General features: G+C 63.4%; 54 protein-coding genes and 1 pseudogene (1 of these 55 only partly in view). 32 read left to right on the top strand and 23 right to left on the bottom strand.

Annotated features, from left to right (window positions below; all coding sequences use genetic code 11):
- The 8 genes and pseudogenes from paaC to APH25_RS22130 all read left to right on the top strand — a co-directional run.
- Positions 1-551 carry the 3' portion of a 1,2-phenylacetyl-CoA epoxidase subunit PaaC gene (gene paaC / locus APH25_RS22165; RefSeq protein ID WP_060483404.1) on the top strand. 208 nt of this gene lie to the left of the window's left edge, so the window shows 551 of its 759 coding nt (coding positions 209-759); its start codon lies beyond the left edge, outside the window; the stop codon is at positions 549-551.
- Positions 538-1,071, top strand: coding sequence for a 1,2-phenylacetyl-CoA epoxidase subunit PaaD (paaD, locus tag APH25_RS22160; RefSeq protein WP_028633996.1), 534 nt, complete (start codon positions 538-540; stop codon positions 1,069-1,071). The genes paaC and paaD overlap by 14 nt, the downstream gene beginning before the upstream one ends.
- A gap of 15 nt (positions 1,072-1,086) precedes the next feature.
- Positions 1,087-2,163 (top strand): 1,2-phenylacetyl-CoA epoxidase subunit PaaE, encoded by a 1,077-nt coding sequence (paaE, locus tag APH25_RS22155; protein ID WP_060483403.1) that lies wholly within the window; start codon positions 1,087-1,089, stop codon positions 2,161-2,163.
- Positions 2,164-2,270: 107 nt separating this feature from the next.
- Positions 2,271-2,579, top strand: coding sequence for a DUF485 domain-containing protein (locus tag APH25_RS22150; RefSeq protein ID WP_060483402.1), 309 nt, complete (start codon positions 2,271-2,273; stop codon positions 2,577-2,579).
- Positions 2,570-4,138 (top strand): annotated as a pseudogene (locus tag APH25_RS22145) (cation acetate symporter); the annotation flags it as partial. The gene APH25_RS22150 and the pseudogene APH25_RS22145, both read left to right, overlap by 10 nt.
- Before the next feature lie 39 nt (positions 4,139-4,177).
- Complete coding sequence (locus APH25_RS22140; protein ID WP_060483401.1) at positions 4,178-5,410, top strand: OprD family porin; 1,233 nt, start codon at positions 4,178-4,180, stop codon at positions 5,408-5,410.
- Between the two features lie 33 nt (positions 5,411-5,443).
- Entirely contained in the window at positions 5,444-7,498 is a 2,055-nt protein-coding gene (gene paaZ, locus APH25_RS22135) for a phenylacetic acid degradation bifunctional protein PaaZ (protein ID WP_060483400.1), read from the top strand.
- A gap of 159 nt (positions 7,499-7,657) precedes the next feature.
- Complete coding sequence (locus APH25_RS22130; RefSeq protein ID WP_060483399.1) at positions 7,658-7,957, top strand: hypothetical protein; 300 nt, start codon at positions 7,658-7,660, stop codon at positions 7,955-7,957.
- Positions 7,958-7,976: 19 nt separating this feature from the next.
- Here the strand turns inward: APH25_RS22130 and APH25_RS22125 are convergent, their stop codons facing one another.
- The gene (locus APH25_RS22125) at positions 7,977-9,599 is read right to left on the bottom strand and encodes a hybrid sensor histidine kinase/response regulator (protein WP_060483398.1); all 1,623 of its coding nucleotides are present in this window, start codon (positions 9,597-9,599) and stop codon (positions 7,977-7,979) included.
- Positions 9,600-9,712: 113 nt separating this feature from the next.
- Here APH25_RS22125 and APH25_RS22120 point away from each other — a divergent pair, with 113 nt between their 5' ends.
- Together APH25_RS22120 and APH25_RS25570 are read left to right on the top strand one after the other, a co-directional pair.
- Complete coding sequence (locus tag APH25_RS22120) at positions 9,713-10,327, top strand: response regulator transcription factor (protein ID WP_060483397.1); 615 nt, start codon at positions 9,713-9,715, stop codon at positions 10,325-10,327.
- Between the two features lie 148 nt (positions 10,328-10,475).
- Positions 10,476-10,646: a hypothetical protein gene (locus APH25_RS25570; protein ID WP_154660081.1), complete on the top strand. Its 171-nt coding sequence runs from the start codon at positions 10,476-10,478 to the stop codon at positions 10,644-10,646.
- A 22-nt stretch (positions 10,647-10,668) separates the two neighbouring features.
- On the opposite strand, the gene APH25_RS22115 is transcribed toward APH25_RS25570, so the two are convergent.
- Positions 10,669-10,938 carry a DUF6555 family protein gene (locus tag APH25_RS22115; protein ID WP_028634005.1) on the bottom strand — a complete coding sequence of 90 codons (270 nt, stop codon included), beginning with the start codon at positions 10,936-10,938 and terminating at the stop codon, positions 10,669-10,671.
- Between the two features lie 248 nt (positions 10,939-11,186).
- Here APH25_RS22115 and APH25_RS22110 point away from each other — a divergent pair, with 248 nt between their 5' ends.
- Positions 11,187-15,326 carry a CheR family methyltransferase gene (locus APH25_RS22110; protein ID WP_060483396.1) on the top strand — a complete coding sequence of 1,380 codons (4,140 nt, stop codon included), beginning with the start codon at positions 11,187-11,189 and terminating at the stop codon, positions 15,324-15,326.
- A 91-nt stretch (positions 15,327-15,417) separates the two neighbouring features.
- Positions 15,418-15,816 carry an NUDIX hydrolase gene (locus APH25_RS22105; protein WP_060483395.1) on the top strand — a complete coding sequence of 133 codons (399 nt, stop codon included), beginning with the start codon at positions 15,418-15,420 and terminating at the stop codon, positions 15,814-15,816.
- A gap of 21 nt (positions 15,817-15,837) precedes the next feature.
- Here APH25_RS22105 and APH25_RS22100 read toward each other — a convergent pair whose 3' ends face one another.
- Positions 15,838-16,389, bottom strand: a complete 552-nt coding sequence (locus tag APH25_RS22100) for an ATP-dependent Clp protease proteolytic subunit (RefSeq protein WP_060483394.1) — start codon at positions 16,387-16,389, stop codon at positions 15,838-15,840.
- Positions 16,390-16,570: 181 nt separating this feature from the next.
- Here APH25_RS22100 and APH25_RS22095 point away from each other — a divergent pair, with 181 nt between their 5' ends.
- Genes APH25_RS22095 through APH25_RS22080 form a run of 4 tightly spaced genes read left to right on the top strand, consistent with a single transcriptional unit; the run spans position 16,571 to position 20,422 of the window.
- Positions 16,571-17,488, top strand: coding sequence for a DUF72 domain-containing protein (locus tag APH25_RS22095; protein ID WP_060483393.1), 918 nt, complete (start codon positions 16,571-16,573; stop codon positions 17,486-17,488).
- On the top strand, positions 17,485-18,270 hold the full coding sequence (locus APH25_RS22090; protein ID WP_060483392.1) for an endonuclease/exonuclease/phosphatase family protein: 786 nt from the start codon (positions 17,485-17,487) through the stop codon (positions 18,268-18,270). The genes APH25_RS22095 and APH25_RS22090 overlap by 4 nt, the downstream gene beginning before the upstream one ends.
- Positions 18,267-19,469, top strand: coding sequence for a cardiolipin synthase ClsB (gene clsB / locus APH25_RS22085; protein ID WP_060483391.1), 1,203 nt, complete (start codon positions 18,267-18,269; stop codon positions 19,467-19,469). Before APH25_RS22090 ends, clsB begins: the two co-directional genes overlap by 4 nt.
- Entirely contained in the window at positions 19,469-20,422 is a 954-nt protein-coding gene (locus APH25_RS22080) for a lysylphosphatidylglycerol synthase domain-containing protein (protein WP_060483390.1), read from the top strand. The genes clsB and APH25_RS22080 overlap by 1 nt, the downstream gene beginning before the upstream one ends.
- 82 nt (positions 20,423-20,504) lie before the next feature.
- On the opposite strand, the gene APH25_RS22075 is transcribed toward APH25_RS22080, so the two are convergent.
- Positions 20,505-20,729 carry a metallothionein gene (locus tag APH25_RS22075; protein WP_028634013.1) on the bottom strand — a complete coding sequence of 75 codons (225 nt, stop codon included), beginning with the start codon at positions 20,727-20,729 and terminating at the stop codon, positions 20,505-20,507.
- Positions 20,726-21,190: a hypothetical protein gene (locus APH25_RS22070; protein WP_060483389.1), complete on the bottom strand. Its 465-nt coding sequence runs from the start codon at positions 21,188-21,190 to the stop codon at positions 20,726-20,728. The genes APH25_RS22075 and APH25_RS22070 overlap by 4 nt, the downstream gene beginning before the upstream one ends.
- 145 nt (positions 21,191-21,335) lie before the next feature.
- On the opposite strand from APH25_RS22070, the gene ligD reads away from it, so the two are divergent.
- Genes ligD through APH25_RS22045 form a run of 5 tightly spaced genes read left to right on the top strand, consistent with a single transcriptional unit; the run spans position 21,336 to position 26,919 of the window.
- Positions 21,336-23,825: a DNA ligase D gene (gene ligD / locus APH25_RS22065; protein ID WP_060483388.1), complete on the top strand. Its 2,490-nt coding sequence runs from the start codon at positions 21,336-21,338 to the stop codon at positions 23,823-23,825.
- Between the two features lie 31 nt (positions 23,826-23,856).
- Positions 23,857-24,900 (top strand): hypothetical protein, encoded by a 1,044-nt coding sequence (locus APH25_RS22060; RefSeq protein ID WP_060483387.1) that lies wholly within the window; start codon positions 23,857-23,859, stop codon positions 24,898-24,900.
- A complete protein-coding gene (locus tag APH25_RS22055; RefSeq protein ID WP_060483386.1) occupies positions 24,897-25,652 on the top strand; it encodes a PIG-L deacetylase family protein in 756 nt (251 codons plus the stop codon). Before APH25_RS22060 ends, APH25_RS22055 begins: the two co-directional genes overlap by 4 nt.
- Before the next feature lie 11 nt (positions 25,653-25,663).
- Complete coding sequence (locus APH25_RS22050; RefSeq protein WP_060483385.1) at positions 25,664-26,263, top strand: bifunctional 2-polyprenyl-6-hydroxyphenol methylase/3-demethylubiquinol 3-O-methyltransferase UbiG; 600 nt, start codon at positions 25,664-25,666, stop codon at positions 26,261-26,263.
- Entirely contained in the window at positions 26,260-26,919 is a 660-nt protein-coding gene (locus APH25_RS22045) for a glycosyltransferase family 2 protein (RefSeq protein ID WP_028634019.1), read from the top strand. The genes APH25_RS22050 and APH25_RS22045 overlap by 4 nt, the downstream gene beginning before the upstream one ends.
- A 5-nt stretch (positions 26,920-26,924) precedes the next feature.
- On the opposite strand, the gene APH25_RS22040 is transcribed toward APH25_RS22045, so the two are convergent.
- The 6 genes from APH25_RS22040 to APH25_RS22015 all read right to left on the bottom strand — a co-directional run bounded on the left by APH25_RS22040 (position 26,925) and on the right by APH25_RS22015 (position 32,071).
- Positions 26,925-27,785: a Ku protein gene (locus tag APH25_RS22040; protein ID WP_060483384.1), complete on the bottom strand. Its 861-nt coding sequence runs from the start codon at positions 27,783-27,785 to the stop codon at positions 26,925-26,927.
- An 81-nt stretch (positions 27,786-27,866) separates the two neighbouring features.
- Positions 27,867-28,454: a nucleosidase gene (locus tag APH25_RS22035; RefSeq protein ID WP_060483383.1), complete on the bottom strand. Its 588-nt coding sequence runs from the start codon at positions 28,452-28,454 to the stop codon at positions 27,867-27,869.
- Between the two features lie 126 nt (positions 28,455-28,580).
- Entirely contained in the window at positions 28,581-28,757 is a 177-nt protein-coding gene (locus APH25_RS22030; protein WP_028634022.1) for a general stress protein, read from the bottom strand.
- A 147-nt stretch (positions 28,758-28,904) separates the two neighbouring features.
- Positions 28,905-30,188 carry an NTP/NDP exchange transporter gene (locus tag APH25_RS22025; RefSeq protein WP_060483382.1) on the bottom strand — a complete coding sequence of 428 codons (1,284 nt, stop codon included), beginning with the start codon at positions 30,186-30,188 and terminating at the stop codon, positions 28,905-28,907.
- Between the two features lie 4 nt (positions 30,189-30,192).
- Positions 30,193-31,098, bottom strand: a complete 906-nt coding sequence (locus tag APH25_RS22020) for an aldo/keto reductase (protein ID WP_060483381.1) — start codon at positions 31,096-31,098, stop codon at positions 30,193-30,195.
- 91 nt (positions 31,099-31,189) lie between these two features.
- On the bottom strand, positions 31,190-32,071 hold the full coding sequence (locus APH25_RS22015) for a Dyp-type peroxidase (RefSeq protein WP_060483380.1): 882 nt from the start codon (positions 32,069-32,071) through the stop codon (positions 31,190-31,192).
- Positions 32,072-32,252: 181 nt separating this feature from the next.
- Between APH25_RS22015 and APH25_RS22010 the strand changes: the two genes are divergently transcribed.
- Positions 32,253-33,152, top strand: a complete 900-nt coding sequence (locus APH25_RS22010) for a bile acid:sodium symporter family protein (protein ID WP_060483379.1) — start codon at positions 32,253-32,255, stop codon at positions 33,150-33,152.
- Between the two features lie 3 nt (positions 33,153-33,155).
- On the opposite strand, the gene APH25_RS22005 is transcribed toward APH25_RS22010, so the two are convergent.
- Positions 33,156-33,626: a sterol desaturase family protein gene (locus APH25_RS22005; protein ID WP_028634027.1), complete on the bottom strand. Its 471-nt coding sequence runs from the start codon at positions 33,624-33,626 to the stop codon at positions 33,156-33,158.
- A 391-nt stretch (positions 33,627-34,017) separates the two neighbouring features.
- Here APH25_RS22005 and APH25_RS22000 point away from each other — a divergent pair, with 391 nt between their 5' ends.
- Positions 34,018-34,737 carry an MgtC/SapB family protein gene (locus APH25_RS22000; RefSeq protein WP_028634028.1) on the top strand — a complete coding sequence of 240 codons (720 nt, stop codon included), beginning with the start codon at positions 34,018-34,020 and terminating at the stop codon, positions 34,735-34,737.
- Here the strand turns inward: APH25_RS22000 and APH25_RS21995 are convergent.
- Complete coding sequence (locus APH25_RS21995; RefSeq protein WP_060483378.1) at positions 34,734-36,290, bottom strand: sensor domain-containing diguanylate cyclase; 1,557 nt, start codon at positions 36,288-36,290, stop codon at positions 34,734-34,736. The two genes, APH25_RS22000 and APH25_RS21995, sit on opposite strands and share 4 nt — an antisense overlap.
- A 155-nt stretch (positions 36,291-36,445) precedes the next feature.
- On the opposite strand from APH25_RS21995, the gene APH25_RS21990 reads away from it, so the two are divergent.
- Both APH25_RS21990 and APH25_RS21985 read left to right on the top strand, forming a co-directional pair.
- A complete protein-coding gene (locus APH25_RS21990) occupies positions 36,446-36,946 on the top strand; it encodes a DUF4142 domain-containing protein (protein WP_028634030.1) in 501 nt (166 codons plus the stop codon).
- A gap of 7 nt (positions 36,947-36,953) precedes the next feature.
- A complete protein-coding gene (locus tag APH25_RS21985) occupies positions 36,954-37,223 on the top strand; it encodes a hypothetical protein (protein WP_060483377.1) in 270 nt (89 codons plus the stop codon).
- 57 nt (positions 37,224-37,280) lie between these two features.
- Here the strand turns inward: APH25_RS21985 and APH25_RS25755 are convergent, their stop codons facing one another.
- Together APH25_RS25755 and APH25_RS21980 are read right to left on the bottom strand one after the other, a co-directional pair.
- Positions 37,281-37,454: a DUF6021 family protein gene (locus APH25_RS25755; protein ID WP_177331216.1), complete on the bottom strand. Its 174-nt coding sequence runs from the start codon at positions 37,452-37,454 to the stop codon at positions 37,281-37,283.
- 55 nt (positions 37,455-37,509) lie between these two features.
- Positions 37,510-38,496, bottom strand: coding sequence for a DNA-binding protein (locus APH25_RS21980; RefSeq protein WP_060483376.1), 987 nt, complete (start codon positions 38,494-38,496; stop codon positions 37,510-37,512).
- Positions 38,497-38,721: 225 nt separating this feature from the next.
- Here APH25_RS21980 and APH25_RS21975 point away from each other — a divergent pair, with 225 nt between their 5' ends.
- Together APH25_RS21975 and APH25_RS21970 are read left to right on the top strand one after the other, a co-directional pair.
- Positions 38,722-39,327 (top strand): transcriptional regulator, encoded by a 606-nt coding sequence (locus APH25_RS21975; protein ID WP_060483375.1) that lies wholly within the window; start codon positions 38,722-38,724, stop codon positions 39,325-39,327.
- A 78-nt stretch (positions 39,328-39,405) separates the two neighbouring features.
- The gene (locus APH25_RS21970; RefSeq protein WP_060483374.1) at positions 39,406-40,404 is read left to right on the top strand and encodes a threonine/serine dehydratase; all 999 of its coding nucleotides are present in this window, start codon (positions 39,406-39,408) and stop codon (positions 40,402-40,404) included.
- Between the two features lie 18 nt (positions 40,405-40,422).
- On the opposite strand, the gene codA is transcribed toward APH25_RS21970, so the two are convergent.
- From codA to APH25_RS21955, 3 genes are read right to left on the bottom strand one after another with little or no spacing between them, the layout of a single operon-like run.
- Entirely contained in the window at positions 40,423-41,664 is a 1,242-nt protein-coding gene (gene codA / locus APH25_RS21965; RefSeq protein ID WP_060483373.1) for a cytosine deaminase, read from the bottom strand.
- 56 nt (positions 41,665-41,720) lie between these two features.
- Positions 41,721-42,383, bottom strand: coding sequence for a thiaminase II (gene tenA / locus APH25_RS21960; RefSeq protein WP_060483372.1), 663 nt, complete (start codon positions 42,381-42,383; stop codon positions 41,721-41,723).
- Positions 42,380-43,027, bottom strand: coding sequence for a TenA family protein (locus APH25_RS21955; RefSeq protein WP_060483371.1), 648 nt, complete (start codon positions 43,025-43,027; stop codon positions 42,380-42,382). The genes tenA and APH25_RS21955 overlap by 4 nt, the downstream gene beginning before the upstream one ends.
- A 162-nt stretch (positions 43,028-43,189) precedes the next feature.
- Between APH25_RS21955 and APH25_RS21950 the strand changes: the two genes are divergently transcribed.
- Both APH25_RS21950 and APH25_RS21945 read left to right on the top strand, forming a co-directional pair.
- On the top strand, positions 43,190-45,415 hold the full coding sequence (locus tag APH25_RS21950; RefSeq protein WP_060483370.1) for a bifunctional diguanylate cyclase/phosphodiesterase: 2,226 nt from the start codon (positions 43,190-43,192) through the stop codon (positions 45,413-45,415).
- 78 nt (positions 45,416-45,493) lie between these two features.
- Positions 45,494-46,444 (top strand): site-specific integrase, encoded by a 951-nt coding sequence (locus APH25_RS21945; RefSeq protein ID WP_060483369.1) that lies wholly within the window; start codon positions 45,494-45,496, stop codon positions 46,442-46,444.
- Here APH25_RS21945 and APH25_RS21940 read toward each other — a convergent pair.
- Together APH25_RS21940 and APH25_RS21935 are read right to left on the bottom strand one after the other, a co-directional pair.
- Complete coding sequence (locus APH25_RS21940) at positions 46,434-47,585, bottom strand: glycerate kinase (protein ID WP_060483368.1); 1,152 nt, start codon at positions 47,583-47,585, stop codon at positions 46,434-46,436. The genes APH25_RS21945 and APH25_RS21940 overlap by 11 nt on opposite strands.
- Positions 47,586-47,693: 108 nt before the next feature.
- Positions 47,694-48,791 carry a sugar diacid recognition domain-containing protein gene (locus APH25_RS21935; RefSeq protein ID WP_028634041.1) on the bottom strand — a complete coding sequence of 366 codons (1,098 nt, stop codon included), beginning with the start codon at positions 48,789-48,791 and terminating at the stop codon, positions 47,694-47,696.
- A gap of 161 nt (positions 48,792-48,952) precedes the next feature.
- Between APH25_RS21935 and APH25_RS21930 the strand changes: the two genes are divergently transcribed.
- Both APH25_RS21930 and APH25_RS21925 read left to right on the top strand, forming a co-directional pair.
- Positions 48,953-50,278, top strand: coding sequence for an MFS transporter (locus APH25_RS21930; RefSeq protein ID WP_060483367.1), 1,326 nt, complete (start codon positions 48,953-48,955; stop codon positions 50,276-50,278).
- Positions 50,279-50,420: 142 nt separating this feature from the next.
- Complete coding sequence (locus APH25_RS21925; RefSeq protein ID WP_060483366.1) at positions 50,421-51,953, top strand: FAD-dependent oxidoreductase; 1,533 nt, start codon at positions 50,421-50,423, stop codon at positions 51,951-51,953.
- A 58-nt stretch (positions 51,954-52,011) separates the two neighbouring features.
- Here the strand turns inward: APH25_RS21925 and APH25_RS21920 are convergent, their stop codons facing one another.
- Both APH25_RS21920 and APH25_RS21915 read right to left on the bottom strand, forming a co-directional pair.
- The gene (locus APH25_RS21920; RefSeq protein WP_060483365.1) at positions 52,012-52,710 is read right to left on the bottom strand and encodes a TraX family protein; all 699 of its coding nucleotides are present in this window, start codon (positions 52,708-52,710) and stop codon (positions 52,012-52,014) included.
- 3 nt (positions 52,711-52,713) lie between these two features.
- The gene (locus APH25_RS21915) at positions 52,714-53,790 is read right to left on the bottom strand and encodes a metal-dependent hydrolase (RefSeq protein ID WP_060483364.1); all 1,077 of its coding nucleotides are present in this window, start codon (positions 53,788-53,790) and stop codon (positions 52,714-52,716) included.
- 166 nt (positions 53,791-53,956) lie between these two features.
- Between APH25_RS21915 and APH25_RS21910 the strand changes: the two genes are divergently transcribed.
- Entirely contained in the window at positions 53,957-54,841 is an 885-nt protein-coding gene (locus APH25_RS21910; RefSeq protein WP_060483363.1) for an alpha/beta hydrolase, read from the top strand.
- Positions 54,842-54,854: 13 nt separating this feature from the next.
- On the opposite strand, the gene APH25_RS21905 is transcribed toward APH25_RS21910, so the two are convergent.
- Positions 54,855-55,586: a hypothetical protein gene (locus APH25_RS21905; protein WP_060483417.1), complete on the bottom strand. Its 732-nt coding sequence runs from the start codon at positions 55,584-55,586 to the stop codon at positions 54,855-54,857.
- Between the last annotated feature and the right edge of the window lie 208 nt (positions 55,587-55,794).

The raw sequence follows: 55,794 nt of genomic DNA, 5'->3' as shown, positions 1-55,794 counted from the left end.
ACCTGGCCATGCGCCGCGACGAGCGCGCATACCGCAACCTGCTGCTGGTCGAGCAGCCCAATGGTGACTTCGCCGTCACCATGACCCGGCAGTTTTTTTACGACGCCTGGCACCATGCCGTGCTGCAGGGCCTGGCGGGCTCCAGCGATGCACGTGTCGCCGGCATCGCGGCGAAGGCACTGAAAGAGGCGACCTACCACCTGCGCCGTTCCAGTGAATGGGTGCAGCGCCTGGGCGGCGGCACCGATGAAAGCCGCCGGCGCATGCTGGCCGCCATCACGCTGCTGTGGCGCTTCACCGTCGAATTGACCGCAGGCAGTGATGACGAAGTGCAGCTTGCCGAAGCGGGCGTGGCCGCAGACCCGGTGGCCGTGGCAAATGCCTGGCGCGAGCAGGTGGCCGCCACCTTCGCCGCCGTGGAGCTGCCCGTGCCCCAGCCTGCCAGCCATTTTTACCTGGATGGGCGCAAAGGCCTGCACACCGAGCACCTGGGCCTGTTGCTGGCCGAGATGCAGTTCCTGCCGAGGGCCTACCCCGATGCAACCTGGTGAGCTGATAGCCGGTGACCGCGGCGCCCGGGCCCTGCGCGAGGGCGACCTGGCCCGTGCCTGGGGCGTACTGGCACAGGTCATGGACCCGGAGGTACCGGTTGTCAGCGTGGTGGACCTGGGCGTGGTGCGGGATGTGGCCTGGCGTGACGGGCACCTGCACCTGGTCGTGACCCCCACCTACTCCGGCTGCCCGGCCACCGAAGTGATCGAAGGCGATATCCGCCAGGCACTGGAGCAGGCCGGGTTTAGTGCACCTGCGCTGGAGCGGCGCCTGACCCCGGCCTGGAGCAGCGACTGGATCAGCGAGCTGGGCCGCCAGCGCCTGCACGCCTATGGCATTGCCCCGCCCGAAGGCAGCACCAGCAAGGCCAGTTTGTTGGGCAAGCCGCCCGAGGTGCGCTGCCCGCAATGCGGCAGCGCCCATACCGAGCTGCTCAGCCAGTTCGGTTCCACGGCCTGCAAGGCGCTGTATCGCTGCCGCGCGTGCCTGGAGCCATTCGACTATTTCAAATGCATTTGAGCCGTGGAGAGCACCATGAGCCAGTTTCACAGCCTGACCGTCAAGCAAGTGCGCAACGAGACCCGCGATGCGGTGTCCATCGTCTTCGACGTACCCGAGCATCTGCAGGCACAGTTTCGCTTCACCCAAGGTCAGTACCTGGTCATGCGTACGCAGCTGGATGACCAGGAGGTGCGCCGTTCCTATTCCATCTGCAGCGCTGTGCAGGACGGCGAGTTGCGGGTTGCGGTCAAGCGCGTGCCGGGCGGGCGCTTTTCGGCGTTTGCCAATGAAGTGCTGCAGCCCGGGCAGCAACTGGAGGTGATGCCGCCCGCCGGCAGCTTCTTCGTGTCGCTGGATCCAGCCCGCCACGGGCAGTACCTGGGTGTGGCGGCCGGCAGCGGTATCACACCGTTGCTGTCCATCATCGCCACCACCCTGGCTACCGAGCCCCACAGCCGCTTTACCTTGCTGTACGGCAACCGTGCCAGCGCCAGTGCACTGTTTCGCGACAAGCTCGAAGACCTGAAAAACCAGTACCTCGACCGCCTCAACCTGATCTTCGTGTTCAGCCGCGAGCAGCAGGACGTGGACCTGTACAACGGCCGGATCGACGCAGACAAGTGCGGCCAGTTGTTTACCCGCTGGCTGGATGTGACGGCCCTGGACGCCGCGTTCATCTGCGGGCCACAGGCCATGACCGAGACGGTGCGGGCCAGCCTGCAGGCCAATGGCATGGCCAAGGATCGCATCCACTTCGAACTGTTCGCGGCTGAAGGCAGCCACGCCCGCCGCGAGGCGCGGGCGGCGGCCCACCAGGTGGACGCTGCCGTCAGCCATATCACCGTGATCAGCGATGGCCGGGCGCTGGCCTTCGACTTGCCGCGCAACACCCAGAGCGTGCTGGATGCAGGCAATGCCATGGGTGCCGAGCTGCCGTATTCGTGCAAGGCCGGGGTGTGTTCCACCTGCAAGTGCCGCGTGGTCGAGGGCGAGGTGGAGATGGACAGTAACCATGCCCTGGAAGACTACGAAGTGGCGGCCGGGTATGTGCTGTCGTGCCAGACGTACCCGGTGAGCGACAAGGTAGTCCTCGATTTCGACCAGTTTTAAAACTGCGGCGCCTGCTTCGCGGGTAAAACCGCGAAGAGGCCCTGAGCAACACCGCAGCACCTGCGTGACCTCAACAAAACAATTACAAAACCAAGAGATCGCTTGCCATGACCCCCGAGCACATAGAAAGCATCACCAACCACCCCGATTTCCAGCACCTGGTGCGGCGTAAGCGCCGCCTCAATGGCAGCCTGACCCTGGCCATGCTGGTGATCTACTACGGCTTCGTGCTGCTGGTGGCCTTCTCCCCCAGCACCCTGGGCCAGTCCCTCAGTGGTGGCGTAACCACCGTCGGCATGCTGGTTGGGGTGCTCATGGTGCTGTTGTCCTTCGCCCTTACCGGCATTTATGTGCACCGCGCCAACCATGTGCTCGACCCGCTCAACGACAAGGTCCGCCAGGAGTGCGCACAATGAACTGGACAGCCATTTCGATGTTCATGGTGTTCGTCTGCTTCACCCTGCTGGTGACCCGCTGGGCTGCCCTGCGCACCCGCTCGGCCAGTGACTTCTACACTGCTGGCGGCGGCCTGACCGGCATGCAGAACGGCCTGGCCATCGCCGGCGACATGATCAGCGCAGCCTCGTTCCTGGGCATCTCGGCTATGATGTTCATGAACGGCTACGACGGGCTGCTGTACGCCCTCGGGGTGCTGGCAGGCTGGCCGATCATCCTGTTTCTGATCGCCGAACGGCTGCGCAACCTGGGCAAGTACACCTTTGCCGATGTGGTGAGCTACCGCCTGGCACAAACCCCCGTGCGCCTGACCTCCGCTTTCGGCACCCTGGTGGTGGCGCTGATGTACCTGGTGGCGCAGATGGTGGGGGCCGGCAAGCTGATCGAGTTGCTGTTCGGCATCAGCTACCTGTACGCGGTCATGCTGGTGGGTGTGCTGATGGTCGCCTATGTCACGTTTGGCGGCATGCTGGCCACCACCTGGGTGCAGATCATCAAGGCGGTGATGCTGCTGTCAGGCACCAGCTTCATGGCATTCATGGTGCTCAAACACTTCGGTTTCAGCACCGAGGCCATGTTCGCCAGTGCCGTGGCCGTGCACGCCAAGGGCCAGGCGATCATGGCCCCCGGGGGGTTGCTGTCCAACCCGATCGACGCCATTTCCCTGGGGCTGGGCATGATGTTCGGCACGGCCGGGCTGCCGCATATCCTCATGCGCTTCTTCACCGTCAGCGATGCCAAGGAAGCGCGCAAGAGCGTGTTCTACGCCACCGGCTTCATCGGCTACTTCTACCTGTTGCTGATCGTGATCGGCTTCGGCGCCATCGTCATGGTCGGTACCGAGCCTGCTTACCGTGATGCCGCTGGGGCCATCATCGGCGGCGGCAACATGGTGGCCGTGCACCTGGCCCAGGCTGTAGGCGGCAACCTGTTCCTGGGCTTCATCTCCGCCGTGGCCTTTGCCACCATCCTGGCGGTGGTGGCCGGCCTGGCCTTGTCGGGCGCTTCTGCCGTGTCCCACGACCTGTATGCGTGCGTGGTCCGCCAGGGCAAGGCCACCGAGCAGGAAGAAATGCGCGTGTCGCGCATCGCCACGCTGATGATCGGCCTGCTCGCCGTCATCCTGGGCCTGCTGTTCGAGTCGCAGAACATCGCCTTCCTTTCCGGGCTGGTGCTGGCCGTGGCCGCCTCGGTCAACTTCCCGGTGCTGCTGCTTTCGATGTTCTGGAAAGGCCTCACCACTCGCGGTGCGGTGTGCGGCAGCATGGCCGGGCTGGTGTCGGCGGTACTGCTGGTGGTGCTGGGCCCTGCGGTGTGGGTGAACGTACTGCACCACGAGCAGCCGTTGTTCCCCTACAGCAACCCGGCGTTGTTCTCCATGAGCCTGGCGTTTCTGGGTGCCTGGGCATTCTCGGTGACTGACACCTCCGAGCGTGCCCGCGAAGAACGCGGCCGCTACCTGGCCCAGTTCATCCGCTCCATGACCGGTATCGGCGCTGCCGGCGCCAGCAAGCATTGACAGCCAAGGCCTATCACCATGTCGGATAAAACAACAACAATGAACCGTACCCCTTTCATGTCAGCAGCGTGCCTGGCCGCCCTCGCCCTGCCCTTGCCCGCCTTTGCCGACTTCATCGGCGACAGCCATGCGCGGCTTGAACTGCGCAATCACTACATCAACCGCGACTTCAGACAGGCCAACGCGCCCCAGGCCAAGGCCGAAGAATGGGCACAGGGTTTTACCGCCCGTGTGGAGTCGGGCTTCACCGAAGGCCTGGTTGGGTTTGGCGTCGATGCCATGGGGCAGCTGGGCCTCAAGCTGGACAGCAGCCGCGATCGGCGTAACACCGGCTTGCTGCCCTTTGGCCCGCGCAGCCATGAACCGGTGGATGACTACAGCGAACTGGGTCTGACCGCAAAGGCCCGGGTGTCGAAAAGCACCCTGCGCCTGGGCACGCTGCAGCCGATATTGCCGGTGGTGGTGTTCAACGACACGCGCCTGCTGGCCTCCACCTTTCAGGGCGGCCTGCTCACCAGCCAGGAGGTGGACGGCCTGACCCTAAACGCAGGCAGGCTGACCAAGGCCAACCTGCGCGATTCTTCAGGCCGCGATGACATCGGCTACGGCGCCGCCAGTAGCGACCACCTTGACCTGGCGGGCGGCAGCTACGCCATCACCCCGCAGACCAGCGTCAGCTACTACTACGCCAAACTGCAGGACATCTACCGCCAGCAGTTCATCGGCCTGGTCGACACCCGCCCCTTGGGCGAAGGGCTGAGCCTGCGCAGCGACCTGCGTTATTTCGACAGCCGCAGCGATGGCGCACAGCGTGCGGGCGACATCGACAACCGCAACTTCAACGCCATGTTCACCCTAGGGGTACGTGCCCACAAGTTCACCGCCACCTGGCAACAGATGTCCGGAAGCAGCGCCTTCCCGTTCGTCAATGGCGGCGACCCGTTCACCGTGAACCTGGTCACCTACAACACCTTCACCCGCGCCGGGCTGGACTCCTGGCAACTGCGCTACGACTACGATTTCGTCGCGCTGGGCATCCCCGGGCTGAGTTTCATGACCCGCTACACCGATGGCCGTGGTGCACACACCGCCACCATCAGCAACGGCCGTGAGCGTGAGCGTGACACGGACCTCACCTATGTGATCCAGAGCGGCCCGTTCAAGGACGTGAGCCTGCGCTGGCGCAACGTCACCTTCCGCTCCGGCAACGGGCTGACCAATGCCGTTGACGAGAACCGCCTGATCATCGGCTACACCCTGGCGCTGTGGTAAGCGCCCCTTCACTTGACTCGCCTGGAGAAACGCATGTCTGCCGCCCTTACCCTGCAAAGCTTCATCGCCGGCCGCTGGCTGGGCCAACACGGTGCCCAGGCCCTGCGCAGCGCCCTTGACGGGCACACACTCGCCTACAGCCATGAGGAACGCCCCGACTTCGCCGAGGCTGTGGACTTCGCCCGCCAACGCGGCCTGCCCAGCCTGATGGGCATGGACTTCCAGCAGCGCGCTGCACGCCTCAAAGCCATCGCACTGTACCTGGCCGAACGCAAGGAACAGCTGTATGCCCTGTCTCACCACAGCGGCGCCACCCGCGCCGACAGCTGGATCGACATAGAAGGCGGTAATGCCACGCTGTTTTCCTATGCCGGTATCGGCAGCCGGGAGTTGCCGTCCGGCAATGTGCTGCACGAGGGCCCGGCCATGGCACTGGGCAAGCTCGGGCATTTTGCCGGCACCCATATCCTGGTGCCGCGTGCGGGTGTGGCGGTGCACATCAACGCCTTCAACTTCCCTATCTGGGGCATGCTGGAAAAGTTCGCGCCCACCTTCCTGGCTGGCATGCCGTGCATCGTCAAGCCGGCCACCTCGACCAGCTACCTGACCGAAGCGGTGGTACGCCTGATGCACGCCTCCGGGCTTCTGCCCGAAGGCAGCCTGCAACTGGTGATCGGCAGCACCGGCGACCTGCTCGATCGCCTGCAAGGGCAGGACGTAGTGACGTTCACCGGCTCCGCAGACACCGCCGCCAAGCTGCGCGTCACCCCTAACCTGATACGCCACTCGGTACCGTTCACCGCCGAGGCCGATTCGCTCAACTGCGCCATTCTTGGGCCCGACGTCAGCCCGGACAGCGAGGCATTCGAGCTGTACATCAAGGAGGTGGTGCGCGAAATGACCACCAAGGCCGGCCAGAAATGCACCGCTATCCGCCGCGCCATCGTGCCGGCCAGGCATATCGACGCCGTTGCCACGCGCCTGCGTGAGCGCCTGGCCAAGGTGGTGGTCGGTGACCCTTCGGTGGAGGGCGTGCGCATGGGCGCCCTGGCGTCTCATGACCAGCAGCGCGATGTGGCCGAACGTGTGCGCAGCCTGTTGCACAGTTGCGATCAGCTGTTCGGGGCCAGCGACGTGTTCGCCCCACGCGGCGAAGGCGTGGCCGAAGGCGCCTTCTTCGCGCCGACCTTGCTCCAGGCCCGCGACCCCCATGCCGAAGGCGGCGCCCACGACATCGAGGCCTTCGGCCCGGTGAGCACGCTGATGGCCTACCACGACCTGGACGAAGCCCTGGCCCTCGCGGCCCGTGGCAAAGGCAGCCTGGTGGCCACCTTGGTGACCAGCGACCGCGCAGTGGCAGCCAAGGCGGTTCCCGTCGCAGCCGCCTGGCATGGCCGGCTGCTGGTGCTGGACAGCGAAGCGGCCAAGGAATCCACTGGCCACGGCTCGCCACTGCCGCAGCTCAAGCATGGCGGCCCTGGGCGCGCCGGTGGCGGTGAAGAACTGGGCGGCCTGCGCGCGGTCAAGCATTACCTGCAACGCGCCGCCGTACAGGGCTCACCCAGCATGCTCAGCGCAGTCACCGGTGAGTATGTGCGTGGCGGCGAAGTGATCGAAACCGAGGTGCACCCCTTCCGCCGCTACTTCGAACAGCTGCGCATCGGTGAGTCGCTGCTCACCCACCGGCGCACGGTCACCGAAGCCGACCTGGTGAACTTCGGTTGCCTGTCGGGCGATCATTTCTACATGCATTTCGACGAGATTGCCGCCAAGGCCTCGCAGTTTGGCAAGCGCATTGCCCATGGCTACTTCGTGTTGTCGGCCGCCGCCGGGCTGTTCGTCTCCCCCGGAGAAGGGCCCGTGCTGGCCAACTATGGCCTGGACACCCTGCGCTTCATCAACCCGGTAGGCATCGGCGATACCATTCAGGCGCGCCTGACCTGCAAGCGCAAGATCGACCAGGGCAAGACCAGCCCGCTGGGCCAACCCCAGGGGGTGGTGGCCTGGGATGTGGAAGTGACCAATCAGCTGGGGGAAGTGGTTGCCAGTTATGACATCTTGACACTAGTGCTCAAGCAACCTGTATAAGCGGCAGCAGCCGTCGCGGCCCCGAGCCGTGCGCCGCGACGGCTGCACAAGCGATTCAGCAAGGTGGTGGCCTCTGGCTATTTAGTACATCCGTCCTAATCGCCCCGCCTGACTCGTGGGTTTATAGTTCGGGAATAACACCGCCAAGGAAGCTTCTTCATGACCCCCTTCAAACTGATCATCAGTGCTGCCATCCTGGTCGGCGTGGCCGGCTGCCAGACCGTCAAGCCTTCTGAGGAAACCCTCAAGCAACGTACCGAATTGGTGCTGAACACCAAGGTGTCCCGGATCGCGGACGTGCGCAACGACAGCACCATTACCTATTACACGGCAGCCACTGGCAAAGGACGATTCGAGTGTCAGATCCCGAGCGGCGGCCTGGTGGCGGTGGCGGGGATGGGTATCTACCAACCTTCACCCAGCTGCGTGAAGGAAGGCGAAACCCCGAGGCTGCAGTAGCCGCTGATACAGCGCTGGTTTAACCGACCGGCGCCGCCGCACCTTCGCGCAACGTGCGCAGGGCGGCCCGCAGCTCGGCTGGGCGCACGGGTTTGGACAATACCGCGATGTCGCGACCCTGCACCACTGCCTGGATTCTGTCCGGGTCATGGCCGGTCATGATCAGCGCTGGCACTGCCCACCCCCGCTGCGCCCGCAACCGTTCAATGCAATCCACACCGGTCGCCTCTTGCCCCAGGTCATAGTCCGCCACGATCACGTCGCAGTCACGGTTGGTGACCTGCGCCGAACTGTGCGCAGCCACCTCGCACCCCCAGCGCTGCAGCAGCCCGGTGGTCGCGCGCAACACGTTGTGGTCATCCTCGATCAGGCACACGCGCAAGCCGCTCAGCATGCCGGGCGCTGCCAGTGTCTGTTCCGTCACCACCCGTTGAGTTTGCGCAGTCAGGCGCGGCAAGCCTTGCAGGGCCAGTGTGGTGCCATGCCCCGGCCGCGAGCGCAGTTGCACGTGCAAACCCATCAACCGGCCCAGCCTGCGCACAATCGACAGGCCCAGCCCCACGCCTTCGATGTCCTTGTCACGCACCTGCCGTACCCGGTAGAACTCTTCGAAGACCAGCGCCTGGTGCGCCGGGTCGATACCCCTGCCCTGGTCGCAGATGACAATGGCCAGCCCGTCACCACAGCGCCTTACGGCAATCAGCAGTGGGCGTTGCGCGGCGTACTTGAAGCTGTTGGACAGCACGTTCTGCACCATGGTGGCCAGCATCCCGCGGTCAGCCCGTGTCCAGTGGGTGCAGGGGCGCAGGCGCATGTCCACGCCGGCCCACCGGGCTGCTTCGGCGTTCTGGCGCAACAGCTCGGCCAGAAATTCGCCCAGCGCAAAGGTTTCGTAGCGAGGCTGCACACGGCCGTTGTCCAGGGTGTACAGGTCCAGAATCGAACGGAACAGCTGCGACACGTTCAACAGCGAGCGGTCGATGCTGTCCACCAGGCTGCGCTCTTCTTCCCCCAGCCGTGCCTCGCGCAGGCACGCCGTGAACAGGCTGATGGAGTGAATCGGCTGGCGCAGGTCATGGCTGGCCTGGGCCAGAAAACGCGATTTTTCGCGGTTGGCCGCCGCCGCCTGCTCCGACGCCTTGCGGGTGCGCTCCAGCAGCAAGTGGGCGTAGCCGGGTATCACCGTGCTGGTGACCAGCAGCATCAGCACCATGAACGGGTTGGCCTGCCAGTACGGGGTAATCTGGTACACGACCAGCAGCGCCACCAGCGCAAGGCCAGTGGCAATCGCCAGGTAGCGCGAGCCAAAGCGCATGCCGTTGCCCAGGTTCACCCACACCATCACTGCATACAGCGGCAATGCGGGCTCGCCGCCTACCACAAGGCCAAAGCAGGTGCCGGTGTAGTCATGCACCATGCCCAGCACCCGCCGCCAGGGGTAGTGGCCGGGCCAGCGGTCGATGGCCTGGCGCAAAGCCACCGACACCAACAGAAAAATGAAAATGTAGCAGCTTACGGTGAGATGGACGCCAGGCGTGCTGCCGGGCAGAAACACCAGCAGGCTGACGTACACCAGTGCACAACTGCCCACCACCAGGCGCAGGTTCGCTTGGTCCAGTTCAGTGTTCTTGTCCAGTTCCATGGGCATTGTCCTTTCCGTGCGGCTGAATCAAGCGAGTGCGAGCAGGCCCTTCCTGGAGGGGATGCTAAGTTAACATGGTTGGATCCAACCGCGGCCATAGGGAGTTGCCAAGCGTGAAGTGTCGCATCATTGTGGCGGATGACCATCCGCTGTTCAGGGAAGCCATGGTGCGCACCGTGCAGCGCGTGCTGCCGGGTGCCTGCGTGGAAGAAGCAGGGAGGCTGGACGAGGTGATCGCCCTGGCCGTGGTCGGGGACGTGCCAGATACGCTGATACTGGACCTGCGTTTCCCTGGTCTGGCAGACATCGCCAGCCTGGCGCAGCTGCGCCGGCAGTGGCAGCGCACCACGCTGATCATCGTGTCCATGGTCGATGACCCGGTGATCATCGAGCAGGTAATGGCCACGGGCGTGGACGGGTTTATTGGCAAGAGCCTGAGCGCTGAGGAAATCGGGGCGGCCATCCTGGCCATTCGCCAGGGCGATGTGCTGGTTCGGTACCTGCCTTCAGGGTTGCTGCCCAGCCTCGACGCCGAGCAGGGCGTGGAGCAGCTCACCCAGCGTCAGCAGGAAGTGCTGCAACTCATTGCCCAAGGCAAGACCAACAAGGAAATCGCCAAGGAATTGGACATCTCGCCGTTCACCGTGCGCATCCATGTGTCATCACTGTTGAAAGCGTTGAACGTCAGCTCCCGCACCGCTGCCGCAGTCAAGTACACCGGCAGTTGAACCGTTGGTCCGAGTTGAGCCAACTGGCGGGGACCTCTCACACGTTAAGCGCTTCTCACACTATGAGAGGTCATCGGTGGCTTGGCCTCTCACTCCTGTGTTGGCCCGCCCATAGGCGGGCCCTTTTACCCGGACGGAGGGCGCAAACATGAGTACCAGGCACTGGATGGGGGGCGGTAACGTGCAGGATGATTGGCCGGAACTCGAACCAGACCGGCGTAACGACCGGGTGGATGACCCTGACACAGACCCTGGCATAGCAGATGACGAGCAAAACCGGCCAGCTGTGCCCGCCAGTGATCCCGAGTCAGGGGCCTGACAGGGCGTTATCAACCGTGGTTTCAGGCAGTGGTCGCCGGGTCTTCTACTGACTGGTTGGGCTTGCTGCCTGAAATTCGCCAGCTCACGTCGGTGACACCGTACCGTTCAGCCATTGGCCGGCTGACCTTGCGGATTTTCTCGCGCCCGAATTTCGGGATGATGCCAATGCCGGCATCACAGCTCGCCCAGTGCCACGCCTCTGCGTTGTCCATGCGCTCCAGGCGGATGATGAAACTGCGCAGCTCCCCGTGAAGCTTGTAGTCGATGATGTACAGCTGGGGACTAGGCATCGCTCGACCCTCCTCTTTTCCATGGATGACCCAAGGATGGAGTCTTGGGACTGGCCAAAAATTCCATCGGATGTGAAGCCTAGGCTGCACAGCGCCCCCGCCACGCCAGGATGTCAAAAACTTGCGGGCCAACCATTGGCGTAATATCAGAGCGCTCGCGAATCCCCAGGTGCGGTGCCTATAATGGCTGCCTTCCTGCCCGGCGATGCGTCGATGGGCTGTCTGTCAGGTCTGTACAAGGCACCGCCATGAAGTCGACCGCTAACCAGCCCGCTGCGCCCCACCCGTCGAATCTCAGCCCCAGCCACCTGGACTTCCCAGTGGTCGGCATCGGCGCCTCGGCGGGTGGCATGGAGGCCATCTGCACCCTGTTCCGGCAAATGCCGGCAGACTCCGGCATGGCCTTTGTCATCGTGCTGCACCTGTCGCCCGACCATCAAAGCGTCGCCGACCGCATCATCCAGGAAACCACCAGCATGCCAGTGCGCCAGGTCACCGAGCCGGTGCCTATCGAGCGCAACCACGTCTACGTCATTTCGCCTGCCAATCGGCTCTCGACCAACGACGGTTACCTGCGTGTGGCACCGGCCAACCGGCGCCGCGGCGACCACGTGGCGATCGACCTGTTTTTCCGTGACCTGGCCGATGTGCACAAGGACCATGCGTTCTGCGTCGTGTTGTCCGGTACCGGCGCGGACGGCGCGGTGGGGCTCTCGCGTATCAAGGAGCAAGGCGGCGTGACCCTGGTGCAGAGCCCGGACGATGCGCAATACGACAGCATGCCCCGGGCCGCCATCGAGACCGGCCTGGTGGATGTGGTGCTGCCGGCTGCGGAACTGGCGCAGAAACTCATGGAGCTGTGGCACAACGCCTGCCAGGTAAAGCTGCCTCGCATTGACGACGACACGCTGCCACCTGCCTTGGGTACTCGGGCAGGCGACCCGCAAGCCTCCGAGCCCCTGCTTGAGGAGATACTGCTGCAACTGCGCAGCGTCACCGGCCACGACTTCCAGCATTACAAACGCGCGACCGTGCTGCGCCGTATCGAACGGCGCCTGCACGTGACCGGTCAGCCCGACCTGGCCGCCTACCTGCATTACCTTGAAGAACACCAGGACGAGTCGGCAGCCCTGCTCGCCGACATGCTGATTGGCGTTACCAATTTCTTCCGCGACCGGGAAGCCTTCGAGGCCCTGGAGCGGCACGTGTTGCCACAGCTGGTCAGCGAACCGGACCCCAGCGAAGGTGCAGGCGAGATTCGCATCTGGTCCGCCGGCTGCTCCACCGGCGAAGAAGCGTACAGCCTGGCCATCCTTGCCTGCGAGCAACTTGCCGTGGAACAGCGCGCCAGCCAGGTGCAGGTGTTCGCCACCGACCTGGACGAACGGGCCATCGTCAATGCCCGCCAGGGGTCGTACCCGGAATCGATCGTGACCGACGTGCCGCCTTCCCGGCTACGCCAGTTCTTCGTCAGGGAAGACCAGCACTACCACGTGCGCAAGGAAATCCGCGAGAAGGTACTGTTTGCGCGGCACAACCTGCTGTCTGACCCACCGTTCTCGCAGTTGAACCTGATCGTCTGCCGCAACCTGCTCATCTACCTCGACCGGGAGATCCAGAAGGACATCCTGCGGATGTTCCATTTTGCCCTGCGCCCGGGCGGCTTCCTGTTTCTGGGCACTTCCGAGTCCGCCGAGCTCGCCAGTGAGCTGTTTGCCGTGGTCGACAAACGCAACCGTATTTACCGCGCGCGCGAAGTCAACCATAGCAACCCGCGTTCCGGGCGCCAGTTGACGGGGGCCGACCTGCCCAACCTGCAGGTGCGTATTCCAGGCAAGGCAAAAGCAGCACGCAAGCCTGATTTCGCCGAAGTCCACCATCGGGCGTTGGCGCGATGCACCCCACCCAGCCTCATCATCGACGGCGAAGGCACCATCCTGCACCTGAGTGAGGGGGTTGGGCGCTACATGCAACTAGGCGGCGGCGAGCTTAGCCGTAACCTGCTCAACCTGGTGTTGCCCAGCTTGCGCCTGGCCCTGCGCAGTTCGTTATTCCAGGCACGCCAGGGTAGCGAAGCCGTCACTTCCCGGCCGGTTGACCTGGGCGAAGGTGAACAGCGCTCCCAGGTGGAAATAACGGTTCAGCCCCACAAGGATGAGTTCACCACCGGCGAGTACCTGCTGGTGGTGTTCGACGAGCGCGCGCCAGACCTGTCGCTCCCGTTGCCGGGCGCCATCCGCCAAACCGACAGCATGGTGCTGAACAACCTTGAGCGCGAACTGCAGCGCACGCGCCTGCAATTGCAGGAAACCATTGAGCAGTCGGAAGTTTCCAGCGAAGAGCTGACCGCTTCCAACGAAGAGATGCAGGCGATCAACGAAGAGCTGCGCTCGGCCAGCGAAGAGCTGGAAACCAGCAAGGAAGAGCTGCAGTCCATCAACGAGGAGCTGCTGACGGTCAATTACGAGCTGAAGAACAAGGTCGAGGAAACCGACAAGGTCAACGACTACCTCAGCAACCTGATCGCCAGTACCGATATCGCCACGGTGTTTGTCGACCGCAACCTGCACATCCGCTGGTTCACCCCCCGTGCTACCGACCTGTTCAACATGCTGCCGGTGGACACCGGCCGCTCCCTGCTCGACATCACCCACCGGCTGGACTACCCCGCCCTGGGGGATGACGCCCGGGCCGTGGTCAAAGGCGAGCACATCATCGAGCGGGAAATTGGCGGCAAGGACCAGCACTGGTACCTGGCGAGGTTGCTGCCCTACCGCTCCAGCGAAAAGAAGATCGACGGCGCGGTACTCACCTTCATCGACATCAGCAAGAGCCGCGCCGCCGAAGAGCGCGTACGCCTGGGCGAAGAGCGCATGCGGGTGGTGGCCGAAAGCACCCATGAATTTGCCATCATTCTGTTGGACGAACAGGGCCTGATCACCGACTGGAACACCGGTGCCACGCTGATTTTCGGCCACAGCAAAGCCGAGGTGATGGGCCAGCACTACCAGCTCATCTTCACCGAAGAAGACTGCCAGCACGGTGTGCCCGAGCACGAACTGCACGCCGCCCGGGTGAATGGCCGGGGCCAGGACGAGCGTTGGCATGTGCGAAAGGACGGCAGCCGCTTCTTTTCCAGCGGTGAAATCTCACGCCTCAAGGGCAGCTCCCTGCGCGGCTTCGTCAAGATCGCCCGCGACCTCACCGGCCTCAAACGGCTGCATGACGAGCAGAGCAAGCAGTTGGCCGAATCGCAGAGCAACAGCCACCTGAAGGATGAGTTCTTCGCCATCATGTCGCACGAGCTCAAGCACCCGCTCAACCTCATCCAGCTCAACGCCGAGATCCTTCGGCGCTTGCCATCCGTGGTGCACATGGGCGCTGCGAGCAAGGCGGTGGCGACCATTCGTGATGCGGTCACCAGCCAGGCACGCATCATCGATGACCTGCTGGATGTGGCGCGCATTCGCACCGGCAAACTCAAGCTCAAGACCGAGCCCGTGGATGTGTCGGCCATCGTGCAAGGCATCCACGCCGTGGTAGTGAGTGAGCAGCCGGCCTCGGGCGTGCTGCTGGAGCTGCCAGCCGACGGCTTGCCGCTGTATATCGACGGCGACAACACCCGCCTGGAACAGGTGATCTGGAACCTGTTGAACAACGCCATCAAGTTCAGCCCGCCCGGCAGCCCGATCCGCCTGGCGCTGAGCCACGACGAGGCGAAGGTATCGCTGCGCGTCATCGACCAGGGCATCGGCCTCACGCCAGATAGCCTGGAGCACATCTTCGACCTGTTCAGCCAGGCTGCGCCCCAAGGGGGGCACCCGGCCCGCGAGGGCCTGGGCATCGGGCTGTCGCTGGTGCGGCAACTGGTCGAAGCCCACGGCGGCACCGTGCATGCGCGGTCGGCTGGCATCGGCCAGGGGTGCACCTTTACCGTTACCCTGCCCTTGGCGCACGCCGGCCAGGTCACACCGGTGGCACCCAGCGACCCCGACACCGATGGCCGGCTGAGCGGCATCCATGTATTGCTGGTGGACGATTCGCCGGAGGTGCTGGATGTGATGCAGCAGCTGCTGGAAATGGAGTGCGCCCGGGTAAGTGCCTTCAGTGACCCGCAACAGGCCCTGGCGGCCGCGCAAACGGGGCGTTACGACATCATCCTGTCCGATATCGGTATGCCGGTCATGGACGGCCATGCTCTGATTCGGGCACTCCGTGCGCTGGACCATCTGAAGCATGTCCCGGCAATTGCCCTGACGGGCTACGGGGCCAGCGCCGACCAGCACAAGTCTCGGCAATCCGGGTTCGACCGCCACCTGAACAAGCCGGTTGGCTACGACGAATTGGTAGAGGCTATCGAAAACCTGCACGGATCGGTGCCGTACTGACCGTTCGTCGGGATTGACGTGCCCTCAAGACACCAATGTGTGGCTCCTGGTGACTAATTCCTCATAGGAATATGCGTCACCAGGAGCCTGCATGAAATCGACCAAAGCCCGCGCCACCATCATCTGCCGCCATGGTAAGCACGGCCACAAGTGGCTGTGGGTGCGCAAGCACAAAGCGCCGTGGACGCTGCCCGGCGGCAAGGTCGAACCCGGTGAGACACCTGCCCAGGCGGCGGAGCGTGAGCTGCTCGAAGAAACTGGCCTGCAGGCCATGAACCTCACGCTGCTGATGCGCCACGAGTCCACCGAACGGATGCATTATGTGTTCGAAGCAGAGTTTGACGACGCCCCAAAGCCTTGCGCCATGCACGAGATCACTGACTTTCGCTTTGCCCATATCGACCATGTCGCGGCATTGAAAGGCGAAATAAAGGACCTTATACGCTCCTTGCTCGCCTGTGACGCCTCTACCGCTGCTTCTGTCCGTTAGCAGGCTGCCACAACGCGCTCGTCAGGCGTGAACACTCCATTGGCACACGCCAGCCTCGATGGGCATCTCATCTATCCCATGGATCAGACCACTGTCCAACGCTTCCTGCGGACCAAGTATGCGCGGGGCCGCCATTAGGTAACGGGGCACGTCCAGTACTTCACTGCCACCTTGGGTACGTTCCGAGACGATCTCTGCATACAGCCGCAGGTCGTAGTCCAGGCTCATCGCGTATTCGGCCATGCGCGCATGGTCGACGGAGCCGTGCAAGGTCCAGTGAAAGGGGTGGAACAGGAACTTGCTGTGGGTACAGGCGGTACGGTGATCGCCCGCCAGAAACAGGATATTGCCCATCGACTCCACGGTACCCAGGTTATGGGTATGCACACTGATGGGCAGGCCCCGCAGGTAGTTGTACAGGGTAAACCCGTAGCTGCATTCTCCGCCCATGGTCGCGATGTTCAGTTGCAGCTCCTCTGCGCCCTGGTTCAGAGCCTTGGTGCAGGTATTGATGAGGTTGCCGCACGTCGACGAGTTAATGGGGCCCGTGAAATGGATGATGTGTCTGGCCATGCCTGTCTCCAGAAGGCTCGTTTGAGTGCGTGGTGCATTGCCTTCTTGCTGAACGGTGGAAGCGCACTGGCCGGCAAAGTTCAATCCACCCGCCATGCGCCGCTGGGCATCAGTGGCTGAACCACCGGGTAGCTGCATCGGTCGCATGGATGAACGGGGCGACAAGCAGTAAGGAGGGACCGTGAGCGACGTGCGCATTGGCATTTCAGGGTGGCGCTATGGCCCATGGCGCAAGGATTTCTACCCCCAGGGCTTGCGGCAGGACGACGAACTCGCCTTCGCCTCACGGGCGGTGAACACCATCGAGATAAACGGCTCGTTTTACAGCCTGCAAACACCTGAGCGGTATCTTGGCTGGGCCCAGGCCACGCCTGATGATTTCGTGTTTTCAGTCAAGGCGCCGCGCTATATCACCCATGTGCGCCGGTTGAAGGACATCCAGGAGCCGCTGGCCAACTTCTTTGCGTCAGGGCCGCTCATGTTGGGCGACAAGTTAGGCCCGTTCTTGTGGCAGTTCCCGCCCAACATGCAGTTCGATCAAGCCCGCTTCGCCGAGTTCTTCCAACTGTTGCCCCACGACCGGGCCGCGGCCCGGCGTTGTGCCAAAAACTGCAGTGAACGGCTCAAGGGCAACGGCGGTGCTGAGATCACCGGCAATACACCCCTGCGCCACGCGGTTGAGGTGCGCCACGACAGTTTCATGTGCGACGCCTTCGTCGACCTGCTGCGCGCCCACAACCTTGCCCTGGTGGTGGCCGATAGCGCAGGCAAGTGGCCCTATGCCGAGGACCTTACGGCTGACTTCGTGTACATGCGGTTGCATGGCGATGTGGAGCTGTACAGCAGCGGCTATACGGTTGCCGCCCTGCGCCGCTGGAAGCACCGCATCGAGCGATGGACCAAGGGCGACCAGGCGGACGACGCACGGCTGATCGTACCGGGCCCGCCGCCCCGCAAGGCATCGCGTGACGTGTACTGCTACTTCGATAACGATCAAAAGGTCCACGCCCCCTATGACGCACGTCGCCTGCTGGAAAAACTGCACCTGGACCACGACCTGATGACCGAACCCGGTACTGAACCTGAGGTAGAGCTTTGAATTCGACGCTATCTGCGCCCCACCCCGCCGCCGGCAGCCGCACAGCCGTGCATCGGTTGAATGTGCTCACGCTTAACGTGCACAAGGGTTTTACCTTTTTCAACCGGCGTTTCATCCTGCCGGAGCTGCGCGAGGCGGTAAGGGCCACCGGTGCAGACCTTGTTTTTCTACAGGAGGTGCATGGCAGCCATGCGCAGCACGCGCTGCGCCACCCAGGCTGGCCGGCCTCCCCCCAGTACGAGTTTCTGGCCGACAGCATGTGGCCGCAGTTTGCCTACGGCCGCAATGCCGTGTACCCCCATGGCGATCACGGTAACGCGCTGCTGTCCAAGTTCCCGATCCTGCGCTCGCAGAACCTCGACGTGACCGTGCAAGGCACCGAGGAGCGCGGCCTGCTGCACTGCCAACTGCAGGTGCCCGGGCACGACGAGGTGCATGCCATTTGCGTGCACCTGGGCCTGCGGGAAGCCCACCGGCAGAGCCAGGTGAAACTGCTGCTGAACTTGCTGGAGCGCTTGCCGGCCAAAGCCCCTGTGATCATCGCCGGCGATTTCAACGACTGGCGGCTGAAGGCTGACGCGGTGCTGTCGCAGTCGCTGGTAGAGGCGTTCGGTGAGCGCTTCGGTGCGCCGGCACGCACCTTTCCCGCGCGCCTGCCGCTGCTGCGGCTGGACCGCATCTACGTGCGCAACGGTATGCCGGCCAAGGCCCAGGTGCTGTCCAATTACCCGTGGTCGCACTTGTCCGACCACGCCCCTCTGGCTGCGGAGATTAGCGTGTGAAAAGACCTTGGGTAGAGGGCAACAGCGTCGAACTGTTGATCAATGGCGAGGCGTACTACCCCCGGGTTTTCGAGGCCATGGCCCAGGCCCGGGAAGAGATCCTGCTGGAAACCTTCATCATCTACGACGACAAGGTGGGCCAGCAGCTGCAACGGGTGCTGGCGGATGCTGCCCGCCGTGGTGTGCGAGTCGAGGTGGTGGCTGACGGTTACGGCACGGCAGATTTGCCGGCCGATTTCATTGCGGCCATGACCGATGCCGGCGTGCGTTTCCACCTCTTCGACCCGCAACCGCGCCTGGCAGGCATGCGGACCAACCTGTTCAGGCGGCTGCACCGCAAGATCGTGGTGATCGATGGCCAGCGCGCCTTCATTGGCGGGATCAACTACAGCGCCGATCACCTCGGTGATTTCGGGCCCATGGCCAAACAGGATTACGCCGTTGAAGTCACCGGGCCTGTGGTCGCACAGGTGCACGCGGTGAGCCGTCGGCTGATGTCCCCGGTGCTGGAACCGCCGAGTGACGTGCGCCCTGTCACCGCCCCCACTGGCGATGTCACTGCCGTGCTGGTGGAGCGTGATAACGGGCAACGCAGCACCGCCATAGAAGCGTATTACCTCGAAGCACTGCGCAAAGCGAGTTCACGTATCGTGGTGGCCAACGCCTATTTTTTCCCGGGCTACCGGCTGCTGCGTGAACTGCGTAACGCCGCACGGCGGGGTGTAGAGGTCACGCTGATCATGCAGGGCGAGCCGGACATGCGTTGGGTACGTGCACTGTCGCGCTTGCTCTACAACTACCTGCTGCGCGATGGCGTGCGTATACACGAATATTGCCGCCGCCCCCTGCATGGCAAGGTGGCCTTGGTCGATGACCAGTGGGCTACGGTGGGCTCCAGCAACCTCGACCCCCTGAGCCTGTCGTTTAACCTGGAAGCCAATCTGTTTATCCGCGACCACGCCTTCAACCAGCAGCTGTACCAGCACTTGCAGTCGCTGGCCAGTGAGCAGTGCAAGCCTGTGACCCTGGAGCGCATGATCCGGGGCTACTGGTGGCGTGCACCGTTGATTTTCTTGTGCTTCCACGCAGTACGCCACTTCCCGCGCATTGCCGGCTGGTTTCCGGCCCACCGCAAGCGGCTGGAACCGCAGCAACCGGAAGTGGCGACCCAAGGCAACTTGAACGAGGGCAACACCTGATGGAGCGCAAGCGTTGGCGGACCTGGGCCAAGCGCCTATTCACCGTATTGTTCCTGATTCTGATCCCGGCACTGCTGTTCACGTTGGCGCGCAACTTGGACTGGAACGAGGTGCGCCAGTCGCTGATGGCCTACAAACCCGGCACCCTGGCGATCGGGCTGGTCATGGCGTTGTGCAGTTTCCTGATCTTCGCCAGCTACGACATGCTGGCGCGTGCCTACACCGGCCACCGGCTGCCGGCCAGGCAAGTGCTGCCCATCGCGTTCGTGTGTTATGCGTTCAACCTCAACTTCACCACCTGGGTAGGCGGTGTTGCCCTGCGCTATCGCTTGTACGGGCGCCTGGGGCTGGACACCCCCACCATCACCCGCATCCTGACCTTGGGGCTGTTGACCAACTGGATGGGCTACATGTTGATCGCGGGCAGCGTGTTTGCCCTACGTCTGGTAGAGCTGCCGTCCCACTGGGCAGTAGGCACGACCGGCCTGCAGATGATCGGCTTCCTGTTGCTGGCGGTGTCGTCAGGCTATGTACTGGCGTGCGGGTTTGCGACGAAGCGTACCTGGCGCTGGCGCGAGCATGAACTCACCTTGCCCTCGCTGCGCCTAGCGGTTTGCCAAGTGGTGCTGGGCGCCAGCAACTGGGCGATGATGGCGCTGCTTATCTTCTGGCTATTGCCAGACGAGGCCTTCTACCCGTCCATTCTGGGCATTCTGTTGATCAGCTGCGTGGCGGGGGTGGTGGCCCACATCCCTGCCGGGTTGGGTGTGCTGGAAACCGTCTTTCTTGGCCTGCTGCAAGGGCAGATGGCCCAGGGCAGCCTGGTGGCAGCCCTGTTGGCCTACCGCACGCTGTATTACCTCATCCCCCTGGTATTAGCAGTGATCACTTACCTGGTGCTGGAGAAGCGTGCAAAGGCCATGCGTCAGCACGAGAAGCCTGCGCAGACATAAGCCATGGGGGCAGATGGAACGAGGAAGTGACTAGCAGCTAACGACCCCGCTTTGATCAGCAGGGTCGTCTGGCAGCCTATGCTCAGGGCGAGATGGGATCGCTGGCGGGGAAGGTTTCATCGAGCGCGTTATCGACGCTGCTCTCTTTCTTCTGGGCTACCTGGCCGCAGGTGCAGCCCGGCATGCGGCATGGGTCGCCACTGCGGTGGCCGGTGGCGCAGGCTTCACAGCAGTAGGCCTTGCCATTCTGCGGCACGGCATTGACCGTGCAGGAACATTCAGTGCAGGCGCATCGTAATTCGCTCATTGTGGGCTCCGGTCATCTTCGTCAACTACATCATCGCTCCATGGCTCGCCGTCCAGCGGCGCGGAGCGGGCCAGTTCAGCTTCATCCAGGCCGATACCACCACCAATTTCGTCGGCATCCACCTCGGTAAGCTCCATATCTGCCGGGCCGCCATGGCCGGGTTCGTGCGGGTCGCGCGCGCCGGTTTCATCCAGCAACGTGTCAGGGCTCAGGTCATCGTAGGTCACGTTGTCTTCGTGCAGGCTGTCGGTCAGGGCCTCGCCCCCGGTCATGCCGCTTTCGGCCACGCGCTCAGCGGGGAACTCCTGCTCGATGTCACCTGCAGGCCGTTCATCACCCACCCGCCCTCGCCGCTCGTCCAGGCGTTCACTGAAATCCAGTTCGTGCACGCTGCCCATGCGGTCTTCAATGTTGTCAATCTCAGTGGGTGTGTAGGGCTTGGGGTCGTTTGGCTTGGCCATGTGGCGTCTCCTTCAAGTGGCTCACTTGTGGTCGACTCTGCCCGGCGCAGGAAGATTCAGAGTTTTTCCGGGCCATCCGATTTATTGAACTCCCTGTTCCACGGTTGCCTCCCAACACCAAGACACTCATGGTGTGGAGCCAGTGATGGCAAGGTCCCTAGCGGAATATGCACGCAAGCGTGATTTTGATGCCACGCCGGAGCCCAGTGGCCAAGGGGGCAAGCGCAAGCGCGCCCATGCCTTGCAGTTCTGCATCCAGAAACACGATGCCAGCCACCTCCACTACGATTTCCGCCTGGAACTTGAAGGCACGCTGAAGAGCTGGGCCATACCCAAAGGCCCTTCCCTGGACCCGAAAGTACGAAGGCTGGCGGTGCACGTAGAAGATCATCCGCTCGAGTACGCCAGCTTTGAAGGGCATATCCCTGAAGGCCACTATGGTGGCGGTGATGTCATCGTGTGGGACAGAGGCGTATGGGAGCCCGAAGGCAACCCGGCCGAGGCTTATGCCAAGGGCAAGCTGCGCTTCCGCTTGCAGGGCGAAAAGCTGGGCGGCGTGTGGAACCTGTTTCGCACACGGATGGCGGGCAAGAAAGAGCAGTGGATGCTGGTCAAATCCAATGACAGCCAGGCCCGCCCCGAAAGCGAGTACGTCGTGGTGGATGAGCAGCCCGACAGTGTGCTCAGCGACCGCACCTTGATACCGAAAGCCAAAGTGGCCAAACAGCCGAGGACCAAGACGGCTGCACGCAAGCCAACGGGCGCCGGGCTGCCGAAGGCGCTTGAACCACAACTGGCAACCCTGGTTGAGACGGCGCCCCGTGGTGAATGGCGCTATGAGGTGAAATTCGACGGCTATCGCATTCTCGCCCGTGTCGAGGGGGAGGATATCCGCCTGTTCACTCGTAACGGCCATGACTGGACTGCCAAGATGCCAGGCCAGGTCGCGGCGTTGCGTGCACTGGGGTTGAACTCAGCCTGGCTCGACGGCGAGATGGCGGTCAACGACGCCGAGGGGGTGGCCGATTTCCAGGCGCTGCAAAATGCGTTCGACACCGAGCGGGATGATGCCATTGTCTATTACGTCTTCGACCTGCTGTTCCTGGGCGGTGAAGACCTTCGTCCCCTGCCCTTGCAGCAACGTCGTGCAACCCTGCAACAGCTGCTACAACACAGTGCCGATGGGCGGCTGATGTATTCAGCAGATTTCGATCAGCCGGTCGATTCGTTGCTCCAAAGTGCCTGTCGCCTTGGGCTGGAAGGGCTTATCGGCAAACGCGCCGATAGCCCCTACCTGGGCAAGCGCAGCGCCGACTGGATCAAACTCAAGTGCGGTCGCCGCCAGGAGTTTGTAGTCGTTGGCTACACAGACCCCAAAGGCAGCCGGAAAGGCTTTGGCGCCTTGCTCCTGGCCTTGCATGACGGTGAAAAGCATCAGCTGCGCTATGCCGGCAAGGTGGGCACGGGGTTCAGCGCAGCAACGCTGGCCAGCCTGCGTGCCCGCCTCGAACCGTTGCAGGTGGCTGAGCCTGCGCTGGCCCACCCACCGAGTGGCGCAGAGGCGCGGGTCGTTCACTGGCTGCAGCCACTATTACTGGCAGAAGTTGCCTACGCGCAGATGACCCGTGACGGCATCGTTCGCCATGCGGTGTTCCATGGGCTACGGCACGATAAACCCGCCCGCCACATAGACCTGGAGCAACCCATGTCCGGCAAAAGCACCGCCAGGCGCAAAGCCACTGAGCAATCAGAAGATCTGGGCAAACTGCGCCTCACCCACCCGGACCGGGTGATCGACGCCACTACGCGCGTCACCAAGCGCGAAATTGCCCACTATTACGCTGCTGTCAGTGAGTGGATCATGCCGCACCTCAAGCACCGACCCGTGGCGTTGGTGCGTGCCCCCGATGGGCTTGAGGGTGAGCTGTTCTTTCAGAAGAACGCCGAGCAGTTGCACATCCCTCACCTGCGCGGCTACGACAAGGCCGAAGCAGGCCAGGCTGCCATGGTCATCAATCGGCCAGATTCCCTGTTGGGTGCCGTACAGATGAACATGCTTGAGCTGCACACCTGGAATGCAATCGATAGCAACTTCGACAAGCCGGACCGGTTCGTCCTGGACCTGGACCCTGACCCGGCGCTCCCCTGGAAAGCCATGCTGGAGGCTACCCAGCTGACCTTGACCCTGCTCGATGAACTAGGGCTCACCGTGTTCATCAAGACCAGCGGCGGTAAAGGCATTCATCTGGTGGTGCCGCTGACGCGCCGGGTGGGCTGGGAAGAGGTAAAAGCGTTCAGCCACGCCATTGTGACCTATCTAGCCCAGTTGTTCCCGGACCGGCTGACGTCAGTCTCAGGCCCAAAAAACCGGGTGGGCCGTATTTTCATTGACTACCTACGCAATGGCAAAGGTGCCACTACTGCCTGTGCCTATTCGCTGCGTGCCCGCGAAGGCCTGCCGGTTTCCGTGCCTATCTGGCGTGAAGAGCTGGCCCAGCTCAAGGCCGCCAATCAGTGGACCATCGCCAACCTGGCGCAGCGGCTCGCCGAGGTGGACGACCCCTGGGCAGAGCTGGGCAATACCCGGCAGTCCATTACCGCGCGCATGCGCCGACAACTGGGCGTGGAGCAATGATTACCCAGTACCAAGCCAAGGAGGGACGCCCATGACCACCGCGCAGGACCTCGACCTGACTCACCTGGACCGCGTGCTGCGCCCCTTCGGCGAGCGCCCGCAACCGCTAAGCCTGGATACGCAATTGCCGCCACTGCTCCAGGCTCTGCAAGCCGATCATCTGGACCAGTTGCCGCTGCCCGGCCATGGCGACACGTTGCGGCGCTGGCAAGCCCTTGCCCGGGTGGCCGGGTGCGATCTGGCCTTGGCGAAGCTTTACGAGGGCCATACCGATGCGTTGGCAATCATGGCCGAATGTGGCGCCGCTCATTACGCTGAGAGCGGAATCTGGGGCGTGTGGGCGGCCGAGCCTCCTGACGCTCGAGCCATTATCGTTGCGCGGGATGGCACCCAGGTTCGCCTGGGCGGCCGCAAGGCCTGGTGCTCGGGTGCCCTACAGGTCGACCGGGCGCTGATCACGGCGTGGGACGAAGAAATGCGTCCGCAACTGGTCGCCATCGAGCTGTCACAGCCCGGCCAGGGCTTGAATAGCGAACGCTGGCAGGCGGTCGGCATGGCCACTACCGCCAGCGTTGAAATCAAACTCGACGATACACCGGGCGTGCTGGTCGGCCAGCCCGGCCAATACCTGTCACGGCCTGGCTTCTGGCACGGCGGCGGTGGTATCGCCGCCTGTTGGTACGGCGCCGCCGAGGCGTTGGCTGGCTACCTGCGCGAGCACTGCACCAAGCCGCACCCTGACCCCCACGCCGATGCGCACCTGGGCGCAGTGGATGCCGCGTTGTACGGCGCCAAGGCAGCCCTGCGTGCATGCGCCGCCTGGATCGACCAGCAGCCGCAAGCCGATGCCAGCCTGCAGGTGCGCCGTACCCGCGCGCAGGTTGAACAGGCGGTCGAACAGATTATCAGCCACGTCGGCCGAGCCCTGGGGGCCACCCCGTTCTGCCGCAGCAGCCACTTCGCCCGGCTCAGCGCGGACCTGCCGGTGTTCATCCGCCAGAGCCACGCGGAGCGTGACCTGGCCGTACTGGGCCAACAACTCACACAGGTACCCGCTGGAGCATGGCAGTTATGAGCGAAAACCTGATCGAAGAAAGCCCTGGCACGCCGTGGTCTGCCTGGCAGCAATCCGCCCATCTGGCCCGCGCCACGTGGCTGGATGCCCACCAACTTTGCCCATCTGGGCGGCGCCTGGTGCTGATCGCGCCGCACCCGGACGACGAGATTCTCATGGCCGGCGGCCTGCTGGCCGGCTTCAGGGGGCGAGAAGAGGACCTGGTGCTTGTTTCGGCCACCGATGGCGAAGGCAGCCACCCTGGGTCCAGCCACTGGACCGAGCATCGCTTGCGCCGCCAGCGGCCTCAGGAAAGCCGCCTGGCACTGCAGCAACTTAACCTGGACCCCGGCCGCCTGGACTGGCGACGGCTCAATCTCAAAGATGGCCAGCTGCCCCGCGAAGAAGCGTTTCTGGTCAGCCACCTCACGCAGCTGCTGCGGCCTGACGATTTGCTGATGGCCACCTGGCGGGGCGATGGGCACTGCGATCACGAAGCGGTCGGCCGGGCGGCGGCCCAGGCAGCCCTTGCCCGCAAGGTGCAACTGGCCGAGGTGCCCGTCTGGGCCTGGCATTGGGCCCAGCCCGATGACCCCCGCCTGCCGTGGCCACGGGCGCATCGCTTGCAATTGGATGAAGGCCAGGTGGGGCGCAAGCGCAAGGCAATCGCCGCGCACGCCAGCCAGTTTGAACCGGATGGCTGCAACCCACCGGTGCTGCGCCCAGACTTGCTGGACTGCCTGTTGCAACCCTTCGAACTGGTCTTCCTGTGAATGGAGCTGCCATGAGCATTGACGCCGAGTATTTCGCCGACCTGTATGCCACGAACGAGGACCCCTGGGCTTTTCGAACACGCTGGTACGAGAAGCGCAAGCGGGACCTGCTGATGGCCAGCCTGCCGCGGCAGTGCTACCAGCGCGTGTTCGAGCCGGCGTGCGCCAATGGCGAGCTCAGCGTCATGCTGGCCGAGCGCTGTGGAGCGCTGGTGTGCCAGGACCTCGACCCTACCGCCGTCAGGCTCACCCTTGGCCGGCTCGCCGAGGCCCCCCACGTGCACGCAGAGGTGGCGCGTTTGCCAGCGGACTGGCCTGGGGGGCAGTTCGACCTGATCGTACTGAGCGAGGTGGGCTATTACCTGGACCCTGCAGACTGGTTGCAGGTTATCGAGCAGTCGGTCGCCAGCCTTACCTATGACGGCGGGCTGCTGACCTGCCACTGGAAGCACCCCATCGCAGGTTGCCCTCAAGATGGCCGCGAGGTACACCGCATGCTGGAAAAGCACCTTCCCCTCTATCCTCTGTTCTGCCACGAGGAAGCGGACTTCATCATGGCGTACTGGTCCGCCCAGCCAAGCGTGGTCGACCTCGACGAGACTTGCTTATGATCGGCATCGTCATCCCTGCCCACAATGAAGCCCGGCGCCTGGGCCGCTGCCTCAAGGCTGCGCTGCTGGCTGCCCGATATGCCGGGGATGCGGGGCACAGGGTTGAAATCGTTGTGGTGCTTGACCGCTGTACCGACAGCACCGCCGCGGTTGCGCTGCGCCATGGTATCGAAACTGTGGCGATTGAGGCCGGTAACGTGGGCGAAGCCCGGCGTACCGGCGCCGCCTGGATGCTGGACCGCGGCGCCACCTGGTTGGCCTGCACCGATGCCGACAGCCAGGTGCCGTTGCACTGGCTGGTATCGCAGCTGGGATGCGGCACGGAGGTGGTTTGTGGGACGGTGCATGTGCAGCGGTGGGAGCCATGGCAGAAGGCCGCGCTGCGCCGGCTGTATCACAGCCGGTACGACGACAAGGACGGGCACCGCCACATTCATGGTGCCAACCTGGGGGTGAGTGCGCATGCTTACGCACTGGTGGGTGGTTTCAAGGCGCTCGCGGCACATGAGGATGTGCAACTGGTCAGGGGGCTGGAGGCGTTAGGGGTTGCCATCAGCTGGAGCGGGCAGCACAGCGTGGCCACCAGCAGCCGACGCGAGAGCCGCGCCCGAGAAGGGTTTGGCGACTATCTGGCGGGGCTGCAGAAAACCCTCTGACGCGTTCACGACGCTTTGCGCGAACGCTTGGCCGGCTTTTTCTCGGCTGCGGTTTTCTTGTTTGTTGCCGCAGCTGCTTTCCCCCCGAGGCTACGTTTAAGCAGTTCGGTAAGGTCGATGATATCGGCGCTTTTTTCGGTGCCGCCTGCATCGCCCTTCTCGACCGTTTCAATCTTGCCCTTGCTGGCTTTCTCCTCTACCAGCTCCATGATCGTTTCCCTGAACGCATCATGATACTCATCGGGTGCCCAGCTACCCGACATGTCCTTGACCAGACGCTTGGCCATGTCCAGCTCACGCTTGTCTGGCTTTGCTTGCGTAACGGTGGTGTCCAGCTCCAGCGTATCCAGGCCGCGCACTTCTTCAGGCCAGCGCAAGGTAATCATCACCAGGGCGTCTTCTAGCGGCCTGAGCAAGGCCAAATGCTGACGGGTGTGCAAGACCACGGTGGCCAGCGCCACCTTGCCGGTGCTTGCCAGTGTTTCGCGCAGTAGCGCATACACTTTGCCGCCCCGGCGGTCCGGGCTCAGGTAGTAAGGCGTGTCGAAGTGCTGCAGGGGTATTTCCCCGGCATCGACGAACGAGAAGATATCGATGGTCTGGGTGGCTTCCGGGCGCGCTTTGCGAATTTCGTCTTCGCTGATAACCACATAGCGGCCCTTTTCATATTCCACACCTTTGACGACGTGCTCTTTGTCGATGTCCTTGCCAGTCACCTTGTTGATGCGCTTGTAGCCCACCGGGTCCATGCTGCGCTTGTCGAGCCAGTCGAAATCGACTCGCTCGGTGCTTACCGCCGTGTTCAGCGCGACCGGTATATGCACCAGCCCGAAACTGATTGCGCCTTTCCAGATTGCCCTGGCCATTGAGCATGCCCCCTGAATGATGGACCGATAACTCAAGTGACTGCATTGGCCAGGGAAGGTTTAGCCTGTTCGCCCGGTGGCTCACCGGGGCTGGAAGAGCACCCGCTTGAAGGCCTCGGCGGCCAGGTGCACCTGCACGGCCCAGTCACTCGCCGCTTCGCTACCCGCATCGTCGGAAATATATTTGAGGCAGACAAAAGGAATGTTTTCACTGCGGGCGATCAATGCCAGCACATAGGCTTCCATATCTACCACGTCATAGGGTGCGTCGCCGTGGCTCACTTCGAAGTTGTCACCGGTGCCGCAGGCTTCGAGGGGTAAACCCGAGATGGCCGTGCCATGCTCAAGCACTACTGGCATATCCGAAAAGGGTGTCTCGTAGCGGGCAAAGCCCAAGGGGGTGACATCCATATCCCGTTGCACGAAGCGGTTGCAGCACACCACAGTGCCTTTGCCATGGCGTTTACTCCCGGCAGATCCCAGGTTGACGATCAGCCGAGGCCTATGGCGGGTGATGGCACGGGTGAGCGTGATAGCTGCATTGACCTTGCCAATGCCGGTAAATACGGTATTGAGGTGGCCGAATACTTGGCCGGCTTCGGCTTCGAGTGCAAATACAAACAGGATGTCTTCAGGCGAGACTTGGGGGAACAGCGGGGTCAGCATCATCGGGCATTGATTCCAGTCGACAGGAACGGGCCCGGGTATTGTCAGTCAACTCGGCGGCATTGCAAGCGGGTCGTTGCCTACCTGTAATGCGCGGTGCCGGGTTACCTCGGCACCGCGTAGCCTCACTTACGAACGGCCGCCTTTTGGCCCGGCTTTACCGCCTTGGTCGCTGGAGGAATGCTGGCCGCCTTTGCGCCCGGCTTCGGATGCTTTTTCACGGTCATTGGCAAAGTTGCCTGGGTTCTTGGTACCGCCCTGGCTGCCTTGTTGATTTCCGCTGCGGCTGTTCTCTTTGTTGGCCATGGTCTGAAACCTCGTATGACTTCGGGATGCACGGCAATTGTGCCGTACATGGGTTCAGAGTGCGGCCATCAGCGGTGATTCGCTTTAAACAGCCGCCATCTGACCGGCGGCGTTAAATATGCGAGCGTTGGGTATTTGGCGTGGCGGTCAGTGGGGTGCCGGGGTGTCCAGGCGGGCCTGGCGCCGGCCCAACCATGCCCCGGTCACAGCCCAGCCTGTGGCGATAGCCGCCCCGATCAGCATGGCAGCTTGAGGGTGCTCGCCCATTACATCCAGAGCGCGTTTGAGCCAGCCGCTTATGGCGTCGCCGCCTCGGTACACCACGGTGTCGATGAAGTTCTTGGCCTTGTACTTGTCTTCGGCCGGTAGCACTGTGAACAGCATCTCCCGCCCAGGGCGCACTAGTGCGTATTCCCCGGCCCGCCGTATAACCATGACCACTACGAATACTGCGAACACGGGGGCCATCGCCAGCCAAATGAAGCCCACAGCCATTACCATGGGCACTGCCACCAGAAGCACGCCCACGCCAAGCCGCCGAGCCAAGCGCCCCGTGAGGAACAGTTGAGTGAGAATCGCCAGTGCTTGCACCAAGCCGTCTATCAGGCCGAATACCTGTGTCTGCCGGGTACTGTCGGTGAAGGTCTGGCTGACGATGCGAGCTTGCTCGAAATACAGGAACGTGCTGACACTGGCGAGCAAAACGACGAACAGAGCAGTGCCCAGCAGGTAAGGTGAACGCAGTACCGCTGTCGCACCTGCGAAGGGGTTGCCGCCCAGTGGCTGCCGGGACGGCACAGGCGCTCGCTTTGTGATCGGCTGTGCAGCACGCCAGCGCTGCAGAAAACGTGTGGCCTGGATGCTTGCAACCAAAAAGCCTGCCGCCAGCACCAGCAACCCGGCATGACCAAGTGGCGCCACCAGCAATGCGCCCAGCAAGGGCCCGGTGAGCCCACCCAAACTGGCGCCAGCCGCAAGCAGGCCGAACAGGCGCTTGCTTTGCTCAGTGGAAAAGAGGTCTGCCAGCACGCTCCACGCCAGCGAGATACACAGCAGGTTGAACACCGACAGCCAGATGTAAAATGCGCGGGCCGTCCACACCGCATCAGGCGACCGGGCCATGAGCAGGGCGAACAACACAAGGTTGCTGGCAAAAAAACCATAGGTCCACGGCAGGATCAGCCTGCGCGGTACTTTAGAGGCCAGCCAGCCGAACAACGGCAGGCATACCAGTGTGACGATGAAAGTCCCGGTGAACAGCCATTGCAAGTTGTCTACACCACCCGCAATGCCCATGGTTTCACGCACGGGCCTAAGCATGAAGTAGCCGGTGAACAGTAGATAGAACAACAGCAGGCCGGCGAGCACTGCGGGTGCTTCACCGGGCTGGATATCGAGCAGCTGTTGCAGACGGCGCCGCAGGTTCGTCATCGCGTCACGCAAATTGCTGAATCAGCGCCTGTTGCTGCGCCAGGGTCAGCAATGGGCCATGACCCGCTTTCAATTGGTCGAGCTGGCGATCTGGCCGGCCGGTTGCAGGGATTACGGCGGTAACCGCTGGGTGGCTGATCGCAAACTTGAGGAACAGCTGCGCCCAACTGCCAATGCCCGCCTGCTCGGCCCACCCTGGCAGCGGCTGGTCCTTGACCTGGGCGAACAGCCGGCCATCGTCGAAGGCCCGGTTGATCAGCACCGCTACGCCTTTTTCGCGGCACAGTGGCAAGAGGGTCTTCGCTGCCTGAGGGGCATTGACTGCATAGTTGACCTGGATGAAATCCAGTGGCTCGCTGCGGACGATGGCCGCAACCTCCTCATGCCCGCTGTTCAGGTAATGGGTGATGCCCACATAGCGGGTTTTGCCCTGTTGCTTGAGTTCGCGGGCATAGGGCAACTGGGTTTTCCAGTCGCGCAAATTGTGTACCTGCAATAGGTCGACCTTTTCCGTGCGCAGGCTACGCAGGGTTTGTGCCCACTGGGTCTGGGCTGCGGCGAGGCTGTCGGCTGCAATCTTGGTGGCGATGAAGCACTGGCGATGCCAACCGCCCTCTTCCAGAAGTTGCCCCAGGATAGCGTCGGCGCCGCCGTAGTTCGGCGATGTGTCGATGACCCGGCCGCCGCCTTGGAAGAACGCCGAGAGCACCTGTTCAAGCTGGCGATAGGCCGTAGAACCCGGCTCTACTTCAAAGCTACCAGACGTGCCTGCCCCGATAGCGGGCAGTGCTTCACCGGTGGCGGGTATCTTGCGTGTGAGCAGGCCTTGGGGCGCGGCGGCCAGCCACGGTGCGGCCGCCATAAGGCTAATAGCCGCCCCGGCGCGCAGAACATCGCGGCGTGCGTACATGGTCAGGCCCTCATGAGGAAGCGGTGTCCCCCACAGGCTAGCCCCTGAAACCGTCGGATGCGCCTAGATGTGTGTCTGAATGTTTGACGTATCAGCCTTGCAACAGCAGGCGCAGGTCCACACCCGCCTCGCCCATGGGTGGGCACCAGTAGTAGCCGCCGGTCAGCGGCCGGGTGAAGCGGTACAGGCCGTCGATAATGCCGTCCTCCAACCCGCTCATGCGCCGCAGTTGCACCTCAAAAGCCGCAAAGGACTTGCCCAGGGCCACGAACGCCAGGCCCGCACCCCGGGTATCGGCCCAGGATATAGAACGGCGCACCATGAACGCCTCGGGTGCAAAGCTTTCCTGCGCCGTGCGTTTCACGTGGGCTGACGCTGGGGCATCATCCAGCTCTTCGTTGTCGCTGAGCCGGCGGCCAATGATGTTGTCCTGCACCTCTTGGGGCAGCGCCTTGAAATACTGCAGGTCGTGCTTCCACAGCTGGAAGGCGGCGAAGCTGGAGCCTTTCAGGCCCGGCACACCCTCGGCAAGGATCGCGGCGTGCACGGCATCGTCATCGCTGGGGTTTTCGGTGCCATCTTCGTACCCTGTCAGGTCACGCCCACCCTGGTGCAGGAAGCCCTCCACATGGTCAACCAGGCTGAACGCCGGGCTCAGCAATTGCTCCAGCGCCTGGGCCCGCAGGTACAGGTCGCCCCGCTCTTCGCCGCGCAGCCACAGCCACAGGGCATGCTGGGTGCTCGGGTTCTCCACGGCAGCGTCCAGCACGGGGAATGGCTCAAGCCCTTCGATGTTGGCGTTCAGCACCTTGGCCAACGGTGCGCCGACCCCCAGCGTCAAACGCAAGCCATCCACTTCGTTGAGCAGTGCATCGAGCGCCGCAGGTATGGCGCCTGGGGAGTTGATCGAAAAAAACAGGTGACGAGCATGCACGGGGACGGGGGTGGCGAGCAGACCTTGCTGGAACGGCATGAAGGGCGAGTCCTGGCTAAAAGCGCGCATGCTACTGCGCACCCTGGGTTACTGCAATGCGCGTTAAGCGCGCGGGTGAAGGCACCGCGGTAACAAATGGTTACCAAAGCTGGCCATATGCAATTAGCTATCAGGTCGGCGCCACCTAAACTGCTCGGCAACCCCGGCCCGAGACTGCGCCATGACCGCCTCCCCTCTGCTGACCACCTTTCTGCCCCTGGCCCTGGGCATCATCATGCTTGGCCTCGGCCTGTCATTGACCTTGGCCGATTTTGCCCGTGTGGTGAAATACCCCAAGCCTGTGCTGATCGGCCTGGCCTGCCAGATCGTGCTGTTGCCAATAGCGTGCTTCCTGATCGCCAACGGCCTGGGACTGGAGGCCGCCCTGGCGGTCGGTTTGATGCTGCTGGCGGCGTCACCGGGTGGCACCACCGCCAACCTCTTCAGCCACCTGGCGCACGGCGACGTGGCGTTGAACATTACCCTGACAGCGGTCAATTCACTGATCGCGATCCTGACCATGCCGCTGCTGGTCAACCTGTCGCTGAGCTGGTTCATGGCCTCTGACCAGGCGATCCCGCTGCAATTTGCCAAGGTGTTGCAGGTGTTTGCGATCGTGTTGCTGCCCGTGGCCTTGGGCATGCTGATCCGCCATGTTGCGCCGGCATTCGCTGTGCGCATGGAAAAACCGATGAAGATCGTGGCGGCGTTGTTCCTGGCGTTCACCATCGTGCTTGCCTTGGCCAAGGACTGGCAGACCGTGGTGGAGTACGCACCCGTGGTGGGCCTGGCGGCGCTGCTGTTCAATGTGCTCAGCCTGGCGGTGGGCTACTGGGTGCCTCGCTGGCTGCATGTTCCCAAGCGCCAGGCTATCGCCATTGGCATGGAAATCGGCATTCACAACGGCACCCTGGCCATTGCCCTGGCCCTCAGCCCTTCGTTGTTGAACAACGCGACAATGGCCGTGCCGGCGGCGTTGTACAGCCTGATCATGTTCTTTACCGCAGCCGCATTCGGCTGGTGGGTGAGCCGTGGGCATGTCAGCCCAGAAGCGGCTGCGGGCACGGGTGAGCGCGTCTAGCGTTCAGTTGCGCGGGCGCCTGTTACGTCGCAGCTGGCGCACCAGCACCTGCAAGGGCGGTGCATAGAAGAACCCGAACGAGACACTGCCCTCGCGCCCCTTTACCGCATGGTGCAGGCGGTGCGCGCGGTGCAGGCGCCTAAGGTAACGGCCCACCGGGCGCAGTTTGCGCGGCCAGTGCCGGTGGAACAGCCCATCGTGGGCGGCAACATAAAGCACCCCATAGGCCGCCACGCCGCCGCCCACCCAGTGCAACGGCCAGTACCCGGCCTTGCCGATCGCCACCAGCGCGGCGGCCACCAGCCCCAGGGCCAGCAGGTACAGGTCGTTGGTTTCCAGCATGCCCAGGTGGGGCTCATGGTGGGAGCGGTGCAGCCACCAGCCCCAGCCATGCATGATGTACTTGTGGGCCAGCGTACCGACGCCTTCCATGGCCACCAGGGTGCCGAGCAGGATGGCGATGTTGAGCAACATGAAGCATTCCGCGATGTGTGCAAGAGAGACGGGAAGGTTACCGATTGGTGCGCTGTTTTTCCACGTAGTCGCTGCATGCTGTAGGGGTTTTCCCGATGAAGCCATTGTCATGTTTTTACCCTTGACCTGCCTTGCCCTGCGGCGTAACGTCCCCGCCGCAATTTTGCATCCCTGAACAGGAGTCCTGCATTGGACAGTAGCCCCAGTCGCTTGCGACAGGCCCACGCGGCACGCTAGTCCGGCAGCGCTTCAACTGCCTGGCGGCTTTGCCAAGGCGGTGACGGTTTCAACACTCCTCCTCTCCCTTCGTGGTCCTGCGCATTTCTGGTTTTCTAACCGCGTCGAACGTATCGACGCCAACACGGGCACCTGCCCGTGGATGAGGTTTGCTATGGATTGGAAAGTCTTTCTGCTGCGCGTCAGCATTGCCCTGCTGCTGGGCGCCCTGATCGGGGCCGAGCGGCAACTGCGTCAGCGCCTCACTGGCCTGCGTACCAATGCACTGGTCAGCACCGGTGCCTGTCTGTTCGTGTTGATGACCCAGGCGGTGCCTGGGATGCAGCCTACCGATGCCTCACGCATCGCTGCCTACGTGGTGTCGGGCATCGGGTTTCTCGGTGGCGGGGTGATCATGCGCGACGGCTTCAACGTGCGTGGGCTGAACACTGCGGCGACCCTATGGTGCACCGCCGCCATCGGCGTGCTGTGCAGCCTCGGCCTTTTGCTGGAAGCTGCCTTGGGCAGCCTGGTGGTGCTGTGCGCCAATATTCTGCTGCGTGACATTGCCCAGCGGTTGGACCGGCAGGAGGTGGTACCTGCCAGTGAGGTGGAGCAACATTTCGAGGTGCGTATCGTCTGCCGGGCCCAGGATGAGATCCAGGTGCGCAGCCTGATGCTGCACAGCCTCAGCGACCCTGGGCTGCGCTTGCAGTCCTTGCACAGCGAAGACTTGGCAGACCCTTCCCGGCTGGAAGTGCGCGCCGAACTGCTGGGTACTTCCGAGGCGCCCTCGCAATTGGAGCGGCTGGTAAGCCGCGTCAGCCTGGAAAAAGGCGTCAGCTCGGTGCGCTGGCAGTTGCAGGCGCAGCAGCATGCGCTGGCAGCAGATTAACCCGCCACCCGCTCCATCACTTCGTAACGGTCGCGGCCCTGGTGCTTGGCCTCGTATAACGCCAGGTCCGCAGCCCCCAGCAGTTGCTGCGGGGTGAGTGCTTGCTGGGAGAGGTCCGCCACGGCAATACCGGCACTGAATGAAACCCTGCCCAGCGGGCTGCCGGCATGTTCCAGCATCTGCCCACGCAAGGCTTGCTGCAGCTCACGCACCAGCGCCTGGGCGCCCTGGCTGTCGGTATCGGGCAGCAACAAGGTGAATTCCTCGCCGCCGTAGCGCACAGCCAGGTCGGCCGGACGGCGCATGGCTTGGCGCAACAGCGCGGCGAACCGCTGCAGGCACGCATCACCTGCCGGGTGCCCGTAGCGGTCGTTGTAGGCCTTGAAGTAGTCCAGGTCGAGCATCACCACCACCAGTGGGTAGCCCTGGCGCCGGGCCCTGCGCAGTTCTGCATCGAACACTGCATCGAGCCGGCGACGGTTGCCCAGGCCCGTGAGGCTGTCGGTCAGTGCCAGCGCCTTCAATGTCTGATGGGCCTGGTGCAAGGCACGCTCCATGACAATGCGCTCACGCAACTGGCGCAACACTACCCAGCCAAAGACTGCGAAGCCCAGCACCAACAGCAACAGCACAGCCAGAGACTTCAGGGCATCCTGCCGCCAGGGCGCCACGATGGACTCCCGGGATAGCCCTGCTTCCACCACCAGCGGGTAACTGGTCAACGCGCGGTAGGCATACAGGCGCGGCGTGCCATCGACCACCGCAACGGCTTCCACCAGGCCCTGTGGCGCGTACGGCAGGTGATTGCGGAAAATCTCGCTGTTGGCCAGGCTGCGCCCCACCACCCGCTCGACGAAGGGGCGCCGCACCAGAATGGTACCGTCGCGCTTGGCCAATACCAGAGCGCCACGTTCATCGATCTTGAATTCACCGTAGTAGCGCACGAACCAGTCCACCTTGATGGTGCCCAGCAGCACCCCGGCAAAGCTGCCATCGGCATGCTGCAGGCGCCGGGATATGGGAATGATCAGGCTGCCGGTAGACCGGCTGCGCACCACTGAGCCGATGCGCACCGCCCGGCTCGGGTGGTCGCGGTGGTAGATGAAGTAATCGCGGTCGCCGTTGTTCGCGGCAGCTGGGCTGGCAGTTTTGTCCGTGACGATCCAGCGCCCATCGGGCCCGTACACGAACAGCCCGTGCAACTGCGGGATGATGCTTTTCTGCTGGGCAAGCAGCGCATGCAACCGGGGGCGGTCGATATGATCGAAGCCATCGCCTTCCAGGCGTTCGGCCAGTGCGGCGGTAATCGCATCCACTTGGCGGATGGCGTCTTCGGCGTGCTGTGCGGTGGCCTGTACCAGGTTGGTGACCATATTTTCAGCGTTGATGAAGGCATCGCGATAATCGCGCCAGATGCGCCAGCCTTCGACCGTTGCAAATGTCACCAGCACCAGCAACATGAACGCCAACACCAGGCGAAACACCGACACCCGCCTGCCCTCGCCCGTCAGAGCGAGGGGGCCTTGGTCATCCTGATCCGCGGCTGCACGCATTCGAATCCCTAGGTCGTGGTCCACTGGTCGCACTTGACTATAGCCAGCTAGCCGCGCAGGTGCGTAGCGCAGGGCAAAAAGATTAAACCTTTGCGTCTTGCCGGGCCTCAACAGTACGCGACACTGACGTCGCGCCATCGTTTAAGGAGCGGAACATGAGCAATCTCTTCATCAAGCGCGTCGGCCTGTCCATGGTGCTCGGCATGGCATCGGTCCACGCATTTGCAGCCAGCTCGGACGACTTCGTAGACGCAGCGACCGAAGCCGGCATCGCAGAAATCGTCACCGGCAACCTGGCTCAGGAAAAGACCAAGAGCGCTGACATCAAGACCTACGCTCAGCAAATGGTCAAAGACCACACAGAAGCCAACCAGAAGCTTGCCGCCATTGCCGCCAAGCTGGACATCTCGGTGCCAGATGAAGCTGCACTGACTGACAAGATCAAAAAGGTCATTCTGGAATGGCGTGACGAGTCCTTCGACAAGTCTTACGTCAACAACCAGGTCGATGCCCACGAAAAAACCGTCAACCTGTTCAAGAAAGAGGCTGAGTCTTCCGACAAGCCTGAGCTGAAGGCATTCGCTGCAGAAACACTGCCCAAGCTAGAACAGCACCTGCAGCATGCCAAGGCACTGCAAACCCAACACGGCAAGTGAGGTAACCATGAGCAACGACGCACTCAAATCCGAAGTCCTTACCCGTCTGCACCATTCTCACCCGCATGGGCTCGGCAAGGAGTTGCTGGATAACTACCGGGGCGAGAAGGAAGTGGCTGACATGCTCATGTCGCTGCAGCAGGAAGGGCTGATCCACGACGGCAGCGTGCTGAAGGACAGCGATGAAAATGTGAGCCTCAGCTACCCCATCAAACTGTCGGCGGCTGGGGTAGATGCAGCGAAAAAAGCCGAGGCAGCCAAGAAAGCCGAGTCCTGAAGGACGTGCGAGGCCGTTTGGCGGTGTTTTAAAGGGGCGGCCTGTTGGCCGCCCTTTTTATTGCGTATCTTTCTCCACGTCACGCGGCGGTTTGGCGGGGCCCTGAGGGTCCACTTGAGGGTCGTCGACGCTGGGTGAGTCCGGATCAAACCCGAGGTCGTCCGGTTTGTCAGCGTGATCAGTGGAATGAGGCCCCTGCTGGGTGCTCGGTGCTTTGTCGTTACCGGTCATGGTTTTTCTCCAATGGCTGCCCTATTGAAGAAACCACCCGCCCCCGAAAGTTTGATTAATCTTGCGCAGCATTGCGCGCAGCCTCGCACCGCGCCAACGCCTCATCCCTACCCTGCAATTGCACGCGTAACTGCTCAAGCTGATTGGCCTGCTCGGTACAGATGCCGCGCTTGTCCTCCAGGCTTTGCAACTGTACGGCAAGCTGACGGCGCAGTTCATCACTGCTGCCCTGTGCTTGGGCCAGCAGGGTGCGCAGGCCCTGGATTTGCGCATCGCGCTGCTCCAGTAGTTCTTTTTGCGTGCGGTTCTCGCCCGACGCCTGGCGGTGCTCGCCCAGCAACCGTTCGTTATCCCGGTGCAGGCGGGTGAGCTCGTCCTGTTTCACCACCATGCCCTGCTGCAACTGGCGCACTTCCACCTGCATCTGCTGCAACTGCGCCTCATGCCGGCGTTGCTCCTGCTCACGCTGGTCCCGGCTGGCATTGCGGTAATGCTCAAGCGCATCGCGGGCATGGCGGTGTTTGTCTTCCAGCGAGCTGACCTGTGCCTCCTTGTCTGCCAGGCGGACCTGCAATTCGCCCAGCGACTGGCTCAGGCTGGCGTTGCGCAACTGCTCCGTTTGTAGCGTGCTGTGTAGGGTGTGCACCTTCTCGGACTCCGCTGCCAATGCAGCGACATCAATCTGATGCTGTTGCTGGGCCTCGGCCAGGGTCTGGCGAACGGTGGCGAGTTCCTGTTCCAACTGTTCGCGCTGTTCGGTGAACACCCGCTCAGCCTGCTCGATAGAGAGGTTGGCTTCGTCCTGCAGTTGGGTCGCCAGTTGCCCGACCATGCGGCTGAGCACCTCGCTGATCGGTGCGCCGCCTTCCGAGGGCACGGGCTGCTGGCCAGTGAGCTCTTTGAGATAGCGGTGGATGGTGGTTTTTGAGCCGGTATTGCCCAGTTCGATACGGATGGCATCGATGCTGGGGTTCTCGCCCCTGGCAATCAGCGCCTGCCTTGCCTGCTGCACCACAACCTTGTTTATGCCACCGCGGGCCATGGGATCTCCTACTATTTTGTACTGTTGTACGTAGCATGTAATTACATACCAATTCTGAGCTAGTGGAGTGCGTATTTCAAGCCTAGGATAAGGTGGAATAATCACGGCTTATCGAATGTGAGTGCTTTTTTTTAGTGCCTAGCCTGTCGCTCTGGCAGCGCGCAGTACCTTGAATCGCTCACCCGCAGGCGCCACCATGCACGCAACGCTCAAGGCCTCATCGACATGACCCTGCAGAACTACAAGGCAATCGCCGACAGCATCTCGCTGCTGCTTTATCCCCACGCCGAAGTCATCGTGCATGACCTGGCCAGCCAGACCGTGGTGTACATCGCCAACAACTTCTCCCAACGCCAGTTGGGGGATGACTCCGCCATTGATGGCGAACTGGACGCCCTGCTGGAGGGTGTCAACCTGGGGCCCTACGAGAAGCTCAACTGGAATGGCCAGAAGGTACGCGCCATCAGTACGGTGCTGCGCAACGAGGCGGGCGTTGCCGAACACCTGATGTGCATCAACCTGAATGTGTCGGTACTCGAACAGGCGCACGCGGCGCTGGAAGCGTTCTTCCAGGTAAGCCGCGTTGTTGCCAAACCCGATGCGTTGTTTCGCAATGACTGGCAGGAACGCATCAATACCTTCCTCCATGGCTGGCTGCAGGCCAATGGCCTCTCGCTGCAGACATTGAAGATGAAAGACAAGCGCACACTGGTGCAGGCGCTACACGCCGAGGGTGCATTCGAGGGGCGCAGCGGTGCGGATTACGTGGCCAATGTGCTGAGCATGGGGCGGGCGACGGTGTACAAGTACCTGAAAGACCTCAAACGCTGACGAGACATCCCCGCTGTTGATGGAAGTAGACATAGATTCTATTATGGACATCTATTCCATTTCAGATTGGGACCCGTCATGCCCCTTACTGCTTCTCTCAAACAGATTGATGGTTCAGTGCTCGATGCACTCTACGAATCAATCACTCAAGCGCACAGCACACTGCGCCCCGCCGTCAGCATTACCCCGCTTGAATACAGCCCTGGCCTGTCCACCATTACGGGCTGCCAGGTGCTGCTCAAGTGCGAGCACTTGCAGCACACTGGTTCATTCAAGTTTCGCGGAGCCAGCAACAAGATCCGCCTGCTGGATGAAGGTGGGCGGCAGAGCGGTGTGATTGCTGCATCTTCTGGCAACCATGGGCAGGCGCTGGCGTTGGCCGGCCAGCGGGCCGGAGTGCCCGTGACCGTTTACACCAGCACGTCTGCCTCCGCCTATAAAGTGCAGGCCATGCGCGCGCTGGGTGCACAGGTCATCAGTTTGCCGACAGACCCGCTCAGCGTTGAACTGGAAGCGGCCAGGCAGGCGCAAGCCCAGGGCAAGGTGTTCGTATCCCCCTACAACGACCTGCAGGTCATCGCCGGCCAAGGCACCATCGGCATCGAGCTGTTCGAACAGGCACCCGACCTGGATGCCGTATTCGTTGCCGTGGGCGGTGGCGGCATGATTGCCGGTATTGCCACTGCCTTACGGTCCCTGAAACCCGGTACGCACATCGTTGGCTGCTGGCCAGAAAACGACCCGGCCCTGCAACGCTCCCTGGAGGCCGGCGAAATCATCGACATCGACGCGCAGCCTACGCTGTCCGACGGCACTGCCGGGGGTGTGGAGCCCGGCAGCATCACCCTGCCGCTGTGCCAGGCGCTACTGAGCGATACCGTGCTGGTCAACGAGGGCGAAATAAAATCGGCCATGCGCGACATTGCCCGCCATGAGCGCTGGATCATCGAAGGCGCTGCGGCGGTCGCTGTGGCCGGCATGCACAAGCTGGCCGAACGCTACCAAGGCAAGCGTGTAGCGGTGGTGCTGTGCGGCCGGAATATCGTGCTGGAGCAGTTCTGCCAAGCCATCAGCTGAATGCTCCCCTATGTGGCTTCAGCCCCGCCTGTGCACCTGGGCCGGCGTGCGGCGCATCAGCACCTCCCCGTGGCGTATCGACACCAGCGCATGGCCCTGACTACGGACCATTTCGTAGTCATCCGGCGCCGACAGCAGCAACAGGTTGGCCGGCCTGCCCACTTCGATGCCGTAGCGCTCGCCCAGGTTGAGGGTGCGGGCGCTGTTGTCGGTGATCAGGTCCAGGCAGCGCTGCAGGTCCTCGTACCCCAGCATGTGGCAGATGTGCAGCCCGGCTTCCAGAATGCGCAGGATGTTGCCGTTGCCCAGCGGGTACCAAGGGTCGACGATCGAATCCTGGCCGAAGCACACGTTCATGCCGGCGCGGTCGATTTCCGCGACACGGGTCACGCCCCGCCGCTTGGGGTGGTTGTCGAAGCGGCCTTGCAGGTGGATGCTCTCGGTGGGGCATGAGACGAAGTTGATGCCCGAGCGTTTCAGCAGGCGGAACAGCTTGGAGCAGTAGGCGTTGTCGTAGGACCCCATCGCCACGGTATGGCTGGCCGTAACCCGGGGGCCTATCTGCCGTACCCGTGCTTCCTCGGCCAACACCTCGAGAAAGCGCGACTGCGGGTCGTCGGTTTCGTCGCAATGCACATCCACCAGGCAGCCGCTGCGCTCAGCCAGGTCCATCAGGAACTTCAACGAGGCCACGCCTTGCTCGCGGGTGTTCTCGAAATGCGGGATGCCGCCCACCACGTCGGCACCGATGGCAATCGCCTCGGTCATCAGCGCCCGGCCATTGGGGTAGGACTCGATGCCCTCCTGGGGGAAGGCAACGATCTGCAGGTCTACCAGGTGGCGCACGTCCTCGCGGACCTCGACCATGGCCTTGAGTGCGACCAGGCCGGGTTCGGTGACATCCACGTGGGTACGCACGTGCTGGATGCCGTGGTCCACCAGCATGTCGATGGTTTTCTTGGCCCGGGCCTTGATGTCGTCGTGGGTAGTGGTTTCTTTGCGCTGTGCCCAGCGCTCGATCCCCTCGAACAAAGTGCCGCTCATGTTCCACTCCGGCTCCCCCGCCGTCAGCGTCGCGTCCAGATGGATGTGCGGCTCGACGAAGGGCGGCACTACCAGGTTCTGCGCCGCGTCCAGGTCATCGGCAGCCCCAGGCGCGACAACGTCGGGCTGGGGCACGATGGCGGCGATGGCGGCACCGTTCAATTCGATGCGAAACAGGCCAGGCCTGCCACGCAGGCGGGCGTTGATGACGTTCATGCCGTTGCTCCTCGTTCACTACCTGGGGTTGCGTGCTGGGCAGGTTGCCCCTGGCCTCAGGCTGCGTCCAGCCCCATTTGCCAGAAATCCGCCTCCAGGTTCGACGCCTGGGCAAAAGTGCCCACCAGCTCGGCGAAGCGTTGTTCGGTCATGCTGCGGGTGGCCAGTTCGTCCAGATGCGTACGCGCCGCTGCGGCCACCGCCTGATACGCCGGCCCGGCGTACTCGCCGATCCACTCGCGATACGGGTGTTGGCTGAGGTCACCGATCTGCTCGGCCAGCGCCTGGCCGATTTCGGCGTAGCCGATCACGCACGGCGCCAGTGCCACGTGCAGCTCCAGCAGGTCGCCAGCCGCCCCGCAGTCCAGCACGTAGCGGGTGTAAGCGACGGTGGCCGGGTGTTCTGCTGCCGCTTCGATATCCGCCTGGCCCAGGCCCCACCGGGCGCACAAGCGCAGGTGCAGGTCGGTTTCGTCCAGAATCGCCGCCAACCCGGCCTGGGCTGCGCGGATATCCGCCGGGCGCCGGCTCTTGTAGGCGGCCAGCGCCCAGGCCCGGGCGAACTGGATCAGGAACAGGTAGTCCTGAACCAGGTAATGACGAAACGCCGCCTCGCTCAAAGTGCCCTCGCCCATCTGGCGCACGAAGGCGTGGTCCACGTAACGCTGCCACTGTGGTGTGGCGGCCGCTTTCAAGCGCGCGAAGATATCCATGCTCATTGGCCCTCCGGGTAAACGGCGTCGAAGAATGCCAGCTCCAGCGCCACGGTGCGCTGGTAGAAGTCCGTGGCCAGGGCAGCTTCGGCAGGGCCAACGCGGTCAAGTTCCGCCTGGAGAAAGGCAACGAAGGCCTGAAAAGCGGGATTGTCGTGCAACGTGATCCACTCGGCGTGCACAAAGTGCTGCGGCAGCGGCTTCGGTGCCTTCAGCGCCCAATCCAGGTACAGGCCTTCGGCCACGTTGAGCACTGCCAGCGCTGCAGCATACGACCGGGTGGCAGCCGCCTCGCGCATGATCGCCTTGAACCCTGCAGTGGGCGCCGTATCCGCCGGCTCGCTGCGTTGGGCCGGGCTTACAGCCAGTGCGTCGAAGGCCCGCAGGAAGTAGGTGTTCTCATCGCTGGAAATCATGCCGGCGAAACGCCCAAGGCGCAGGCGCGCCTCGAAGGTGTCTGCGGTGGCGATGGCCGCGCCCAGCAGGGTCAGGAAGCTGTCGAGAAAACGGTGGTCCTGTACCAGGTAGTCGATCATCACGCGGTCTGGCAGGGTGCCGTCGCACAGTTGGGTCACGAAACGGTGGCCGGTGGCCGCGCACCAGGTTGGCTCGCATTGGCGACGCAGGGCCTGGTTGAAACGTTCGGTCATGAGAGTGCCTTCGATCAAGGGATGGCAGACCTATACCGTAATGCTTGTGCTCCTGTCACGCCGCGCCGGGCAAAAGACTAAAGGCTAATTGCCACCAGTCACCGTGCTGTCATCTTCCTGTCGTATTGTTGTGGCCTCACCCAGGGTCGGGAACTATCAGAAGTGATTCGTCGTTCGCTTTCTTCCGCCAGCCTGCTACGGCTGCTGATCCTGTTGCTGTGTGCTGCCACGCTGGCGTTCCTCTGGGGGCTGCATATCTCGCAGAAAGCATCGGCCGGGCAAGACGCGCTGGCGGCCAAAGCTGCCGAACACCTGAACCTGGCCAGCATCATCGGCCAGAACCTGCGCCAGGCACTCGACCGCGGCCAGGCCGACGACCCTGCACTCAAGCGCCTGGGCCTTTATGACCGGCACGGCCGCCTGCTATCGGCTACCCTGCCCGACGCCCCCGCCCAGCTGCCCAAGCCCTGGCTCACACAGTTGGGAAGGCAACTGGCGGTATACGGTGCCAAGCCGTTTCTGGCTCAAGGACTGACTGATGAACGCGCAGCCCTGAGGGCCCTGGTGCCCCTTGGTTGGGGCGACAATGGCAAGGTCCTGCTGCTTCAGTTGCAGCCCCTCTACCTGGCAGAACTGCTGCACCCTGTCGACCTGGGAAGCGGCGGCCGGGTCAGCCTCGTGCAGGATGACGGGTTGGAGCGCCTGCGCATCGATGGCCGCGGTGTGACGGCTATCGACAGCCCGCTGCAGCCAGCCTTGAGTGGCCGCGGTGCGGACGCCGGGTTGCTCACCCAGTACGGCGCAGGCGAGGCCTACCAAAGCCTGTACAGGCGGGTACCCGAACGCGGGTTCAGCGTGGTGGTGAGCCAACCCCAGGCGGAAATCGTCACCCCTTCGCAGCTGGCCTACGCCAGGCAGTTCTGGCTGAACCTGGGCATGACCCTGATGATTCTTGCCAGCCTGGCCTGGACCCTGCGCCTGCTACGTAAACGCCAGGAAGCGTTCAGCGCGCTGGAGCACGCCCAGCAGGTCAACCAGCAGTTGATCGGCCGCCTGGAGGACGAACACCGGCGTAGCAGCCATGCCGCTGCCACCGACCACCTCAGCGGCCTGCACAACCGCCGCCAGTTCGTCGAGGTGGCCGCGCTGGCCCTGACTCGCCAGCGTGGGCGGCGGCAGTTGATGGCGATCCTGTTCATCGACATGGACCGCTTCAAGTCGATCAACGACTCATTGGGGCACAAGATTGGCGACCTGCTGCTGCAGGCCGTTGCCGGACGTATTCAACGCTTGCTGGAGCCCGGGGACGAGGCGTCGCGCTTCGGCGGCGATGAATTTGTGGTGCTGCTGGCCGGCGAGCGCAGCGAGGACCAGATCAACGCTTGGGTCGGTGAGCTGGTGCGCAGGCTCTCGGCCACCTATGCCCTGGACGGCCAGGAGGTCAACACCAGCCCCAGCGTTGGCGTCAGCATCTGCCCGCGCGATGGCCAGGACATCGACAGCCTGATCCGCAGCGCCGACGCCGCCATGTATTCGGCCAAGCAGGCCGGGCGTGCGCAGTACCGGTTCTTCGACCCGTCGCTGAACCTGGCGGATATTCAGGCGTTTACCCTGGAACAGGCGTTCGGCAGCGGGTTGGCGGCGCGCCAGTTCGTGCTGCACTACCAGCCACAGATCCATCTGGATACGCACCAGGTGGTGAGTTACGAAGCGCTGGTACGCTGGGACCACCCCGAATTCGGCCTGCTCTACCCAGACCGGTTCATCGGCCTGGCCGAGCGCAGCGGTTTTATTGTCGAGCTGGGCTGGGAAGTGCTGCGCCTGGCCTGCGAGGCGCTGGCGGGCTGGGCCGCCGAAGGGCGGGAGGCACGCCTGGCGGTGAATGTGTCCGCCCTGCAGTTGCGCCAGGCGGACTTCGCCAGCCGCCTGCTCGATGGGTTGCACAGCCATGGCATTGCACCGGGGCAACTGGAGCTGGAAATCACCGAAACCACCATCCTGGACCCCGAAGGCCCGGGCGTTGAGCACCTGCATCGGCTGCGTCTGGCGGGGCTAGGCATCAGCCTGGACGATTTTGGCCGCGGCTACGCAGGCTTTGCCCACCTGCACTCGCTGCCGTTGAGCAAGTTGAAGATCGATCGGTCGTTGATCGCCTCACTGTCCAACAGCCCTGACGACAGCCCGATCGTCTCGTCCACCATTATTCTGGCCAAGCGGTTGGGCCTGGCAGTGGTGGCCGAGGGGGTCGAAACCCGTGAGCAGGTGGTGTGTTTGAAGCTGGCCGGGTGCGATATCGCCCAGGGCTATCACTTCAGCCGCCCGCTGTCCGATGCGCAGTTACGCGAGTACGCGCCGTTCAAAGAGGTGGAAGAGAAAGTCGCTTACTGATACCGGCAGCCCCAATTACCGCACCCGCGCATTTTGTAGGTATCGTATAGGCCTCGCACACCCCGCTGGCCCCGGACCATGACCGATATAGACCTCTACCTGCGCGCTGCCACCCGTGACAACACCCGGCGCAGCTACCAGGCGGCCATCGACCACTTCGAAACCCACTGGGGCGGCTTCCTGCCGGCCACGGCCGACAGCATTGCCCGCTACCTGGCCGATCACGCCAACCAGCACGCGGTGAGCACGTTGCGCCAGCGCCTGGCAGCGCTTAGCCAGTGGCACATCAGCCAAGGCTTTCCCGACCCTACCAAAGCGCCGCTGGTGCGCCAGGTGCTGCGCGGTATCCGCACCCTCCACCCCGCGCCGCCACGGCAGGCGGCGCCGTTGCTGTTGCAGCACCTGCAAACCGCAGTGGGCTGTTTTGAGCAGGAGGCGCGCCTGGCCCGCGAACAGCACGACTTGCACACATTGCGGCGGGCGAGGCGTGACAGCGCCCTGTTGCTGTTGGGTTTCTGGCGCGGTTTTCGCGGGGATGAACTGGCGCGGCTGCGGGTGGAGCACATTCAGGCCGAACCCGGTGTCGGCATCACCCTGTTTCTGCCACGCAGCAAAGGTGACAGAGAGGCGCTGGGGGTGCAGCACCGCACCCCTGCCCTCAAGGCCCTGTGCCCGGTAACGGCGTACCTGCAATGGCTGGAGGTGGCGGGCATTGCCCACGGCCCGGTGTTCCGCAAGCTTGACCGCTGGGGCAACCTGGGCGATGCCCCGCTCAACAGCAACAGCCTGGTCGGCGTGTTGCGGCGCATGCTGGAGCGCGCCGGGGTGCCGGCGGCGTTGTACACCGGGCACTCCCTGCGCCGCGGTTTCGCCACTTGGGCCACGTCCAACGGCTGGGAGCTCAAGGCGCTGATGAGTTATGTGGGCTGGAAAGATGCCAAGTCTGCGTTGCGCTACATCGACGCCACGCAGCGTTTCGGAGAACTCGCCCTGCTGCCGGCCAGCCCGCTGCCGGCCCTTACGCCCTGACTGACCGCTGGTGAGCACACTGCCACAGGCGGCCGATATCGCAGGCGCGGGCCCGTAACAGCCGGGCCGCATCGGTACAGGCCTGGTCCAGGCTGATCGGCCCGTCAGCCAACGCAAACGCAGCGTCCACCCCGTGGGCGTAGAGCTGCTGATAGCCCTCCCCCAACGTACCTGCCAGCACCACTACCGGCACGTCATGGCGCTTGGCGACCCGCGCCACGCCCATGGGCGTTTTGCCGCGCAGGGTCTGGGCGTCGAAACGGCCTTCGCCCGTCACGACCAGGTCCGCGCCCTGAACCAAGGCATCCAGCCCCGTCAGTTCAGCCACCACTTCTACCCCCGGGCGGAATTGCGCGCCCATGAACGCCCTGGCGGCAAAGCCCATGCCGCCTGCAGCCCCACACCCCGGGAAGTCGCGCACATCCTGGCCCAGCAGGCGCGCACAATGGTCGGCAAAATGGCCGAGCGCCTTGTCCAGCGCCTGCACCTGCTCGGGGCTGGCACCTTTTTGCGGCCCGAAGATCGCCGATGCACCGTGCGCGCCGCACAGTGGGTTGTCGACGTCTGCGGCGACTTCAAACTGCACCTCGGCCAAGCGTGGGTCGAGGTCGCTGGCGTCGACCCTGGCCAAGCCTGCCAAGCCCAGACCACCCTCAACCAGCGGTTGCCCGTGGGCGTCCAGCAAGCGCAGGCCCAGCGCCCGCAACATGCCGCTGCCAGCATCGTTGGTGGCACTGCCTCCAATCGCCAACACCACACGCCTGGCCCCAGCCGCCAGCGCTGCCGCAATCAACTCACCGGTGCCCCATGTGCTGCTGCGGCAGGCATCCCGCTGACCGGTAGGCACCAACTGCAGGCCGCTGGCCTGGGCCATTTCAATGATTGCGGTGCGGCTCTGCGGCAGCCAGCCCCACCCTGCCTCCACCTTTTGCCCCAATGGCCCACGCACGGTCTGCCGGCGCAACTCTCCGTCGCTTGCCGCCAGGATGGCCTCCATGGTGCCCTCACCGCCGTCGGCCATCGGGCACTCGATCAATTCGGCCTTGGGCAGCGCTTCGTGCAGGCCGTTGGCAATGGCACGGGCTACCCCGGCCGCGTCGAGGCTGTCCTTGAACGAGTCGGGCGCGATGACGATTTTCATGGTGATACTCCTGTCCTGATAGCGGCATGCTGACACCTGGCAACGCCAGCGGCCTCAGTCAAATGCACAACGCTGCGCGGAGGTTGTTTGGGCAACTGCCTGTGCTGGTCAGCCAGCGGGCAGCAACTGCAAACCCAGGTACAGGCTGAGCATGCCCTCCATGCGCAGCGGGTCGACCTCGCCCAGCTCGGCGATGCGCTCCAGGCGATAGCGCAAGCTGTTGCGGTGGATGCCCAGCGCGTCGGCACAGGCCTGGCTCTGCCCGTCATGGGCACACCAGGCACGCAAGGTGGCAAGCAACTGCCCGTTGCCATCCTTGGCGCGGATGCGTTGCAGCGGCTCCAGCAGCTCGTCCAGCGCGTCATCGTTGCGGTGGCGCCACAGCATTGCCGGCAGCCTGTAGCGGTGCAGGCTCAACAACTGTTCCCCGGGCAGCACTTCCCTACCGTAGGCGAGCAGGTCGCGGACCCGGCGATAGCCCCGGCGCAGTTGCTCCAACCCCTGGGCTACGCTGCCAAGCGCCAGGCGCTCGACAACCCAGCCATGGCGTTGCAGGCGTTCAAGCAGGCGTGCTTCATCCAGCGCAGCGCCTGCCGGGCGGCACCACAGCAGCGATTGGCGCGCAGGGCTCACGCACCAGCTGTCGGGGTAGCGGCTTATCAGCCAGGCGGCCAACGCCTCGGCGTCAGGGCCCGAGGCCAGTTCAAATAGGCACGGCACCCGCGGCAGTTGGGGCTTGAGGCCCAGTTGCCGCGCTTCATCGAGTAGCCGTGGCGAATCGCCCGCGCCACCCAGCAGCAACGCCAGCAGGTCATCGCAGCGCTGACGGCGCCATTGCTGATCGGCCTGCAGGTGACGCTGGGCCAGCAGCATCTCGGCAGTCATGCGCACCAGTTCGGCGTAGGTCCGCACCTGTTGCGGGTCTCCGGTAAGGCCCAGTACGCCCATCAGCCGGCCATCGAGCATCAGCGGCAGGTTCACGCCCGGTTGCACGCCCTTCAGGCAGCGTGCAGCATCGGTATCCAACTCGACGATGCGCCCGTTGGCCAACACCAGTTGCGCACCTTCGTGGCGGGTGTTCACCCGCTCAGGCTCGCCACTGCCCAGAATCAGCCCTTGGCTGTCCATGACATTGACGTTGCACGGCAGAATGGCCATCGCCCGGTCGACAATATCCTGCGCCAGGTCGTGGTCGAGTTCGAACATTCAAGGGTCCTTGCAAGCGAGCGATTGGGCCAGGGCACAGCAGTGGCTGGCCGGTGCTGTGCAAAAGCACAAAGACAGGCATGCCGCCGTCCCCGAGACTCGGTGGGGCGAGCGCCGGCACAGGCGACGCGGCGACAACCATAACAACAGAGAACCCGATCATGGCACACAGCCCCGCCCCTGACCACGGCACGGACACCGAGCGTAACGCACTGTACCGGCGCATTACCCTGCGGTTGATTCCGTTCATTTTCATCTGCTACCTGTTCAACTACCTGGACCGCGTCAACGTCGGCTTTGCCAAGCTGCAGATGCTCGACGCGCTCAACTTCAGCGAAACCATCTACGGCCTCGGCGCCGGCATCTTTTTCATCGGCTACGTGCTGTGCGGCTTGCCCAGCAACCTGGCGCTCAACCGCTTCGGCCCGCGGCGCTGGATTGCCCTGATGATGATCGCCTGGGGCAGCTTGTCCACCTGCCTGCTGTTTGTCACCACGCCTACCGAGTTCTATGCCCTGCGCCTGCTCACCGGCGCTGCCGAAGCAGGCTTCTTCCCCGGCGTGGTGCTGTACCTTTCGCGCTGGTTCCCGGCGGCGCGCCGGGGCCGCATCATGGCCCTGTTCATGTCGGCCATCCCGGTTTCGGGGTTGCTGGGTGGGCCGTTCTCCGGCTGGATCCTCGAGCATTTCGCCGCAGGCCAGCACGGCCTGGCCGGCTGGCAGTGGATGTTCCTGATTCAGGGCCTGCCGACCGTGGCGCTGGGTGCGCTGGCGGTGTTCCTGCTCAGTGACGGCCACCAGAAGGCCCACTGGTTGAGTGCCCGCGAACGCCAGCTGATCGCCGCCGACCTGCAGGCCGACGCCGACGCCAAGCCCCGCACCTCTGGCGACACCGTGCGGGCGGTGCTGACCAACCCGCTGATCTGGACGTTTGGGTTCGTGTACTTCTGCATCCAGAGTGGCGTTTACGCCATCAACTTCTGGCTGCCGTCGATCATCAAGAACATGGGCTTCGACAACCCGCTGCTGATCGGCTGGCTCAGTGCCATTCCGTACCTGCTGGCCGGTGTGTTCATGATTCTGTGTGGCCGGTCGGCCGACCTGCGCAACGAGCGGCGCTGGCACCTTGTCGTGCCGATGCTGATGGGTGCAGCAGGGCTGCTGATTGCGGTGAACTTCGCCGGCACGCCGACCATTGCCATTCTGGGCCTGTCCATTGCCACCATGGGCGCACTGACCGGCCTGCCGATGTTCTGGCCGATGCCCACTGCCCTGCTGAGCGCAGGCGCCGCCGTCGCAGGCTTGGCCATCATCAACTCGGTGGGCCAGATGGCCGGGTTCCTCAGCCCGTATCTGGTGGGCTTCATCAAGGACCAGACCGGTTCGACCGACGCTGCGCTGTATTCCCTGGCGGCACTGATCGTGCTGGGCAGCCTGGTGGCCCTGCGGGTTACCCGGAGTGGTGTGGTAGGCGGTGTTCACCGGTAGAGTTCAGCGCCTGGAAGATGGGGCGCCGCGCGTGCGGCGCTCCATCCTCCAGACGCTGCATCCCTGCCGGTCGTCAGCCCAACGCATCACCCTCCCCCGACCGGCGTCATAACCTCCAGAGCCCTTCCCTGGAGAAACGCCCATGACCCACCACGCCGTAGCCCATCTGAGCGACCTCGATGATCAGCGCCCCCTGCGTGTGCAGGCTGGCAGTGAAGAGCTCATCCTGCTGCGCCAAGGTGACCAGGTACACGCCTTCCAAGGCACCTGCCCCCATGCCGGCGCCCCGCTCGACGAAGGCCGTGTCTGTGATGGCATGCTGATTTGCCCGTGGCACAAGGCCGCGTTTGCCCTTGGCGATGGCGCAGTCTGCGAGCCGCCGGCCCTCACGGGCTTGCAACGCTACAAGGCCTGGGTCCAGGACGCGCGGGTATGGGTGGATGATCGCCCGCTACCCAAGCCCCAGCCAGCCCGGCGCAGCGATGCCCGGTGCTTCGTGGTGGTTGGTGCCGGCGCGGCAGGTACTGCGGCGGTCGCCACACTGTTGGATCAAGGCTTTGCTGGCCGCCTAGTGTGGATTGACCAGGAGCGCCACCCCGCTTATGACCGCACGGCACTCAGCAAATTTGTGCTTGCCGGTAAAATGCCGCCCGACGAAGTACCCGCATTGCTTGAGCCCGATGACCTGCGCAAGGGGCAGTTGGAACGCAAGCATGCCAAGGTACGCTCGCTGAACAGCCAGAAACGCCAGCTACTGCTGGCGGACGGGCAGCGCATCGACTACGACGCCTGCCTGGTGGCCACAGGCGCCAAGCCGAGGCGCGTAGACGTGCCGGGTAGCACGCTTGCCGGCGTGTATACCTTGCGTACCCGCGATGATGCCGAGCAATTGCTCGACGCAGCCACTCCGGGGGAGCCCGTGGTTATCGTCGGCGATGGTTTCATCGGCCTGGAGGCTGCCTCGGCGCTCTGTGAGTACGGCGCCCAAGTGCATGTAGTCAGCCGCCACGATGTGCCCCTGGCCAAGCAACTGGGCGAGCGAATTGGTAAAAGCATCCGTGCGCTGCACCAGAGCAAGGGCGTCACCTTTCATGGCCCGGCAGATGTCGTAGCCATCGAAGGCGACGAACAGGCGCAAGCCGTGCTGCTGAGCACAGGTGAACGGTTGGCCACCGCGCTGGTGCTGCTGGGAACCGGGGTCGAGCCCGTCACAGGCTTCATCCAGGGCGTGGCGCTGGCGGATGACAAGTCGCTGCAGGCCAATGTTGAAATGCGCGTGGCCGACGGCCTGTGGGCTGCAGGCGATATCGCCACCTTTCCGCTCTCAGGCCACCCGGTACGTATCGAGCACTGGCGCCTGGCCCAGCAGCACGGGGTGATCGCGGCAGCGAATATGCTCGGTGAGAAGCGGCACTACGCAGATGTGCCCTACTTCTGGACCTTCCATCATGGCCAGCGTTACGAAAGGCTGGGGCATGCGCAGACGTGGGACCAGATGGAATACGTAGGGGCACCGGAATCGGGTGACTTCATTGCCCTGCAGTGCACGGCTGGGCAAGTGCAGGCCGTGATCGCCAAGGGTTATGCCGATGCGATGATGGTGCTGTCGCAGCGTATGAGGCGGCCGCTGGACCTGGCCGAAGCCCTTGAGTTGATCGTGGTGCCCGTCAGTTGAAGCCGATGACCACGGGCAATCCGGCTCACAAGCCGGCTTGCCAGCGTCGGCGCACCCACTAACCCCCACCCATCAGCTTGATCAGCACTAGGTGCCCTGGGTAGAACGCATACCCCCACCGCCCCACGGCTGGTATTTCGGCCTTTGTACAGCGCAGTAAGGCAACCCCCAATGGGATGGCAAACAGTGCTGCACTGAGCACCAGCCATGTAAACGGCGCCAGCAAGTGCTCACGCAACCACCCATTGGTCAAGTTCCCCGCCATGGCCAGCAGGCACGGCACTAACCACCCAGCGCCACCGTGCCGACGTGCCAGCAGCCAGCCGGCGGGTAGCAGCACCCCCGGCAAGCCATACATCAACCGATCGTTTGCCAGCCAGCCGCTTATCAGTGCTGCAAGACTCAGCAGGCGTGCCAAGCCCTGTTGATAGTGCACACCCCAGGCAACCAGCAGCCCCAACACCAGCGTTGGCATGATGCTGAACGTCAATGACCCACTGTCCAGCCAGCGATACACCGGTTCCGACAGCACGGTAAAGACCAGCATCAAACCCAGGTACCGCAGGTTGCTGCGGGTACAGAGCGGCCCCGCCTCATTTCTGGCCACATTTACCGCAATGGCCAGGCAAAACAAAGGAAAGGCCACGCGCCCGACCACGAACAGCCCGTCGGCCTGCGGCCAGACAAAGCGCAGGTGGTCGGCGACCATGGTCAGCATCGCCAGCCATTTCACCAGGTCCAGGCCGGGTGCGCGCATGGGTCAATGCCCGGCTTCAGGAGGCTGCACGCCCAGGTAGCGAGAGGTCCAGCTGGCCAGGGGGAGCGGTGGTTGCTGGGCCACTATGCGCCGCCAGATCAGCGCCAAGTCGTGCCCGTTGAACATGGAGCCGGGGCCGCCTGCCTGGTGCGCGGTAGGCGCCTGGATCACCCACTGCCCTTGGTCGTCCAGCTGGGCGAAGTCGAAGCGGAAACTGTAGTTGCCCGGCGTCCCCATGCGCAGGTCGGTCACCACCAGCGTGCGGCCCACCTGGTCATAGCGCAGCCAGTCGTCAGTGAACCAACGTAACCGTTGATGCAATGGGTCGTTCGCCAATACCTCGGCCAGCGGCAGATGACGGGTGAGGCGCTGCATTTCTGGCGGGGCGCGGTCGAACAGGCTGCTGACACCTTCGTAGTAGATGCCACCGGGCGCCTTGGCCAGCACGCGCCACACCAGGCTGTTGAAGGCGATCGGGACCGCGCGCACTTCACTGGCCTGTATGCCTTGAGCATCCAATGCGGCCTGGAAGCGGTGCTCCGCCACCATGCGGCTGCCAAGGCCAAAGCCCAAGTAGGCGGTGCTGAATGCCAGTGCCAGGGCCATCAGGCGCGTGGCTTTCAACGTCACCCCCTTGCTGGCTGCGTACACCACCGCGCCCAGCAGTGGCAGCGTGTAGACCGGGTCGATGATGAACACCGCCGCCCAGCTTTGTGGGGTGAGTTGCAATGGCCAGAACAACTGGGTGCCATACACGGTGAAGGCATCGAGTACAGGGTGGGTTACCAGTACCAGCCAGAACGCCAGGAACAGCCTGGGCAATGTATAGCCCTTGCCAGGCCAGCGTTTGTTGACCAGCCATGCCAACATCAGCGCAAGGCCGGTGAGCACGAACAGGGAGTGGGAAAAGCCACGGTGGTAGGTCATTCGTGACACCGGGTCGGCGTAGCGGATGAGCACGTCCAGGTCGGGCACCGTTGCCAGCGCTGCCCCGTAGAGCAGCGAACGGCGGCCTTGGAGGCGGCCCAGCACGGTACCTTGCAGCGCCGCACCTAAAACGGCTTGGGTGATGGAGTCCAAGGGAAGGCCTCTGTCAGGGGGTACTAGCGCACGCTACCTGCACACGGGCGCCCAGTGCAATTGCGGGGGTCGCCCAGGCACGTGCCGAAACAGCTTGCAAACAAGCGGTGCGGCCGTTCGGTAACTTTTCTCACATTCGGGGCAGTGCATTTGATAAAAAGCCCGCATGCCTACTTTTATGTTTGCCCACCTGCGCCGCCGCTGGTTCACCTGGCTGTGCGCCGTCCTGTTGCTGCTCGGGCTGCCGGCCGGCTGCTCCGTGTTGCAACACAAGGAACGGGAACTGGTGTTCCGTATCGAGCCGGGCCAGGCCAGTTGGTTCCATGGCCTGCCCAGCGGCATCCAGGAACTGGACCTGCGCCCGCGTACCTTCACCGACAACCAGAGCCTGCATGCCTGGTGGTGGCCTGCACAGCGCGCCAACGCCCCGGCCATCCTGTACCTGCACGGCGTGCGCTGGAACCTCACCGGCCAGCTGTTTCGCATCGAGCAGTTACATGCCATGGGCTATTCGGTGCTCGCCGTGGATTACCGCGGGTTTGGCCGTAGCCGCGGCGACCTGCCCTCGGAGGCCACCGTGTACGAGGATGCGCGCATTGCCTGGGAGCGGTTCGCCCAGCTGCAGCCGGACCCTGCCAAGCGGCTGATTTTCGGCCATTCACTGGGCGGCGCGGTGGCGGTGGAACTGGCCAGCGAGCTGGCCCGTGATGCACGCGACAAGGCGGGCGTCGCCCCGGCACGGGGGCTGATTCTGGAGTCCACCTTCACCTCGCTCGGCGATGTGGCCGCCGTGGTGGCCAACACCTCACTGCCTGTGCGCTGGCTGATGTCGCAGAAATTCGACTCGCTGAACAAGATCCACGAAGTAGGGGTGCCGGTGTTGCTGGTGCATGGGCTGGACGACCGTTATGTGCCATCACGCTTCAGCCAGCAACTGTTCGAGGCAGCGCAAGAGCCCAAGACCTTGCTGCTCGTACCCGGCGCCACCCACAACAACAGCATGAGCCTGGCGGGCCAGCGCTATCGCAAGGCCATCCAGGCGTTGCTGTAGGCCCCGGCCACACTTACTGCACCGGCAAGAAGTTCATCAGCAACAAACTCTGCGCATAGTTCAGGCCAATACGGCGGTAGCGCTCATCCAGCAGCTCGGCTAGCAGGTCAAGGCGGGCCACGACCTTGCCAAACTCCACGGCAAAGCTCAGGTTGCTGCCCTCTTCTGACAGTTCGTTGGAGAACAACAGCAGTACGCCATTGGCATTCTGGCGCTGGCTGAGCATCCAGGTGGCCTTCTCGATGTTGCGCGCGGCGTTGTTGACGAACAGCGGGTCGATGGTGTCGGTGATGTAGAACTCGGTGCGCCCGCCGTGCGCAGTGATCAGCATGCTGCCAATGGCATAGATGAAGGCGCCCACACGGTCACCGCGAAATTCGGGGCTCAGGGTGTAGCTCAGGGCCGCCAGGTCGCGGCGGTTACCCAGCTGTGGCAGGGGTTGGCGTTGCTCGATGGCAATGCGGATCTGCCGCTCGGCGGTGGCGGCATCCAGGTAGCCGGACAGCTTCCACTGGCTGGGGTTGCGCAGGTACAGCTTGTTCATCAGCAGGTACAGGCTTTGCAGGTTGTCGCGCATCGCCAAGGTGGCCAGCCGGTCTACGCTGGTCTGGAACAGCTCGCTGGGTTTGCCGTCACTGAACTGGGTGACGATGTCACGCCCCTGCTGATGGCTGCAGGCGCACAGGCATGTGAGGGCGCCTGCCAGCAGCAGGCGGAGTAACAGGTAGGGCTTGCACGCAACCATCGGCACCGGGTCGAAATCGGCGGCCACGCGGGGATCGCAGCGGCCTGGGCCTAGGATAGAGCGCCGAAAACGGAAAAAGTGCGGGTGGCTGTGAGGCGCGGCCCTTAAGGCAGGGTGAATAGCCCTGATACCGGAGCGGCTATGCAGACAACTAGCCTCGCAGGCAACCCACGCCCATGGTGGGAGCAACTGTCTTCCACAAGATCTC

The organism is Pseudomonas sp. NBRC 111119, from assembly GCF_001320125.1.
Classification (GTDB): domain Bacteria; phylum Pseudomonadota; class Gammaproteobacteria; order Pseudomonadales; family Pseudomonadaceae; genus Aquipseudomonas; species Aquipseudomonas parafulva.
Note: the sequence above shows the minus strand (reverse complement) of the source record. Positions and strands in the feature narration are given on the sequence as shown.

Excerpts from the sequence above, each read along its gene's own strand:
- paaD (WP_028633996.1), top strand. The coding sequence starts at position 538 with ATGCAACCTGGTGAGCTGATAGCCGGTGACCGCGGCGCCCGGGCCCTG.
- paaE (WP_060483403.1), top strand. The coding sequence starts at position 1,087 with ATGAGCCAGTTTCACAGCCTGACCGTCAAGCAAGTGCGCAACGAGACC.
- APH25_RS22150 (WP_060483402.1), top strand. The coding sequence starts at position 2,271 with ATGACCCCCGAGCACATAGAAAGCATCACCAACCACCCCGATTTCCAG.
- APH25_RS22140 (WP_060483401.1), top strand. The coding sequence starts at position 4,178 with ATGAACCGTACCCCTTTCATGTCAGCAGCGTGCCTGGCCGCCCTCGCC.
- paaZ (WP_060483400.1), top strand. The coding sequence starts at position 5,444 with ATGTCTGCCGCCCTTACCCTGCAAAGCTTCATCGCCGGCCGCTGGCTG.
- APH25_RS22130 (WP_060483399.1), top strand. The coding sequence starts at position 7,658 with ATGACCCCCTTCAAACTGATCATCAGTGCTGCCATCCTGGTCGGCGTG.
- APH25_RS22125 (WP_060483398.1), bottom strand. The coding sequence starts at position 9,599 with ATGGAACTGGACAAGAACACTGAACTGGACCAAGCGAACCTGCGCCTG.
- APH25_RS25570 (WP_154660081.1), top strand. The coding sequence starts at position 10,476 with ATGAGTACCAGGCACTGGATGGGGGGCGGTAACGTGCAGGATGATTGG.
- APH25_RS22115 (WP_028634005.1), bottom strand. The coding sequence starts at position 10,938 with ATGCCTAGTCCCCAGCTGTACATCATCGACTACAAGCTTCACGGGGAG.
- APH25_RS22110 (WP_060483396.1), top strand. The coding sequence starts at position 11,187 with ATGAAGTCGACCGCTAACCAGCCCGCTGCGCCCCACCCGTCGAATCTC.
- APH25_RS22105 (WP_060483395.1), top strand. The coding sequence starts at position 15,418 with ATGAAATCGACCAAAGCCCGCGCCACCATCATCTGCCGCCATGGTAAG.
- APH25_RS22100 (WP_060483394.1), bottom strand. The coding sequence starts at position 16,389 with ATGGCCAGACACATCATCCATTTCACGGGCCCCATTAACTCGTCGACG.
- APH25_RS22080 (WP_060483390.1), top strand. The coding sequence starts at position 19,469 with ATGGAGCGCAAGCGTTGGCGGACCTGGGCCAAGCGCCTATTCACCGTA.
- APH25_RS22075 (WP_028634013.1), bottom strand. The coding sequence starts at position 20,729 with ATGAGCGAATTACGATGCGCCTGCACTGAATGTTCCTGCACGGTCAAT.
- APH25_RS22070 (WP_060483389.1), bottom strand. The coding sequence starts at position 21,190 with ATGGCCAAGCCAAACGACCCCAAGCCCTACACACCCACTGAGATTGAC.
- ligD (WP_060483388.1), top strand. The coding sequence starts at position 21,336 with ATGGCAAGGTCCCTAGCGGAATATGCACGCAAGCGTGATTTTGATGCC.
- APH25_RS22060 (WP_060483387.1), top strand. The coding sequence starts at position 23,857 with ATGACCACCGCGCAGGACCTCGACCTGACTCACCTGGACCGCGTGCTG.
- APH25_RS22055 (WP_060483386.1), top strand. The coding sequence starts at position 24,897 with ATGAGCGAAAACCTGATCGAAGAAAGCCCTGGCACGCCGTGGTCTGCC.
- APH25_RS22050 (WP_060483385.1), top strand. The coding sequence starts at position 25,664 with ATGAGCATTGACGCCGAGTATTTCGCCGACCTGTATGCCACGAACGAG.
- APH25_RS22045 (WP_028634019.1), top strand. The coding sequence starts at position 26,260 with ATGATCGGCATCGTCATCCCTGCCCACAATGAAGCCCGGCGCCTGGGC.
- APH25_RS22040 (WP_060483384.1), bottom strand. The coding sequence starts at position 27,785 with ATGGCCAGGGCAATCTGGAAAGGCGCAATCAGTTTCGGGCTGGTGCAT.
- APH25_RS22035 (WP_060483383.1), bottom strand. The coding sequence starts at position 28,454 with ATGATGCTGACCCCGCTGTTCCCCCAAGTCTCGCCTGAAGACATCCTG.
- APH25_RS22030 (WP_028634022.1), bottom strand. The coding sequence starts at position 28,757 with ATGGCCAACAAAGAGAACAGCCGCAGCGGAAATCAACAAGGCAGCCAG.
- APH25_RS22025 (WP_060483382.1), bottom strand. The coding sequence starts at position 30,188 with ATGACGAACCTGCGGCGCCGTCTGCAACAGCTGCTCGATATCCAGCCC.
- APH25_RS22020 (WP_060483381.1), bottom strand. The coding sequence starts at position 31,098 with ATGTACGCACGCCGCGATGTTCTGCGCGCCGGGGCGGCTATTAGCCTT.
- APH25_RS22015 (WP_060483380.1), bottom strand. The coding sequence starts at position 32,071 with ATGCCGTTCCAGCAAGGTCTGCTCGCCACCCCCGTCCCCGTGCATGCT.
- APH25_RS22010 (WP_060483379.1), top strand. The coding sequence starts at position 32,253 with ATGACCGCCTCCCCTCTGCTGACCACCTTTCTGCCCCTGGCCCTGGGC.
- APH25_RS22005 (WP_028634027.1), bottom strand. The coding sequence starts at position 33,626 with ATGTTGCTCAACATCGCCATCCTGCTCGGCACCCTGGTGGCCATGGAA.
- APH25_RS22000 (WP_028634028.1), top strand. The coding sequence starts at position 34,018 with ATGGATTGGAAAGTCTTTCTGCTGCGCGTCAGCATTGCCCTGCTGCTG.
- APH25_RS21995 (WP_060483378.1), bottom strand. The coding sequence starts at position 36,290 with ATGCGTGCAGCCGCGGATCAGGATGACCAAGGCCCCCTCGCTCTGACG.
- APH25_RS21990 (WP_028634030.1), top strand. The coding sequence starts at position 36,446 with ATGAGCAATCTCTTCATCAAGCGCGTCGGCCTGTCCATGGTGCTCGGC.
- APH25_RS21985 (WP_060483377.1), top strand. The coding sequence starts at position 36,954 with ATGAGCAACGACGCACTCAAATCCGAAGTCCTTACCCGTCTGCACCAT.
- APH25_RS25755 (WP_177331216.1), bottom strand. The coding sequence starts at position 37,454 with ATGACCGGTAACGACAAAGCACCGAGCACCCAGCAGGGGCCTCATTCC.
- APH25_RS21980 (WP_060483376.1), bottom strand. The coding sequence starts at position 38,496 with ATGGCCCGCGGTGGCATAAACAAGGTTGTGGTGCAGCAGGCAAGGCAG.
- APH25_RS21975 (WP_060483375.1), top strand. The coding sequence starts at position 38,722 with ATGACCCTGCAGAACTACAAGGCAATCGCCGACAGCATCTCGCTGCTG.
- APH25_RS21970 (WP_060483374.1), top strand. The coding sequence starts at position 39,406 with ATGCCCCTTACTGCTTCTCTCAAACAGATTGATGGTTCAGTGCTCGAT.
- codA (WP_060483373.1), bottom strand. The coding sequence starts at position 41,664 with ATGAACGTCATCAACGCCCGCCTGCGTGGCAGGCCTGGCCTGTTTCGC.
- tenA (WP_060483372.1), bottom strand. The coding sequence starts at position 42,383 with ATGAGCATGGATATCTTCGCGCGCTTGAAAGCGGCCGCCACACCACAG.
- APH25_RS21955 (WP_060483371.1), bottom strand. The coding sequence starts at position 43,027 with ATGACCGAACGTTTCAACCAGGCCCTGCGTCGCCAATGCGAGCCAACC.
- APH25_RS21945 (WP_060483369.1), top strand. The coding sequence starts at position 45,494 with ATGACCGATATAGACCTCTACCTGCGCGCTGCCACCCGTGACAACACC.
- APH25_RS21940 (WP_060483368.1), bottom strand. The coding sequence starts at position 47,585 with ATGAAAATCGTCATCGCGCCCGACTCGTTCAAGGACAGCCTCGACGCG.
- APH25_RS21935 (WP_028634041.1), bottom strand. The coding sequence starts at position 48,791 with ATGTTCGAACTCGACCACGACCTGGCGCAGGATATTGTCGACCGGGCG.
- APH25_RS21930 (WP_060483367.1), top strand. The coding sequence starts at position 48,953 with ATGGCACACAGCCCCGCCCCTGACCACGGCACGGACACCGAGCGTAAC.
- APH25_RS21925 (WP_060483366.1), top strand. The coding sequence starts at position 50,421 with ATGACCCACCACGCCGTAGCCCATCTGAGCGACCTCGATGATCAGCGC.
- APH25_RS21920 (WP_060483365.1), bottom strand. The coding sequence starts at position 52,710 with ATGCGCGCACCCGGCCTGGACCTGGTGAAATGGCTGGCGATGCTGACC.
- APH25_RS21910 (WP_060483363.1), top strand. The coding sequence starts at position 53,957 with ATGCCTACTTTTATGTTTGCCCACCTGCGCCGCCGCTGGTTCACCTGG.
- APH25_RS21905 (WP_060483417.1), bottom strand. The coding sequence starts at position 55,586 with ATGGTTGCGTGCAAGCCCTACCTGTTACTCCGCCTGCTGCTGGCAGGC.